Annotated in this window: 52 protein-coding genes (2 of these 52 only partly in view); 29 read left to right on the top strand and 23 right to left on the bottom strand. The window is 60.7% G+C overall.

Going from position 1 to position 57,671, the window contains the following annotated elements:
* The 3 genes from ABCN01_RS01715 to ABCN01_RS01725 all read right to left on the bottom strand — a co-directional run.
* Window positions 1-92, bottom strand: partial view of a substrate-binding periplasmic protein gene (locus tag ABCN01_RS01715; RefSeq protein WP_343014160.1) — the start only. 778 nt of this gene lie to the left of the window's left edge; the window shows 92 of its 870 coding nt (coding positions 1-92); its start codon is at window positions 90-92; its stop codon lies off the left edge, out of view.
* Window positions 93-236: 144 nt separating this feature from the next.
* Window positions 237-1,451: a MalY/PatB family protein gene (locus ABCN01_RS01720; RefSeq protein WP_342995672.1), complete on the bottom strand. Its 1,215-nt coding sequence runs from the start codon at window positions 1,449-1,451 to the stop codon at window positions 237-239.
* A 111-nt stretch (window positions 1,452-1,562) separates the two neighbouring features.
* Window positions 1,563-2,300 carry a tRNA (N6-threonylcarbamoyladenosine(37)-N6)-methyltransferase TrmO gene (locus ABCN01_RS01725; protein WP_342995673.1) on the bottom strand — a complete coding sequence of 246 codons (738 nt, stop codon included), beginning with the start codon at window positions 2,298-2,300 and terminating at the stop codon, window positions 1,563-1,565.
* A 141-nt stretch (window positions 2,301-2,441) separates the two neighbouring features.
* Between ABCN01_RS01725 and ABCN01_RS01730 the strand changes: the two genes are divergently transcribed.
* Both ABCN01_RS01730 and ABCN01_RS01735 read left to right on the top strand, forming a co-directional pair.
* Window positions 2,442-3,269, top strand: a complete 828-nt coding sequence (locus ABCN01_RS01730; RefSeq protein ID WP_342995674.1) for a TipAS antibiotic-recognition domain-containing protein — start codon at window positions 2,442-2,444, stop codon at window positions 3,267-3,269.
* A gap of 51 nt (window positions 3,270-3,320) precedes the next feature.
* Window positions 3,321-3,566, top strand: a complete 246-nt coding sequence (locus tag ABCN01_RS01735) for a glutaredoxin family protein (RefSeq protein ID WP_342995675.1) — start codon at window positions 3,321-3,323, stop codon at window positions 3,564-3,566.
* 64 nt (window positions 3,567-3,630) lie between these two features.
* On the opposite strand, the gene ABCN01_RS01740 is transcribed toward ABCN01_RS01735, so the two are convergent.
* From ABCN01_RS01740 to ABCN01_RS09515, 5 genes are all read right to left on the bottom strand, one after another.
* On the bottom strand, window positions 3,631-4,584 hold the full coding sequence (locus ABCN01_RS01740) for a tRNA dihydrouridine synthase (RefSeq protein WP_342995676.1): 954 nt from the start codon (window positions 4,582-4,584) through the stop codon (window positions 3,631-3,633).
* A gap of 53 nt (window positions 4,585-4,637) precedes the next feature.
* The gene (locus ABCN01_RS01745) at window positions 4,638-7,892 is read right to left on the bottom strand and encodes an ABC transporter ATP-binding protein/permease (protein WP_342995677.1); all 3,255 of its coding nucleotides are present in this window, start codon (window positions 7,890-7,892) and stop codon (window positions 4,638-4,640) included.
* 252 nt (window positions 7,893-8,144) lie between these two features.
* On the bottom strand, window positions 8,145-9,116 hold the full coding sequence (locus ABCN01_RS01750) for a TlpA family protein disulfide reductase (RefSeq protein WP_342995678.1): 972 nt from the start codon (window positions 9,114-9,116) through the stop codon (window positions 8,145-8,147).
* A gap of 29 nt (window positions 9,117-9,145) precedes the next feature.
* On the bottom strand, window positions 9,146-10,048 hold the full coding sequence (locus ABCN01_RS01755) for a 4Fe-4S binding protein (protein ID WP_342995679.1): 903 nt from the start codon (window positions 10,046-10,048) through the stop codon (window positions 9,146-9,148).
* A complete protein-coding gene (locus tag ABCN01_RS09515) occupies window positions 10,041-10,130 on the bottom strand; it encodes a CD1871A family CXXC motif-containing protein (protein WP_022094046.1) in 90 nt (29 codons plus the stop codon). Before ABCN01_RS09515 ends, ABCN01_RS01755 begins: the two co-directional genes overlap by 8 nt.
* A 129-nt stretch (window positions 10,131-10,259) precedes the next feature.
* On the opposite strand from ABCN01_RS09515, the gene ABCN01_RS01765 reads away from it, so the two are divergent.
* From ABCN01_RS01765 to ABCN01_RS01780, 4 genes are all read left to right on the top strand, one after another.
* Window positions 10,260-10,952 carry a response regulator transcription factor gene (locus ABCN01_RS01765; RefSeq protein WP_425458543.1) on the top strand — a complete coding sequence of 231 codons (693 nt, stop codon included), beginning with the start codon at window positions 10,260-10,262 and terminating at the stop codon, window positions 10,950-10,952.
* Window positions 10,949-12,100 (top strand): HAMP domain-containing sensor histidine kinase, encoded by a 1,152-nt coding sequence (locus ABCN01_RS01770; protein ID WP_342995681.1) that lies wholly within the window; start codon window positions 10,949-10,951, stop codon window positions 12,098-12,100. The genes ABCN01_RS01765 and ABCN01_RS01770 overlap by 4 nt, the downstream gene beginning before the upstream one ends.
* A 68-nt stretch (window positions 12,101-12,168) precedes the next feature.
* Entirely contained in the window at window positions 12,169-13,251 is a 1,083-nt protein-coding gene (locus tag ABCN01_RS01775; RefSeq protein ID WP_343014161.1) for a hypothetical protein, read from the top strand.
* 76 nt (window positions 13,252-13,327) lie between these two features.
* Entirely contained in the window at window positions 13,328-17,695 is a 4,368-nt protein-coding gene (locus tag ABCN01_RS01780) for a hypothetical protein (RefSeq protein ID WP_343014163.1), read from the top strand.
* Between the two features lie 90 nt (window positions 17,696-17,785).
* On the opposite strand, the gene ABCN01_RS01785 is transcribed toward ABCN01_RS01780, so the two are convergent.
* The 3 genes from ABCN01_RS01785 to ABCN01_RS01795 all read right to left on the bottom strand — a co-directional run bounded on the left by ABCN01_RS01785 (window position 17,786) and on the right by ABCN01_RS01795 (window position 19,865).
* On the bottom strand, window positions 17,786-18,370 hold the full coding sequence (locus ABCN01_RS01785; protein ID WP_342995685.1) for a hypothetical protein: 585 nt from the start codon (window positions 18,368-18,370) through the stop codon (window positions 17,786-17,788).
* A 9-nt stretch (window positions 18,371-18,379) separates the two neighbouring features.
* Complete coding sequence (locus ABCN01_RS01790) at window positions 18,380-18,610, bottom strand: helix-turn-helix transcriptional regulator (RefSeq protein WP_342995686.1); 231 nt, start codon at window positions 18,608-18,610, stop codon at window positions 18,380-18,382.
* Window positions 18,611-18,848: 238 nt separating this feature from the next.
* A complete protein-coding gene (locus ABCN01_RS01795; protein ID WP_342995687.1) occupies window positions 18,849-19,865 on the bottom strand; it encodes a hypothetical protein in 1,017 nt (338 codons plus the stop codon).
* A 344-nt stretch (window positions 19,866-20,209) separates the two neighbouring features.
* Between ABCN01_RS01795 and ABCN01_RS01800 the strand changes: the two genes are divergently transcribed.
* Window positions 20,210-22,030 (top strand): DUF3825 domain-containing protein, encoded by a 1,821-nt coding sequence (locus ABCN01_RS01800; protein ID WP_342995688.1) that lies wholly within the window; start codon window positions 20,210-20,212, stop codon window positions 22,028-22,030.
* A 123-nt stretch (window positions 22,031-22,153) separates the two neighbouring features.
* Here the strand turns inward: ABCN01_RS01800 and ABCN01_RS01805 are convergent, their stop codons facing one another.
* Window positions 22,154-23,362: an ATP-binding protein gene (locus ABCN01_RS01805; RefSeq protein WP_342995689.1), complete on the bottom strand. Its 1,209-nt coding sequence runs from the start codon at window positions 23,360-23,362 to the stop codon at window positions 22,154-22,156.
* Between the two features lie 252 nt (window positions 23,363-23,614).
* Between ABCN01_RS01805 and ABCN01_RS01810 the strand changes: the two genes are divergently transcribed.
* The 3 genes from ABCN01_RS01810 to ABCN01_RS01820 all read left to right on the top strand — a co-directional run bounded on the left by ABCN01_RS01810 (window position 23,615) and on the right by ABCN01_RS01820 (window position 29,006).
* Entirely contained in the window at window positions 23,615-25,612 is a 1,998-nt protein-coding gene (locus ABCN01_RS01810) for a DNA gyrase/topoisomerase IV subunit B (RefSeq protein ID WP_342995690.1), read from the top strand.
* A 45-nt stretch (window positions 25,613-25,657) separates the two neighbouring features.
* On the top strand, window positions 25,658-27,898 hold the full coding sequence (locus ABCN01_RS01815) for a DNA gyrase subunit A (protein ID WP_342995691.1): 2,241 nt from the start codon (window positions 25,658-25,660) through the stop codon (window positions 27,896-27,898).
* A 244-nt stretch (window positions 27,899-28,142) separates the two neighbouring features.
* Entirely contained in the window at window positions 28,143-29,006 is an 864-nt protein-coding gene (locus ABCN01_RS01820) for an ATP-binding protein (RefSeq protein WP_343014165.1), read from the top strand.
* A gap of 108 nt (window positions 29,007-29,114) precedes the next feature.
* Here the strand turns inward: ABCN01_RS01820 and ABCN01_RS01825 are convergent, their stop codons facing one another.
* Window positions 29,115-29,645, bottom strand: a complete 531-nt coding sequence (locus ABCN01_RS01825) for a flavodoxin family protein (RefSeq protein WP_342995693.1) — start codon at window positions 29,643-29,645, stop codon at window positions 29,115-29,117.
* A gap of 674 nt (window positions 29,646-30,319) precedes the next feature.
* Between ABCN01_RS01825 and ABCN01_RS01830 the strand changes: the two genes are divergently transcribed.
* The 3 genes from ABCN01_RS01830 to ABCN01_RS01840 all read left to right on the top strand — a co-directional run bounded on the left by ABCN01_RS01830 (window position 30,320) and on the right by ABCN01_RS01840 (window position 32,199).
* Complete coding sequence (locus tag ABCN01_RS01830) at window positions 30,320-30,949, top strand: class I SAM-dependent methyltransferase (protein WP_342995694.1); 630 nt, start codon at window positions 30,320-30,322, stop codon at window positions 30,947-30,949.
* Entirely contained in the window at window positions 30,936-31,295 is a 360-nt protein-coding gene (locus ABCN01_RS01835) for a class I SAM-dependent methyltransferase (RefSeq protein ID WP_342995695.1), read from the top strand. Before ABCN01_RS01830 ends, ABCN01_RS01835 begins: the two co-directional genes overlap by 14 nt.
* 73 nt (window positions 31,296-31,368) lie before the next feature.
* Complete coding sequence (locus ABCN01_RS01840) at window positions 31,369-32,199, top strand: class I SAM-dependent methyltransferase (RefSeq protein ID WP_342995696.1); 831 nt, start codon at window positions 31,369-31,371, stop codon at window positions 32,197-32,199.
* Between the two features lie 95 nt (window positions 32,200-32,294).
* Here the strand turns inward: ABCN01_RS01840 and ABCN01_RS01845 are convergent, their stop codons facing one another.
* From ABCN01_RS01845 to ABCN01_RS01875, 7 genes are all read right to left on the bottom strand, one after another.
* The gene (locus tag ABCN01_RS01845; protein ID WP_342995697.1) at window positions 32,295-33,179 is read right to left on the bottom strand and encodes an ROK family protein; all 885 of its coding nucleotides are present in this window, start codon (window positions 33,177-33,179) and stop codon (window positions 32,295-32,297) included.
* Between the two features lie 79 nt (window positions 33,180-33,258).
* The gene (locus ABCN01_RS01850) at window positions 33,259-34,383 is read right to left on the bottom strand and encodes a glycoside hydrolase family 172 protein (RefSeq protein ID WP_172676343.1); all 1,125 of its coding nucleotides are present in this window, start codon (window positions 34,381-34,383) and stop codon (window positions 33,259-33,261) included.
* A 12-nt stretch (window positions 34,384-34,395) separates the two neighbouring features.
* Window positions 34,396-34,794: a PTS sugar transporter subunit IIA gene (locus tag ABCN01_RS01855; protein WP_055287011.1), complete on the bottom strand. Its 399-nt coding sequence runs from the start codon at window positions 34,792-34,794 to the stop codon at window positions 34,396-34,398.
* A 26-nt stretch (window positions 34,795-34,820) separates the two neighbouring features.
* A complete protein-coding gene (locus ABCN01_RS01860; RefSeq protein WP_117680463.1) occupies window positions 34,821-35,654 on the bottom strand; it encodes a PTS system mannose/fructose/sorbose family transporter subunit IID in 834 nt (277 codons plus the stop codon).
* 2 nt (window positions 35,655-35,656) lie between these two features.
* Window positions 35,657-36,442, bottom strand: coding sequence for a PTS mannose/fructose/sorbose/N-acetylgalactosamine transporter subunit IIC (locus tag ABCN01_RS01865; RefSeq protein ID WP_055287014.1), 786 nt, complete (start codon window positions 36,440-36,442; stop codon window positions 35,657-35,659).
* 9 nt (window positions 36,443-36,451) lie between these two features.
* Window positions 36,452-36,925 (bottom strand): PTS sugar transporter subunit IIB, encoded by a 474-nt coding sequence (locus ABCN01_RS01870; protein WP_055287016.1) that lies wholly within the window; start codon window positions 36,923-36,925, stop codon window positions 36,452-36,454.
* 123 nt (window positions 36,926-37,048) lie between these two features.
* Window positions 37,049-39,790 (bottom strand): PRD domain-containing protein, encoded by a 2,742-nt coding sequence (locus tag ABCN01_RS01875; protein ID WP_342995700.1) that lies wholly within the window; start codon window positions 39,788-39,790, stop codon window positions 37,049-37,051.
* A gap of 59 nt (window positions 39,791-39,849) precedes the next feature.
* Here ABCN01_RS01875 and ABCN01_RS01880 point away from each other — a divergent pair, with 59 nt between their 5' ends.
* A complete protein-coding gene (locus tag ABCN01_RS01880) occupies window positions 39,850-40,275 on the top strand; it encodes a hypothetical protein (protein WP_195192562.1) in 426 nt (141 codons plus the stop codon).
* A gap of 242 nt (window positions 40,276-40,517) precedes the next feature.
* On the opposite strand, the gene ABCN01_RS01885 is transcribed toward ABCN01_RS01880, so the two are convergent.
* The 3 genes from ABCN01_RS01885 to ABCN01_RS01895 form a co-directional block, all read right to left on the bottom strand.
* On the bottom strand, window positions 40,518-41,102 hold the full coding sequence (locus tag ABCN01_RS01885) for a hypothetical protein (RefSeq protein WP_342995702.1): 585 nt from the start codon (window positions 41,100-41,102) through the stop codon (window positions 40,518-40,520).
* Window positions 41,103-41,172: 70 nt separating this feature from the next.
* Complete coding sequence (locus ABCN01_RS01890; RefSeq protein ID WP_342995703.1) at window positions 41,173-42,879, bottom strand: hypothetical protein; 1,707 nt, start codon at window positions 42,877-42,879, stop codon at window positions 41,173-41,175.
* Between the two features lie 89 nt (window positions 42,880-42,968).
* Window positions 42,969-44,234: an ATP-binding protein gene (locus tag ABCN01_RS01895; RefSeq protein WP_342995704.1), complete on the bottom strand. Its 1,266-nt coding sequence runs from the start codon at window positions 44,232-44,234 to the stop codon at window positions 42,969-42,971.
* Between the two features lie 552 nt (window positions 44,235-44,786).
* On the opposite strand from ABCN01_RS01895, the gene ABCN01_RS01905 reads away from it, so the two are divergent.
* The 15 genes from ABCN01_RS01905 to ABCN01_RS01975 all read left to right on the top strand — a co-directional run.
* A complete protein-coding gene (locus ABCN01_RS01905) occupies window positions 44,787-45,056 on the top strand; it encodes a hypothetical protein (RefSeq protein ID WP_342995705.1) in 270 nt (89 codons plus the stop codon).
* Window positions 45,057-45,240: 184 nt separating this feature from the next.
* On the top strand, window positions 45,241-45,912 hold the full coding sequence (locus ABCN01_RS01910; protein ID WP_071128201.1) for a DUF3800 domain-containing protein: 672 nt from the start codon (window positions 45,241-45,243) through the stop codon (window positions 45,910-45,912).
* 778 nt (window positions 45,913-46,690) lie between these two features.
* Window positions 46,691-46,909 carry a helix-turn-helix domain-containing protein gene (locus ABCN01_RS01915; protein ID WP_033500215.1) on the top strand — a complete coding sequence of 73 codons (219 nt, stop codon included), beginning with the start codon at window positions 46,691-46,693 and terminating at the stop codon, window positions 46,907-46,909.
* 78 nt (window positions 46,910-46,987) lie between these two features.
* Window positions 46,988-47,236 carry a helix-turn-helix transcriptional regulator gene (locus tag ABCN01_RS01920; protein WP_096227028.1) on the top strand — a complete coding sequence of 83 codons (249 nt, stop codon included), beginning with the start codon at window positions 46,988-46,990 and terminating at the stop codon, window positions 47,234-47,236.
* Between the two features lie 5 nt (window positions 47,237-47,241).
* On the top strand, window positions 47,242-47,724 hold the full coding sequence (locus ABCN01_RS01925; protein ID WP_123219270.1) for a hypothetical protein: 483 nt from the start codon (window positions 47,242-47,244) through the stop codon (window positions 47,722-47,724).
* Between the two features lie 14 nt (window positions 47,725-47,738).
* Entirely contained in the window at window positions 47,739-48,527 is a 789-nt protein-coding gene (locus ABCN01_RS01930) for an ATP-binding protein (RefSeq protein WP_342995707.1), read from the top strand.
* Between the two features lie 201 nt (window positions 48,528-48,728).
* Window positions 48,729-49,259: a peptide ABC transporter substrate-binding protein gene (locus ABCN01_RS01935; RefSeq protein WP_342995708.1), complete on the top strand. Its 531-nt coding sequence runs from the start codon at window positions 48,729-48,731 to the stop codon at window positions 49,257-49,259.
* Between the two features lie 60 nt (window positions 49,260-49,319).
* Window positions 49,320-49,871, top strand: a complete 552-nt coding sequence (locus ABCN01_RS01940; protein ID WP_342995710.1) for a hypothetical protein — start codon at window positions 49,320-49,322, stop codon at window positions 49,869-49,871.
* Complete coding sequence (locus tag ABCN01_RS01945) at window positions 49,868-51,673, top strand: VirD4-like conjugal transfer protein, CD1115 family (RefSeq protein WP_101677784.1); 1,806 nt, start codon at window positions 49,868-49,870, stop codon at window positions 51,671-51,673. The genes ABCN01_RS01940 and ABCN01_RS01945 overlap by 4 nt, the downstream gene beginning before the upstream one ends.
* An 84-nt stretch (window positions 51,674-51,757) precedes the next feature.
* A complete protein-coding gene (locus ABCN01_RS01950) occupies window positions 51,758-51,973 on the top strand; it encodes a hypothetical protein (RefSeq protein WP_006234636.1) in 216 nt (71 codons plus the stop codon).
* Window positions 51,974-51,985: 12 nt separating this feature from the next.
* Window positions 51,986-52,411, top strand: a complete 426-nt coding sequence (locus tag ABCN01_RS01955; RefSeq protein WP_101677783.1) for a PrgI family protein — start codon at window positions 51,986-51,988, stop codon at window positions 52,409-52,411.
* Window positions 52,380-54,857, top strand: coding sequence for a VirB4-like conjugal transfer ATPase, CD1110 family (locus ABCN01_RS01960; RefSeq protein WP_342995711.1), 2,478 nt, complete (start codon window positions 52,380-52,382; stop codon window positions 54,855-54,857). The genes ABCN01_RS01955 and ABCN01_RS01960 overlap by 32 nt, the downstream gene beginning before the upstream one ends.
* A gap of 2 nt (window positions 54,858-54,859) precedes the next feature.
* Window positions 54,860-56,461 (top strand): glucosaminidase domain-containing protein, encoded by a 1,602-nt coding sequence (locus ABCN01_RS01965; protein WP_342995712.1) that lies wholly within the window; start codon window positions 54,860-54,862, stop codon window positions 56,459-56,461.
* 30 nt (window positions 56,462-56,491) lie between these two features.
* A complete protein-coding gene (locus ABCN01_RS01970) occupies window positions 56,492-57,190 on the top strand; it encodes a hypothetical protein (protein ID WP_342995713.1) in 699 nt (232 codons plus the stop codon).
* Window positions 57,191-57,192: 2 nt separating this feature from the next.
* Window positions 57,193-57,671 carry the beginning of a VirB6/TrbL-like conjugal transfer protein, CD1112 family gene (locus tag ABCN01_RS01975; RefSeq protein WP_342995714.1) on the top strand. It continues 523 nt past the right edge of the window, so the window shows 479 of its 1,002 coding nt (coding positions 1-479); the start codon lies at window positions 57,193-57,195; its stop codon lies beyond the right edge, outside the window.

Raw genomic sequence — 57,671 nt, forward strand, 5'->3', positions numbered from 1 at the left:
CCGGAGCAGCCAGCTATCGCTACGACAAAGGCGCTCGCCACTGCAAGCGCAACAAACAACGAAATGGCAACCGAGCGACGGGGTCTTTTCATCGAGCTCCAGACGATCCTGTTTACAGACTGAAATGGTTAAAGATAATAGCAAACGAAACCACTCGAGTGCCCAATGGTTACAGACGTTCTACCATGCGGGGCCTTCTAGCCGACTTGGCAGAAGGCCCCGCATGCAGCGCACACTTACCGTGCATTAAAAACGTAGCGGTCCAGGCGGTCGCACGCTTCCCTCACGCGCGAAAGCGGCAGCGCCAGATTCACGCGAATGTGGCAGGGCCCGTGGAACGGACGGCCATCCTGATACCCCACGCCCACGCGGGCGCCCTCGTCGAGCAGCCACTGAATATCACGGCCATGCTCGCGACACCACTCGGTGCAGTCCAGAAACACCATGTACGTGCCCTGCGGACGCGAAAACGCGACGCCCTTCCAATGTTTTTCTGCATACGTGCAGAAGTACTCGATATTGCCGGCAAGCACCTGGTTGAGCTCGTCCACCCACTCGTAGCCCTGCGGCTGGTAGGCACCGATAAGCGCATGCATGGAGAGGACATTCATTTCGTTGTAGTGGGTCTTGTTGGACACGGCGCACATGCGGTCGCGCAGCGTCTCGTTGTAGATAATGTGGTAGCTGCCGACCAGACCCGCCAGGTTGAACGTCTTGCTCGGCGCATAGAGGGCAACCGTGCGCATGCGGGCATCCTCGCTCACCGACTGCGTCGGGATATGCTTGTGTCCCGGCAGGATGATATCGGACCAAATCTCGTCCGAGATCACCACGCAATCGTGCTGGCGATAGATGTCCATGGCGCGCTCGATCTCATCGCGCTCCCATACGCGGCCGCAGGGATTGTGCGGCGAGCAGAACACCGCGGCATGAATGAGGTTTTGGGTGAGCTTGTGCTCCATGTCCTCAAAGTCCATGCGCCACACGCCCTGGTCGTCGAGCTTAAGCGGGCTGTGGACAATGCGATAGCCCACGGCTTCGATGGACTTGGTAAAGCCGATGTAGGTGGGGCTGTGGACCAGCACCGCATCGCCCGGCTGGACATACGCGCGCAGCGTCGACACGATACCGCCCAGCACGCCGTTTTCGTAGCCGATGTGCTCAGGTGCCAGACCCTCGACGCCATTGCGGCGGCTCTGCCATTCGATGATGCGATCGAAGTACTCGGGACGCGGATTGAAGTAGCCAAACATGGGGTGCTGGGCACGCTGAATGATGTGTTCCTGGACCGTGGGCACCGTGGCGAAGTTCATGTCGGCCACCCACATGGGAATGCGGTCGAAGCCCTCGTCGGGTGCGTTCGGGGCCATACCGGGGACCTCGCCCCAAGAGTCAACGGCAATGGAGTCCATGCCGTGGCGGTCGATAAGCGAGCTAAAGTCGTATTTCATGCTGAGCTCCCGTGCAAAGTAGGCTGTTTCGATAGGCGTTATGTCCACCAGCGTAGGCGATTTTGGCATGGGGTTTGGCGCTTAATTTGACGGGTGCAGACGGATGGCTGGTTAGTCTTGCGCGTCGTTGACGGCGGTTACTGTTAGCTGGGTTCCGTCGACCGTAAACGATATGTCGAGCCCGGCGTAAGCCAAGTGGTAAACGCGGTTTGGCTCGTGCTTACTGCCTGCGCGGCGCGGGTCTTGGCGTAGGACCTCGACCAGGCCGGGGAGCTTTGCGGGCGGGACCATATCCTGCAGCGTCTGCGGGAACTCTACGTCGAGCTTTTGCCACGGCGCGTCTTCAATCCAGCCGCCTGTCGCATCCAGGTGACAGTCTGCAAACGGAATGTAGGGCTTGATATCGTAGATGGGCGTGCCGTCGCGCAGGTCGGCCCCCAGCACATGGATGATGGGGCCGTCGTCGGTAAGCTCCACGCGGTCGAGCTTGACGCAGGTGAGCCCGATGGGATTAGGGCGAAACGGACTGCGCGTGGCAAAGACGCCCACACGCTCGGCTCCGCCCAGACGCGGCGGGCGCACGGTCTTCGACCACTTGGCATTGGTGCCGGACCTGTCCTGTGTCTTGGCATCGGTAGCTATGTCCTTAGCCGTGCCGCCAGGCGTTCCGTTTTCGAAGCGCCAGAGTAGCCATAGGTGCGAGAAGGAGTCCAGGCCCTCAACCGCTGCGTTGGAGGCAAATTCCGGCTCAAAAACGATGCGTCCCTGCAGATGAGGCGCCAAAAAGCTGTTGCGCGGAATGCCGAACTTCTGCGGCAGGTCGGTATGTATGTGTGCAATAGGTTCCATGTCGGTCATTGTACGGTATGGAGGTGTGGGGCGTTGCGCGCATTTTTTCGCCGCGGTCCCCCGTCGTGCAACCAACGGTTGCTTGGAAGAGAGTCGGCAGCTGCGTATGCTTAAGCCATCAACCAGCAGAAAGGAGCCGTTATGGCCTTTGCAGAAAAGCTCATCGCTGTCCGTCGCGCCCATCACCTTACCCAAGAGCAGCTCGCCGCCAGGCTTTTCGTCACACGCCAAGCCGTCAGCCGGTGGGAGCGCGGCGAAGTCACACCGGGCATCGACATGATGAAGCTCATCGCCGCCGTAACCGGCGAGCCCCTGTCCCACCTGCTCGAAATGCCCGAGCATTATTGCCAGAGCTGCGGCATGATACTCACGCCCGACGACTGCGGCACCGATGCCACGGGCGCCACGACCGACCATTACTGCAAGTGGTGCTACGACCACGGCAAGTACACCTACGCCACCACCATGGAGGCGATGATCGAGGATTGCGCCCCGCGCCTGGCACAAAACACCGGCATGTCACTCGACGAAGCCGTCTCGCTCATGGGCGCCGTCTTGCCGCAACTGGAACGCTGGCGCGCCGTGCGGGAAAACGAGGAGCGCTACGGCGCCGAAGCGCGGGCGCGCTATGGCGATGAGGCTATCGATGCAGCAAATGAAGCGCTGCTGGACATGGACCCCGAGACATGGAACGACATGAAGGAACTTGAACGCGCTGTTCTGGGCCAGCTTTCGATTGCCATGGGCATTGGCGACCCAGAGAGCAACGAGGCCCACAAACTTGTCGCAATGCACCGTCGATGGATTGCCCTTAACTGGGGACACGAGCCCCAAGACGAAGCATACCTGGGCCTCGCCCACGGCTATCTTGCCGACCAGCGCTTTGTTGACTACTACGACAAGCCCTGCGGCACCGGAGCCACGGCGTTTCTGGTCCAGGCCATCGAGTCGTCGTTGACGCGCGCATAGACCGCGGCTGCTTTGGGTATTTCAATCGAAACCTCAACCGATTGGAGACCCATGGCTACTAATCATGAGCTCTCGCTGTACGTTATGACCGGCTGCCCGTATTGCATAAAAGTCAAGCGATTCCTTGCCGATAACGGTGTGACCATCCCCGAGCGCAATATCTCGACCGATACCGAAGCCGAGCAGACACTCATCGCCGTCGGCGGAAAACGCCAGGTTCCCTGCCTGTTCATCGACGGCAAACCACTCTACGAATCGAGCGACATCATCGCATGGCTGCAGGAGAATCTGCTCTAGTGCAACACAGCCATTGGGGACGTTCTTAAATGACTAGTCGTTAAAGAACGTCCCCAACGACCAACTAGCCGTGGAAGCGAGCTATGAGTGCAAGTGGCTGCTCGCGAAAGACGCGCTCGACGGCGGCGCGATATTCGTCGATCTTTTTAGTCTTGCGTACGAGCTTGTGAACGGTAGCAGGATCGGCGAAGGCGCATTTGGCGTAGAACCACCACTCCTTCATGCGAAAGACCGCGTTACCGCCAATCTCTTCTGCATAGGCCGCGAATAGCGTGTCGTGGAAGTGCTGCAGCTCAGCAGCCGTGGCAGCAGGGCCGCCGTTGACCATACGAGCCAGAGCGGGGTTCGCGAGCAGGCCGCGTCCCAGCATTACATGGCGCGTGCCGGGATAGGCCTCCACCAGCGCGTCCATATCCTCAAGATCGAAAATGTCGCCGTTATAGGCCACGGGGAACGGCGCACGCTCCAGCGTCTCGCCGTAAAACTCCTTGCGCGGCGATCCCGTATAGCGGTCCTTTTGCACGCGCGGGTGCACGATCAGCTCTGCCAACGGCATGCGGCAATACAAATCGAGCACGCGCTCGTATTCGTCGTCACCCTCCAGCCCCAGCCTGGTCTTTACCGACACCGGCAACGGCGATCGCTCGCACACATCGCTTAAGAACGCCTCGAGCTCGTCGAGATTGCGCAAGAAACCCGAGCCCTTGCCCTTGGCGACAACCGTTCCCGAGGGGCAGCCCAGGTTGAGATTGACTTCGCGGTAGCCCATGTCGGCGAGCACTTGCGCCGCCCACACAAACTCGTCCGCGTTCTTGGACATCAGCTGAGGCACTACGTTGAGCCCCTGGTTATTGACAGGGTCGACCTCTTTAAACGCCTTGCCGCCAAAGCGGTTTCCCACCCGCGGCGGCGGCAAAAACGGCGTGTAATAGCAATCGAGCGCACCGAAGCACTCCGCATGCACGCGGCGGAACACATGCCCGGTAATCCCCTCCATAGGGGCCAACGAAAGGATCATCTACTCTTCTCTCATATCAACGGACGTGACAAAGGAACTGTCCCTTTGTCGCATTATTCAGAGCGCAGGGCTTCTACGGGGTCTTTTTTGGATGCACTGCGGGCCGGTAGCAGACCGGCGACGACCGTTAGCAGCACCGAAATCGCGATGAGCACCAGCGCATCCTGCACGGGCAGGCTCATCAGGTTGGGGACCTGTTTGGCCGCAAGCGCCCATGCATTGACCGGGAAGCTCACGAGCACCACGACGACAACGGCAAAGACACCGGCGATGAGGCCCTCGATAAAGGTCTCGGCGTTGAACACGTTTGCCACGTTGCGCTTCGACGCACCGATCGCACGTAGGATGCCGATCTCCTTCTTGCGCTCCAGTACGCTGATGTACGTGATGATGCCGATCATGATGGAGCTCACCACCAGGCTGATGCTCACGAACGCGATGAGCACCAAGCTGATGGTGTTCACGATGTCGGTCACCGAACCCATGATGATACCCATATAGTCGGTGTACGAGATTGCCTGTTCATCGTGGCCGGCAGCTTTGACCTGCTTGTTGTACGCATCGATGTGATCGAGCACGCGCTCCTTGGCCTCAAAGTCGCGCGGGAAAATCTTAACCGAAATGGGGTCTGCCTCATCCGCATAGCCCAGCGTGGTCAGATTGTTATCGTAGGTGAGCTTCGACGCCTTGGCGTAGCTCATCATGAGCGAACTCAGGTCCTCGGCGTCCATGTTGAAGTGGATGGCACGCGCAAAGGCGCTCGCATCCACGTGCATGGCGCTCGCCAGGTTGGCAAAACTCGAAGACATCTGCGTCGCCATCTGGTCCATGAGCCCTGCCGCGCCTGCCTTGAGCTGAGCTGACACCGTCGCCGCAATCTGATCGCTGATCGACTTCATCACCTGATCCATAGCCTGCTGCAGATACGGAGACAGCTGCTTTTGCACATAGTCGGTCATCGCCTGTTGCAGGCGTTCGGCCAGGGCATCGCCGCCGAGCACTTTGAGCTGGGCCAGGATTTGCTGAGCTGCCGTATCGCTCTCAAGATACGTCGAGAACGCGGCGGCAAGCTTTGACGCGTCCTTAAGATCATCGGGTGTCAGCGCCTTAAACTGATCAGACCGCAAAAAGCCCTCAAACAGCTGGTTGGCTAGTGTTCCCACCTGCTTCATTTGCTCGGGCGCAAGTTCCAGACCGTCAAAGATGCCCGAAAAATCTGGGGTTGGCGCTTTGGCCATGATGTCGCTGAAGTCGATGTCCTTCCCAACGCCCGAAAGGTCAATGTCCAGCCCGGACAAGTCGATACCAGAAAGGTCCATGCCGCCGGTAGCGCCCGAGAGCGCAGACGTATCGAACGAGAACGCATCCTTGAGCGCCGCCTCGTCCACACTGAACATGCTGCCCAGATCCACTCCTTGTTTGGCCTCGCCTTGCAGTTCGTCGAAGGTTTTGCCCGTAAAGACATCCGTCTCGGGATGAGCAAGTTGCTCCTGCACAATCTGCGAATTTGCGGCGCGTTCCATAAGCTGACGAGTCAGTGCATGCGTATAGGCAATGCCCGGGGTCAATGCGCTCGCGTTGGCCGTCTCGTTAGGTCGCACCACGCCCACAATGCGCGCGTCAATACCGGCGGCAACCTTGGCCGTCATAAAGTCGGCATCGTCAGACATGTCAGTCCACATGCCGGTCTCTTCGTTTTTGCGATACGCATCGGCCGGCGACAACACCTTAAACGTGGTAGACAGCGCATCGTCGTAGGTAAAGTCGGTGCCGGTCTCGGGCGTTTCGACCCCACCGTCAGCCGTCATAGCGCTGTTTACCAGATCGTTGAGCTCATCGATATCCAGCGCGCCGATGCTGTAGAGCGTGTAATCGCCCACCGTGCCACGACTCGAAAGCACCATCACGGCTTCGTTAGCAGACATAGGCCAATGCCCCGCCACGACATCGTACTGGCTGTCGAGCAGGCTCTGGTCGTCGATCATCTCGTTAAAGACCGAGGTTCCCATGGATTCCATGCTCACCGTTGCCGCCGAGCTCGCGCCTCCGCTCATGGCCTCGGTCATGGCGTTGGGAACAAGCCGAACGGGCTTCTTGTCGCCCTTACCCGCACGATAGACAACCGGCGATACACCGTAGCCGTACTGAATGGCGTTGACCTCTTTATCGATGCCGTCGCCACCGGCATCGAGCCATGCCTTAAAGCTCGTCATGTCGTTGGACTTAACGCTCGCAAACATATCCTTTACGGCCGTGACCACAGGAATCTTATCGGTTCCCTGAGCCTTGCCGCCGACACTGTCGTCAGACGAATCCACGCTTTCAGACGAGCCATCATCCGCAGCCCCCTGTCCGCCCATCATGGACGACAGGTCATAGTCCTGCTTGGAGATCGTAAGCGGGTAACTCGAGAGCGTGTCCTCCTCGACCTTTTTGATGTAATTGTTCACGCCATTGGACAGCGCCAGAATCGCCGCGATACCGATAATGCCAATCGAACCCGCAAAGGCAGTCATGGCCGTGCGGCCCTTCTTGGTCATGAGGTTTCGGGCAGAAAGCCCCAGCGCCGTCACAAAGCTCATCGAGGTTTTGCGCGTAGGCTTTGCCTCGCGACGCGCGGCCTTGGCAGCATCAAAGGGGTCGGAATCGTCGGTGATCTTGCCGTCCGCCAGATTGACGATACGCGTGGCGTACTGATACGCCAGCTCGGGATTGTGCGTGACCATGATAACCAAGCGGTCGCGCGCAACGTCTTTGAGCAAATCCATAACCTGTACGGATGTCGTTGAATCCAAAGCGCCGGTCGGCTCGTCGGCCAGCACAATCTCGGGATCATTGATCAGAGCACGGGCGATGGCCACGCGCTGCATCTGCCCGCCCGAAAGCTGGCTCGGGCGCTTGTTAACGTGCTCGCCCAGGCCGACTTTCTCCAACGCCTCGCGCGCACGTTGGCGGCGCTCGGCATGCCCCACGCCCGTGAGCGTGAGCGCCAACTCCACGTTTTCCAAAATGGTCTGATGCGGAATGAGGTTATAGCTTTGGAACACAAAGCCGATGCGGTTGTTGCGATAGGCATCCCAATCGCGATCGTGAAAGTCCTTGGTCGAGATGCCGTCGATGAGCAGGTCGCCGGAATCGAAATGATCAAGTCCACCGATAACGTTGAGCATCGTGGTTTTACCCGAGCCCGAGGGGCCCAGAATGGCCACGAACTCGTTATCCCGAAAAGACAGGCTTACGCTGTCGAGCGCCACCTGGGTAAACGACTGCGTAACGTACCTTTTGCAAATTCCTTTGAGCTCCAACATGGACGGCAACCTCTCCTGCGCAGGCACCCTGCCCGCTCTCCCCCGCCGTTCGTATTCGACGCGTTTGTCCTACTCTATCCCCATTTTTTGCCGGCGCCAGTGAGGAATGTAGGGAACCGCGCCAAAAAACGAACGGGACGGCGCCCAAAAAAGAGGCCCCAAGTGGGGCCTCTATATGGTGGAGATTATCTTGAAAGGCAGCGGACTACTCCGCACAGCGACACACGATCCTCGCGATGCTTTACGTGTTTTTTACTGCTCGCTATTCGCAATCGCCTGGTCGATAAGTTTGTTGAGCGCTGCGCGCTGCTCGGCGGAGCTGATGGCTCCCACGATGGGCTCCCCTACGATGTTGCCATTCTGATCGATGACATACGTTGTCGGGAACGAGAACAAATTTGACGTAAACTTACCGGCATCGCTATCCGACTTGAACCAGATGTTCTTATACGTCACGCCCTTCTTGCTCAGCACGTCCTTGGCATCTGCAATCTCGCCCTTGTTGCCATCGAGCGTAAAGGAATTGACGCCCACGACCTGGCCGCCCTTCTCGGCAAGCTCCTGATTCAGTTTCTCAAGATCGCCCAGCTCGCCCACGCATGGCTTGCAAGTGGTGAACCAGAAGTTCATGACGGTGACTTTGTTCTTAGAGAACAGCTCGTCGCTGCTCACGTCGTTGCCATCCAGGTCTTTGCCCGTAAAGCTGGGGAACTTCGTCGTCTCGCTCGAAGCATTGGCACCAGCCGTCATGCCAGCGGTCGAAGCGTCGACGCTCTCGCCTGCACTCGGCGTGCTTCCACAGCCGGGGAACTCCTTCTCCAGGCTCTCGAGCTTGTCCTCGATCTCCTTGATCTGCTGTGCACCGGCCTTGAGCGTCTTGAGCTCATCCGCCGTGAACTCATCCTTGGCGCCGTCGATGGTCTTGAGCAGAAAATCGCCGTAATTGCTGCCATCCTCAATCATTGCCGAGTCTTTATTTGCCGCATTGAATACCTTTTCCCACAGCGCGTTATCACTCGAAAAGATCTCGTTCTCCTTCTGCATGAGCTTCGCATACAGCTCGGCGGCCTCGTCGGCATTGGCCGGCTTCTGCGCAGTGAGCTCTGCGATCTTAGGATCGGAGCTCGCAGATTCGCTCACATTGCCACCGGGCGCCGAACATGCCACAAGGCACAAGGCCAATACCGGCACCATAAACAGGGCCGCAATCTTAGAAAGCTTCATAGTCATTCCTCCGTTTTGTCGAAGCTTGTTTACTTTTTATCGGCGGTCAAGGGAAGCTTTTCCGCCGACACACCCAGGCCATAGCGATAGCTGATGGCATCGACAGGACAGGCCCCGATGCACTTTCCGCACCGGATGCATTCGGCATGATTGGGCGCGCGGACCACATCAACGTCCATCTGACAAACCTTTGAGCACTTGCCGCACGAGACGCATTTGCACGCGTCAACCTGAATCCCCAGTAGGGACACCCTATTCATGAGCGCATAGAATGCGCCGAGTGGACAAATCCATTTGCAGAAGGGGCGGTAGAACAAAACGCTCAGCACTACCACGGCAATGAGAACGGCAAGTTTCCAAGTAAAGAGATGTCCCAACGCAGATCGAATGCCGGCATTGGCAATGGCCAGCGGAATGGCGCCCTCGAGCACACCCTGCGGACAGATGTACTTACAAAAGAACGGGTCGCCCATGCCCACGTCGTTAACCACCAAGACGGGCAGCAGCACCACGGCAAACAGCAGCACGACGTACTTGATGTACGTGAGCGACTTGAGCTTTTTCGTGGAGAACTTTTTGCCGGGAATCTTATGAAGCAGCTCCTCCAGCCAGCCAAACGGGCACAGAAAGCCGCATACAAAGCGTCCCAGCAGCACGCCGAGCAAAATGAGCGTACCGGTGACGTAGTAAGAAAAGTTGAACTTGGATGAACCTACCACCGACTGGAACGACCCGATGGGGCACGCACCCGATGCCGCTGGGCACGAATAGCAATTAAGTCCAGGTACGCAGACTGTTTTTCCCGCGCCCTGATAGATGCCGCCTTTGGCAAAGTTTGGCAGGTGGATATTGGTGACGAGCGTCGCCGCCGCCTGAATGAATCCGCGAAATCGAGCCAAAACATGCGACGCAGTGTTTTCTCTTTTATCCAATTCCGATACACTCCAAGCACAGCCTAATCGCTTTGGCCAGCACGGCATCCGCCTCGCCACGCATAACGCCAAAGCACACCATGGCAATTCCGACGATCAACAAAGCGACCTGTACCACGGGTTTTACCGCTTTGAACAACCTGACCACTCCTTTCGTTACGCGACCATTGGACCATATCGACTATAAAATCCGTGTTAAGCGCGATTTGGAATGTGCAAGGAGACTGTTATGCGTATTTTGATCGTCGAAGACGAGCGAGCACTGTGCGACACGATCGCACGCAGCTTGCGAAACCTGGCATACAGCGTCGACTGCTGCCACGATGGACGGGAGGCGCTCGATCTGCTGAGCATCGAAGTCTTTGACCTCGTGGTACTCGACCTCAATCTCCCCCGTATCGACGGCATGACCGTGCTCAGGGAACTTAGGAAAACCGACTGCGAGACCAAGGTACTGATTCTGTCCGCGCGTGGCGAAGTATCCGATAAAGTCGCCGGACTCGATGCCGGCGCCAACGATTACCTCACCAAGCCGTTTCATCTGGACGAACTTGCGGCAAGGATCCGCAGCCTTACCCTCAGACGCTTCGCACAAAGCGACATAGTATTAACCTGTGGAATGCTCCGCTTTGACACCAAGGCGCGCATCGCTTCCGTGGACAGTGAGGCTCTATCTCTTACACGCAAGGAAACGGGAATCTTGGAATATCTGATGCTTAATCAGGGGCGACCGGTAAGCCAAGAGGAGCTTATCGAGCACGTTTGGGATAGCAGCGTGAACAGCTTTAGCAACGCAACCCGCGTTCATATCTCGTCGCTCCGAAAAAAGTTGCGCAGCGCTTTGGGATACGACCCGATTCGCAATCGGATTGGAGAGGGCTACGTTATGGAGGATAGCGAATGAAAAGGCTTTCGCTGCAATGGCGCATAACGATTATGACGGCACTGCTCACGTGTGCAGCATGCGTGCTGACGAACTGCCTGGTCGGCTATACGGGCATGCGCTACATGGATGCCATCGGCAGTGACATCTCGGCCTTTAACGCAACCGGCGAAGATTCGCCCCAGGCGTTCGACCCAACGAAAGCGACCCTCGATGACGAGGTCACGATCGTCGTAAACGACGCACAGGAGTCTTTTGGCACGACAGCCTGGCGCATCACGGCTGGAGTCACACTCCTTGGCGGCGTGCTGGCATACTTTGTGAGCGGCCGTGCACTCAAACCGCTACGAGCTTTTGCAGCCCAGGTTGAGCGTGTGCAGCCTGACAACCTAAGCGAAATCAGACTCAGTGAAGATGTGCCCACCGAGTTACAACGATGCAGCGCCTCTTTCAACGACATGATCGCCCGTCTTGGCGAAGGGTTCTCTGCACAGCGTCAATTTACCGGCAACGCCGCGCACGAGCTGCGAACCCCGCTCGCCCTTATGCAGGCACAGATCGAACTGTTTGTCTCCGAGCGCTCCAACTTACAACCCGAAACAGCCGAGTTGCTCGGCCTGCTACAAGAACAAACTGAGCGAATGTCGCGGATGACCAAGGTGTTGCTCGAGATGAGTGAGCTCCGCAGCGTTCCTTGCGAGGACGATGTGGAACTTGGTCCCTTGTCCGAAGAGATCCTCACCGACCTTGCGCCACTTGCCGAAAATAAGGGCATAGCCCTCAATTGTGCTGGGAACGCTTTAGTAATCGGGAGCGACACGCTCCTCTATCGGCTGGTGTTTAACCTGGTCGAAAATGCCATCCGTTACAGCCACCCCGGCTCGACTGTCAACGTCTCCATCAGCGACAGCGACAACCACGTGTTCCTGCGAGTCGAGGACCAGGGCCCGGGAATACCCAAGCAGTACCGGGAGAGCATCTTCCAACCGTTCTTTCGCCTGGATAAATCCCGCAGCAGGGCATACGGCGGCGCAGGACTCGGACTAGCGCTTGTTTGGGAGATTGCAGCGCTTCACGGTGGCACGGTAGAGGTCGAAACAAGTTCCGAGAACGGGGCTACCATGCTCGCGACCCTTCCAAAACGATCCGAAGCGTTAACCGAACAGTAAAACGAAAGGGGTCCCGAGCAACAGGAGTACAATTGCTGCTATTGTTGCCAGCTGTTGGGAGATGGAAGATGGACTGCGATGGCTACCCATGCGTTCCCATGCCGTTGATGTGCACTGCCTTTGTGCCAGGGCAGATTGACGCTGCGGTTGCAGGCATTTCCGACCCCGATTCACGCACCATCGCCACGGCAGAAGCGCTGTACTTTCGCGGACAGGCCGCCCTCGCTGCCAAAACGGCGCGCCCCTATCTTGACGCCACCGACCCCGCACTGCGCTATTCCGCATGCTTTATCTGCGGATACGCCAGTCTGTCGCTCAACCGTATCGCCGACGCCCGCCGGTGCCTTGCTGGCATCCTCGATACGCCGGCTGACGAGGAATCGCCCGCCGTCCACGCCACGCATATCCTGTTCGCCTCGGCCGCGAGCGTCCTGCTGCACCTGCCTTCCCCGTATTCCGCCGAAGAGTTTTATCCGCTTGCGGCGCATCTGCCCGAAGGCCTGCGTCTGTTCGCCAGCTACGTGATGGCGCACGCCTTGTATCTGCGCGGCGAATACGGCCGCAGCCTGGGCATGGTGGAAAATGCCCTGATCATGAAACAGGGAAGCTATCCGATCTCGGAACTGTTCCTGCACCTGGCAGCTTCCATGGCATGCATGAGCCTCAAGGACATCGACGCCGCAAAGGCACACTTCGGAGCTGCTTGGAACATTGCACGTCCCGACGGCCTTATCGAGCTCATTGGCGAGCACCACGGCCTTTTACAGGGGCTCATCGAGGCGTGCCTAAAAACGCAATACCCTGACGACTTCGCGCGCATCATCGAGATCACGTACCGCTTCAGCTACGGCTGGCGGCGCATCCACAACCCCGATTCGGGCGAGGACGTGGCCGACGATCTAACGACCACGGAATTCGCCATGGCCATGCTCGCCTGTCGTGGGTGGACCAACGCCGAAATCGCACCCATATGGGAGTATCGCCGGGCACCGTCAAAAACCGCCTATCCGGCGTATACGCAAAGCTTGGCATCGGCACACGCGCCGAGCTGGTCGCGCATATGTTGCGTTAGCGACCGGGCTGCCAAGCGCATCGAACGCGTTCCGGAACCCGGCGCTTCGCTCGATCAATTTGGACATTTTGACCCTTGAATGGCACTACCGCCACGAGGCGCCTTCTCGCAAAATTGGATTATTTCCACCGATACTTGCGGGATGGGAGCCAAAGATGCTTGATCGCCGTTCGTTACTTGTCGCCGGAGCGTCCTCGTTAGCGAGCATTATGTTGCCGCGCGTGCCGGGAAGCGCAAACGCCTTCATATTGCCGTTCGCGCCCACCGAAGCCCATGCCGACGAAAAAGACCCCTTCAGGGTGCTCGTTCTCTCGCGCACCATGTTCGGTGTGGTCGTGGTCGACGTCGCCAACAAGAATACGCCCATCACGGGTGCCCAGGTCACACTCACATCGCGCTATGCCGCAGGCAAGCAGCTCACCGCCACTACCGATGACGAAGGCACGGCCATCTTTGAGGTCGCGCCGCTTTCGGAAGGCTACGTGGACGAGGCGACGCTTCTCGACGCGTACGACTTTAACGGCGGCATCTCCATTAGCATGGCGGGCTACCGCGATGTCGAGATTCCCCTCGCGCGTGTCCAAGGCGGAACCGCCATTACCGCACCCACACGTCCGCTCTCCGATGGCGAGCCGTACTTTCGCCAGCTCACATTCGACGAATGGGACATCCAGTACGCCGACGCTACGTTCATGGCATTGCCGAAGGACGACACGGCAAACGAGCAGCCCGATACGCACGCCTTTACCGTGCAGGCACATCTGCCACAGGGTGGACAGGCAACGCTGCGCATCAACAAAGTGACGCCTGCCGCGGGCAGCTCACCCGAAACCGTCACGCAGATCGGCCAGATCAAGGCCAGCGCATCGGGCGCGGATAATCTGGCGACGTTCACGCTCGAAGACAAGTTCCTCGATGCAGCGTCGAGCCTTCTGGAAGAAGGATGCAAGCTGTGCTTTGTCCTCGACTACCAGGGCAAAACTTACACGCTCTCCTCCCCCATGGCCGTTGTCACTGCGCCGGCGGCAAAGGCGGAATCCGGATCGACCACTATCGTCCCCACCACCATGGACCAAGAGATCACTCCGTTTGATTTCCCCGCGGCGTTTCCCGGCATCGGCGGCAATAAGTTCACGTGTTGGATGCCCACATTTCCGATTCTCTTCGATTTCTCGTTTGCCGGATACGTGCTGTTTGGCGGAGGATACAAACCAGCCAGCTATATGAACGATTCGGGCAACCCTGATCCGGAATACTGGAAGAAATCGCCGCGTGAGTCGGGCGCCAAGCAGGCAAACCGCTACCTCGACGAGATGGAGGGGAAGTGGAATCAGTACAAAAGTATGAGTGCCGGTTCGGGCACCGATCCAAGAAACACCAAGCTCCTTCGCCACCATTGCACGCCGCTGTTCACGATGGATATCGCCACACAGCTGTACGGCTCGCTCGCCTACGATTGGGTGGGCAAAACCTGGGGTAACAACAACGACCCCGCATACGGCAATATTAAGGCCCTCTTCCAGGTAAGAACCGACCTCAATTGGACCGAGCAGTTTACCCTAGGACCGGTGCCGTTTTTCCTAAACGTCAACCCCTGGGTGCTGGCGAAGCTGGCGCTCGCCGTGGGTGCCCACACGCACGGCAGCGGCGCGGCGTTTTTTAAAAACATTTCGCTCGACTATTCAAACACCTCGGGTTCGTTCACCATCCAGATCGGGCTCGCCGTCACCTTTGGCGCCGGCGTTGCAGGCGTCGCTTCGTCTGCCGTGCGCGGCGCCGCATCCCTCACGCTGTTCATTGGGTACGAGAAGGCAGATGGACACCAGCTTCCGCGACTGCGCGTAGGTGCAGACGTCGATGTCGATGTGATACTCCAGTTCGTAATGTTCAAGTGGACCACCAAGGCTTGGTCGGGGTCGTGGCCCACACTCCTCGATTCGTGGAATATGTCGGTGAACAATGGCAACCAGTATGTGCTCCAGCGCTCTGAACTCGCATTGGGCGGAGATACGCCTTACACGCTGGATGCCTGCTTCGGCACGCCCGGCGACATCAAGGCGGGCGGCGTGCCTCAATTTATCGCATCGGCCACCATCGTCACCAACGCCGAGCTGCTCGCATGCGCCGAGGTTAAGGCTACTGCCGTAAACGTCGCACCTGTCGTGCGCGATTGGGATCAAGCGGTCACGCGCATTGAGCTCGAGGCGGATGCAGAAAGCGACGACACGGGACAGGTCGAGCATTTCGTCCACGCACTGATAGAGAACGACGAAAACGCCGCGCCGATGTATGCGTACACCCATATCAGGCAGGCGAAGGACGCCGTTGCGGACCCCAACGCCAATTCAGCCGGTGTATCGGAGGACGAGCGTGGCGGCATCAAGCCCTCGAGCGACAACGTGCTGTTTTCCGGCGTGCTCAGCGAAGCCCACATGAAGCTGGCGATAATCGCCGGCGTGGAGTGCTTGTTCCGTATCGCCTCGGTGCGCTACGGCGAGAACGGTCGCTCGCGCCTGGTGGTGCATACAAAAACGAACGGCACGTGGTCCGCTCCCACGCCCGTGGACTTCTCCCTTGGGTTTGGCGAGGGCGACGTGGAGCGCAACGGCATATTCGATTACGACTTCGACGTGGTGGAATATACAGACGGGAGGAGAAACCAGGACGCCTACGTGCTGCTGGTCTCGGGCGAGCGCCCCGACGGCGACAACACCCTTTTCGATGCGGCGAGCACATCCGGCATACTGTCCGTTGTGCGCCTGCGCATAAGCAACGGCGGAGTTCGCGTGATGTCGCACACGTCGTGGCGCAGCATCTCGCGCGGCCGCCTGCAAGAGGATGACTACCATTGCCTGCAGTGCCCGCGTATCACGGTGGGCAAGACGCTGGTCGACGGGCGCCTGTCGGGTGCCTACCTCCACCGCCGCGGAACCACCGCAGAAAAGGCGCTCGGCAGCGAGGCTGAGGTTGCGCTGGAGTGCTTTACCCTATGGTCGGACGTTTCGGGCGACAGCCTGACGTTCCGCCAAGTTCTCCGCTTTCCGCAAGCACCGTCGAGTATCGAGCTGGGCGAGCCCGAGAATATCAACGGCAAAATGGTGGTGCCCGTTGCGTACGAGACCGCAGACGGTTGCGGCTGCGCATCGTACGCCGTGATCGGCCAGTCCATTGCGGGCTGGGGCGTTATGTCGCCAGATGCGGCAGTACCCCACGCGGTGCCGTGGCCGCAACACACGGGCTTTTTGGCTACCGTCAACGAGCAGCTGCAGCATATTACTTGGGCACGAGGCGCATCGGCATTTGCAACGCAGCCCGTGGGCGCCGCGGGCTGTGGCCCGGCATCGTTTAGCGTAAGCAACAACGGCAGGTGCGTGCTCTATGTAGAGAACACCGATGGCAAGGTGGGGCAAACCTACGACGAAGAAGGCAACCCAGTAGCAGTGATGGGCAAGCACTTCCGCATCTTCGCCAGCACCTTGGCAGGTGATCTGTTTACGGAGCCGTTCGTGATGTGCGAGCTGGACCATCCCGTCGATCAGATAACGACATTTTTGACGTCGGGGGGCATGCTCTCCGCGCTCGCCACGCACATTGTGAGCGCGGAGAAGAGCGAGGCAGAACTACACGGCATCGAAGTGCCCTTGGTGGCGTGTGCCACTCCGACGGGCGCGGTCGCCACCTCGGGCGCGGTGGTGCCCGGAGCAGCAGGCGAATCCTTCATGGTCACGGTGCGAAACGACGGCAACACCTTGCTGACCGCCGGCACGATCGATCTGTACCGAGAGGGCTCCAGCCAGCCGTTCTCCAGCGCATCCATCGGATTCGGAACAAACGCACGTATGGCTTCGATCTACGATCCGGAGCTTGCCGAGAACGCTTCGGCCAACGATATGGCACACGTGAAGTACGCGCTCGAGACGCTGGGCGCACGTTTTGCAACGCACCCGCTGGTAGCCGACAACGGCAACGCCGTGCTGGCACCGGGTTGCACGGCACAATTCCGCATGAGCTTCGCCATTCCCGAGAGTTGGAGCGACGAAGTGGGCAAACGCGTAACGTTATATGCGAAGGCGCGTAATCTGGTGGCGCTCGATCCCGTAACGCTCGAGGAAATTCGACCGGGCGCAAACTCGGCGCTGGGTGCCATACTGCACGAGCTTCATGTGCCCGACGCGGCATGCGAACGCTCAGAAGTTCAGGTCGGCGTATGCGACAGCGCGGATACGACAGGACTTCACGACGCCCCGATGACAGCAGACGGCGATGGTGGCTCAAGTGGCGGCGGTGCTGACGAGGGCGGCGGCTCCGGCGGAAGCAGCTCCGGCAGTGGCAAGGACCACGGCAATATCAAGCGCTCCGGAAAAGCGGGCGCGCTCGCTGGCACGGGCGATGTCAATGCTCCCCTTACGGCAGCCGCAGCTGCACTCGCCGCGGCAGGCGCCGGCCTCGTCACCTACAGTGCCCGCCGCACGGCGCTCGAAAAAGACACCGCCAAGGAGGCCAATTCGGATAAGCCTCGCTAGCTCCTAGTTACTTTTGCGAGAGACGCCGACTCGGCTCATCGAACATCAAAATGGGCTGGTTCTGGATACCCAGAGCCAGCCCATTGCGCATTAGATATCGTCAGTGGAGTCGAGTTCTTCCTCAAGCTTGGCGCGACGCTTTTTCGCCGTGAAGAACGATGCGCACAGAGCGGCAAATGTGGCTATGAAAATCGTCGCACCGCAGAACACGCCCGTGGCCAGGTTCGCCAACCAAAAGACGCTTTCGAGCGGTACGATCTGCGCCTCAGCGATACAGCGCATTGCGGCAATAACAAGCGCGAACGCGGCGCCGCTAAGACCGCTGACAAGCAGGAAATACCCAACAGGAAGATGCTCGATTTGCCCAAAACGATTGGTATCGACATAGCCCTTTCGCGTTTGCAGCACCGCACAAATCAGCATCACGATAACGAGCCATGCGTACATGGCGGCCTCAAACGGCGTTGCAAAGCCGTGCGGCATTTCACTGGCGTCGCTGTGAACCCACGCAACCTGTCGAGCTATAAACTGGTAGAAAAAGATCATCAACATGCCAAACGAAAGCAGCACGAAACCAATCCTGTAGATCTTTGCGCTTTCCGCCTCCAGGCGCTCGTCCTTTGGGCCGGCATATTCACGCCACTTTTGCACGATTTTCAGATCTTCAAATTTCATAGTGGACTCCTAAAGAGCGTTAGGGTCGACGTCGATCCCGTCTTCCCAAAACAGATCGTTCAACGTAACGCATAGCGCTTTGCAGATCGCCACACATAAATTGAGCGTGGGGTTATAGCCGCCCGCCTCGATTAGGCCGATAGTCTGGCGCGTAACGCCCACGGTCTGGGCCAAGTCGGCTTGCGAAAGGCCGGCCGCCGCGCGCGCCGCCTTCATGCGGAGGTTCTTTTTGCCCGGCATGGAGTTCCTTTCGTGGTAATGGACAGATATCCGTTGCAACATGACAGAAATATATTGCATCCATCAGAAGATGTCAACTATATCTGTCATTATGGAAACCATGTTCGTCATTGCACGCACGGTACCCCGCCGTACCCGAAACCGCGCGAGGCACTGACCCTGCTCATCGAGCACCAAAAAGGGCTGGCCCCGATAACTCGGAGCCAGTCCTGAGTCGCCTGACGTAAGAATCGCGGCGTTACTTGAGCTTCAGTGCCTCCATCATGGGCACGGCGGCATCCCAGTCGATCTTCCAGCCGATCGACACACGGACGGTTTCACCCGTCGCGGGAGCCGTCGCAAACAGCGTATGGCCGTTGTCGGGACCGGTAAAGCGCAGCCACGTTATGCCGTTGTACTCGACCTGGTCGGTTGTTGTCTCCTTGCCTTCGTAGACCTGCTCTAGGCTTGTAACCTCTTCCTCCGGCGAGCGCGGGAAGATGCTGATGTTCAGGCGTCCTCCAGTCTCGTCGTGGAAGAAGTTTGCCTTTTCGCGCTCTTCGTCGGACGAATCCAGCGTGTACCCATCAGCGGCCTCGATGCTGTACGACGCGCAGTCGATGCCCGTTAAATCTGCCTTCTCGCCAGAATCGGCCACGCCGCCGGCCGCCTTGAACTCCTTGGTCTCGCAGCCCGTGGTGTCAAAGTGCATGGCCTCGTGGTTCTTAGCGGGGGCGTAAGCGTCTACGAACTCGACAGTGATGGGCCCGTAGTACGCCGTCTTGGGCGCCCAGAAATATACGTACTCAACGGTCTCGCCCGGACCGATGTCTGGCCTCTCGGAAAGGTCAATTCCCTTGTGCAGATCATCGGGGGCCTCGCTTGCAACGTAGTCGAGCACGGCCGCCTTGCCGGAAGTAAACAACGGGTCGCCTGCCTCAAGATCGCCCTGGGCAGCATGCACGTTAAAGGAACTGAACGTCCTGTTCTTTGTGTTGTTGTTGGTGATCTTGATGTGCAGGTAAAAGCCGTCCTGTAGCTTGGCATCGCCACGATAGAACGTACCGTGAGCCACCGACTCATAGGTAATGCCTGCCACCTCGACCGTCTGCGAATCATAGGCCTTGGCCTTCTTGAACTTCTCCTGCACAGGTGCGCTCCCGCCCGAGCCGCTCGGAGCACTACCGCCACAGCCGGCCACCGTACACGCCAGCACGGCCGAAAGCGTCACGGTGGGAATTCCTAACAGCAGCTTCTTCGCCATGGGCTTCATCATCCTCACCGCTCCTTTCGCTTGCAGCTCATCCGTTGCCCAAGGCCTTCGTCATCCCGTGGCATCGGCTTCCACTATGAGCGTATGACGAAACACGACGCCGGCGAAGTGACCCGTGGCCCAAATGACGCCCCGTTAGACCCTCTTTCTGACCAAAAGGGCCCCAGTTCGCATACCCTCGGCCCACAAAACGAGACGCATGTCCCAATATCCGGGCGCAAAACCGACGTACCGGCGGCACCTATCAGAGCGTATGATGTCCTCAACGATTTCGGACAGCGGGCACAAGTCGTCGTTGACATCCAAGCCGCTCACCCGAACCGAGCAATTATTTGGAGGAGACAAATATGGAAGAAGCAAAGTATGGACAGAACATTCTGAGCGAGGAGGAGCGTCTGGTTATCGCCAGGGCTGTCGATTCGCCCAAGTTTAAAGCTTCCCCCGTCTCCGCCGAGCTCATTGATTCCTTTAGCGACGACCTGACGAGCTTTGCATCGATTCCGTATACCTCTAAATCCAGGCTTTCGAGCCTCTATGGGCCGGGGCTCGATGCCATGGCGCTGCTTTGCGCCGATTGGAAAGAAGCGTACGCCCAGGGCGCGCTTTATATGCGAGACCCCAAAACGGTCAGCTTTGCCACACACCTGGAGACTGCAAATGGATCGGCCGTTGAACTGTCGATTGCCGAAAATGCACAGGACGGCCTCCCCTGGTTTCTCTCGTATGTCCCCATTGCCGATCGCATGAAGCTGCGCCGAGATTATGAGACCAAGGCCCCGAGCATCGACACCCATACGCAACCCGCTGCAAGCACGAACGCCGATACCGGTGCTCGCCCCGCTGCGACCTCACTGCCACCGCTCCTAGAGCGCAATCTCGAACGCATGCAGGAGACCGAGGACTATCTCGAGGGCCCCGTTCCGCAAGACCTCGTCGAGGAATTTGCATCCCTTGGCGAGGAGCTCTCATCGTTCGCATGGACTTCGCAGCGATGGACCGACACGATCATCGAGTACGCAAAACGTGACATCGACGTCACGGCCCTTTTGGACCGCGACTGGAAATTCGCCTTCTCCAACCGGATCATCCGCTTCTACGAGGGTAAGGTTATCTTTCCGATCAGCGTTCTTCGAAACGACGGGGAAACTCCGGTCGAGGTGTCGATAACGCGCGACCGTAAGATGGATCGCCCGGGTGCGCTGCCTTGGCGTGTCTGCTATGTCGATAACTTCGCTTTCCAAAAGGTGCGTGCCGGCCGTGCGCTCACCGACTGGGCATATCTGGGCAACATCGATAGCATGATCGAGAGTCTTGCGGATTACGCGCTGGACGAAAAATGGGGCTTTGACCAGGACGAGGACTCCAAGGACTATTCGATTCTTCGCAGCTACCTCATGTACACCTTCTATCGCCTTCAGTCCGAAAACAAGGTTCTCGAGGACAGCGACAAGGGAATCGCGGCGTTTAACACCGGTCTCGTCGACCCCACCTACGAGGCCATTTATGCCTGTTTCTCGCCGTCGAGCAGCGGATGTCCATGGCGCTTCGAGGCCTTTTGCAAAGCAGGTTCAAAGCAGTGGGGCAAGAAACTCGTTGCGTCGTTTGACCCGCTTCCGCAGCGCGCTTCCTACTTTGAAAAGAAGGAAGACCTGCTCTTTGACGGAAACAGAACGCTCCAGCGCGACGTTGACCATATCCTGCTCGACAACATCGACCGCCTGCCCGAGGCGTTTCTTGCCGAGGAGCTGCGCGGAAGCAGCGATGCGCTCGAAGCACTGTCGAGGGCGGTTAACGCAGATGACGACGCGTCGAAGAAGGCCGCCTATGACGAACTACGCGAAGCCGTTGAGGACAACGCCAAGGTGAAGCGTCGCCTGATCAACAGGCTCGACGATGCCATCGAGCTCGCCCAGAAGCGTGTCGAGTGGAACTTCAAGACCGCCGTTCCGGCGTTCTACCCCACCAAGAACACCATGAGCCTGCTGCTGCCGCTCGATCTGACCGAAAACGACCGGCCCGATGTCGCCCTGGTGGTCGAGCTTATGGAGTCCGGCGCCTATATAGGCCAGACAATTCTGGCCATGAAGATGGCCTATAACAACGCGCGCCTGATCAGCCGCCCGGACAGCGACTGGCTCAATACTTCGCTGCAAGTTACAGACTGCTAAACAATCCGGCTCTCTTGCCCCGCGTTCCACCAATGAGCGCGGGGCTTTGCTATGTACCGTTTACTCGGACAGAAGCGGCTCGGTTTTGTCCGAGTAAACGCGGGCATAAACTATCACCGCCCGCTATTCGACATTCGACCCCTCCCCCATCAGCCACCGGGCGATGTCGACCACCTTAATCCCCTCATAATCAACAGCCTCATGCTTTGTACGCGCAATGACCATCTTGGGATACGCATCACGTATCGCAAGCAGAGGCGCCACTTCGCGCTTAAAGGTCTCCTGACGCGAAATGTCATCGCTAACTTGGATATACACACGTTCATCGCGACGAATTGCCACGAAGTCGATTTCCTTCTTATAAAGCACCCCGACATAGATTTCCCAACCGCGTCTTAGGAGCTCTAAAGCGACCATATTTTCATATACATGCCCGAAGTCGAGTTTTTTAGTGCCCAGTTTTGCATATCTGATTGCATGATCCGATAAATAGTATTTATCACCCGAAGTGAGGTACTTCTTACCGCCTACGTCATAGCGGCGAACTCGATAGAACGCGAAGGCCTGGCATAAATATCCAAGGTACTGGGCGAGCGTTGCCACGGAAACGCGCGTGCCGGCAGCGTCCAGCGCGGCCGCAATCCCGCTAACAGAAGATATGTTACCGATATTGTCCATTAGGAAATCGCATGCACGTTCTAGTTGCACCTTGTTACGAACCCCATGCTTTTCTTCCACATCACGCAAAACCAAGACATCTAGCACGTTCGCAATATATCGATAGCGAGCTCGCTCGCTAGGATACAAATAAGAGCCAGGCATTCCGCCCTCTCTTAAATAGCGGTCAAGCGCTTCGTCTGGGTCATGAATTTCGTGATACGTCGAAAACTCAAGCAGGGAAAACGGGAATACTTCGACCTCATATGTCCGCCCGCGAAAAAGCGTCGCCAAGTCACTCGAAAGCAAGAAAGCATTGGAGCCAGTAACGTAGATATCGTATTTACCCGATGCATGAAGGCTATTGACCGCTTTTTCGAACCCAACGCAAGTTTGTACCTCATCGATCATCACAATGTTATCGAGGCCCTCGCAATAGCTTTCCTCAACGTAGCGATGCAATGCTCGAAAATCCGTTAGTTCCTCGAATTCGAGGAGATTGAAATTGATACGGATAATATTGGCATCGGGGTCGGCCTCACGAATGCGATCGGCAAGAGCTTCCAGTAGAACAGATTTGCCGCACCTACGAATGCCGGTAATAACCTTGATGTCCGGCGTTCCCTTAGCGCCAAGAAGCGCTTCCATATATTGAGGACGTTCGATAATCTTCATATCTTCACCGCTCTATTAAATAAAAACTCTCCTGATTCGTTTTCATTTAGTATATATCTGATTCTACTAAAAGAAATCAAATATTTATTGATTTGATTCAGCTATTTCTCCCAATAGCTTAACATCAGTCGATATATCACGAACGATTGTTCGATGGATTTCGTGTTGGTTGGAATCGCCTATGGGCTGGGCTATGCTACCTTGACTATCTATATGACTTAAACGCAGCAAAGGAGCACCGAGAGAGCGAGTATGGCAAAAAACACCGCAAACTATGGTAACGACAGTATCCGCCAGCTCAAGGACGAGGAGCGCGTACGCCTGCGCCCCGCCGTCATCTTTGGCTCGGACGGACTCGACGGCTGCGCGCATGCCGCCTTCGAGATCCTGTCCAACGCCGTTGACGAGGCGCGCCAGGGCTACGGCAAGCTCATCACCCTTACCGCCTTTCGCGATGGCTCCATTCAGGTAGAGGACAACGGCCGCGGCTGTCCGCTCGACTGGAACCCTTCCGAGAAGCGCTTTAACTGGGAGCTCGTCTTTTGCGAGCTCTACGCAGGTGGCAAATACAACAACAACCAGGGCGGCGACTACGACTTCTCGCTCGGTACCAACGGCCTGGGCTCGTGCGCGACCCAGTACGCCTCCGAATACATGGACGTCACGGTTTGGCGCGACGGCAACAAGTACTCCCTGCACTTTAAGAAGGGCAAGGTCGTCGGCGCCAAAAAGAAAGCGCTTGAGATTGAGCCCAGCGACGAGGACCGCACCGGCACCACCATCAAGTGGCGCCCCGATCTCGAAGTCTTTACCTCGATCAGCATCCCCCACGAGTGGTATCGCGAGACCATGCGCCGCCAGGCCGTGGTCAACGCCAACGTGACCTTCCGCCTGCGCATCGAGGGCGACGACGGCGAGTTCTCCGAAGAGGACTTCTGCTATCCCAAGGGCATCGAGGACTACGTGCTCGAGAAGGTCGGTACCGACTACCTTACCGAGCCCTTCTTTATCGAGGCCGACCGTCGCGGTCGCGACCGCGAGGACCTGCCCGACTACAACGTAAAGATCACCGCGTGCATGTGCTTCTCGCGCACTTTCATGATGCAGGAGTACTACCACAACTCATCGTGGCTCGAGAACGGCGGCTCACCCGAGAAGGCGGCCCGTAGCGCTCTGACCAGCGCCATCGATGCCTACATTAAGCAACAGGGCAAATACAACAAAAACGAGAGCGGCATTAAGTGGCAAGACGTCCAGGACTGCCTGGTACTGGTGACCAACTGCTTCTCCACTCAGACGTCCTACGAAAACCAGACCAAGAAGGCCATCAACAACCGCTTTATCCAGCAGGCTATGACGGCCTTCTTTAAGGAGCGCCTCTCGACCTACCTAATCGAGAACAAAGACGCTGCCAACAAGATCATGGAGCAGGTGCTCATCAACAAGCGTTCGCGCGAGAACGCCGAGAAAACGCGCCAGAGCATCAAAACCAACCTGCAGCAGAAGACCGACATGGCCAACCGCGTGCAGAAGTTCATCGACTGCCGCTCCAAAGATAAGAACCGTCGCGAGATCTACATCGTAGAGGGCGACTCGGCAGCAGGTGCCATCCGCACCTCGCGCGATGCCGAGTTCCAGGGCGTTATGCCCGTCCGCGGCAAGATCCTCAACTGCCTGAAAGAGGACTACCCGCGCATCTTTAAGTCCGACATCATCATGGACCTCATGCGCGTGCTGGGCTGCGGCGTGGAAATCAAAGACAAGCGCATCAAGAACCTCGGCGCCTTTGACCTGGACAACCTCAACTGGAACAAGGTCATCATCTGTACGGACGCCGACGTCGACGGTTACCACATCCGCACGCTTGTGCTCACCATGCTCTATCGCCTGGTGCCCACGCTCATCGACGAAGGCTACGTGTATATCGCCGAGTCGCCGCTCTACGAGATCAACTGCAAAGAAAAGACCTACTTTGCCTACACCGAGCTCGAGAAGAACGGCATCCTCAAAGAAATCGGCGACCAGAAGTGTTCCATCAACCGCTCCAAGGGTCTTGGTGAGAACGATCCGGACATGATGTGGCTCACCACCATGAACCCCGAGACGCGCCGCCTGATCAAGGTGGAGCCCGAGGACGTCACCAAGATGGAGACCATGTTCAACCTGTTGCTGGGCAACGACGAGGCGGGCCGTAAGCGCCATATCTCTGAGCACGGCAAGGAATACCTGGACCAGCTGGACCTGCAGTAGCAGCAAATCGATAACGACGGCCCATAAGAAGTTCAAGAGGAAATCGTGGCAAAGAAGAAGACGAAGAACCAGCCAAAGAAAAAGCAGGTCAACGCCGAAAACGTCATCGGCCTGCACTCCGAGGTCACCGATCAGCCAATCACGCAGACGCTCGAGGTCAACTACATGCCCTATGCTATGAGCGTCAACGTCTCGCGTGCATTCCCCGAGATTGACGGCTTTAAGCCCTCGCACCGCAAGCTGCTCTACACCATGTACAAGATGGGTCTGCTCAAGGGCGAGCGCCAGAAGAGCGCCAACATCGTGGGCCAGACCATGAAGCTCAACCCGCACGGCGATGCCGCGATCTACGAGACGATGGTGCGCCTGGCCACCGGCAACGAGGCGCTGCTCGCCCCCTTCGTGGAGTCGAAGGGCAACTTTGGCAAGTACTATTCGGGTGACCTGAGCTACGCCGCCTCGCGTTATACCGAGGCCAAGCTCTCCCCCATCAGCGCCGAAATCTTCAAGGACATCGACAAGGACCCGGTCGACTTCGTCGACAGCTACGACGGCGCCATGAAGGAGCCGCGCCTGCTGCCCACCACGTTCCCCAACATCCTCGTCTCGGCCAACAAGGGCATCGGCGTCGCAATGGCGTCCGACATCTGCGGCTTCAACCTCAACGAGGTCTGCACTGCCACAATGCACTACCTGCAGGACCCCGACTGCGACCTGCTCGAGTACATGCCCATGCCCGACTTCTCGACCGGCGGCGAGATTATCTACCGCCGCGAGGAGATGGAAAAGATTATCGAGACCGGCCTTGGCAGCTTCCAGATCCGCTCCCGCTGGCGCTGGATTCCCGAAGAGCGCATCATCGAGGTCTACGAGATTCCCTACACCACCAAGACCGATGTCATCATCGAGCGCATCGTCAAGCTCTCCAAGGAGGGCAAGGTCAAGGAGATCGCCGACATCCGCGACGAGACAGACCTTTCGGGTCTGCGCATCGCCATCGACCTTAAGCGCGGCGTCGACCCCGACAAGCTCATGGCCAAGCTCTATCGCTCGACCACGCTGCAGGATTCGTTCTCGTGCAACTTCAACGTGCTCGTCGACGGCTATCCCCGTGTTATGGGCGTGCGCCAGATTCTGCACGAGTGGGTCAAGTGGCGTATTGAGTCCACGCGTCGCCGTATCAACTTTGACCTGGGCAAAAAGTCCGAGCGCCTGCACCTGCTGCACGGCCTCGAGGCGATCTTGCTCGACATCGACAAGGCTATCGCCATCATCCGCGGCACCAAGCTCGAGGCCGAAGTCGTGCCCAACCTCATGAAGGGTTTCGATATCGACGAAACCCAGGCCGAGTTTGTTGCCGAGCTCAAGCTCCGCAACATCAACGAGGAGTACATCCTCAATCGCACCAAGGACATCGCCAAGCTCGAGGGCGAGATTGCCGAGCTTGAGGAGATCCTTTCCAGCGAGGAGAACATCAAGAAGGTCATCAGCGACGAGCTGGCCGCGGTCAACAAGAAGTACGTGATGCCGCGCCGCACGGGCAGGATCGAGCCCCACGAGGTTATCGAGGTAAGCCTGGAGCCCGAGGTCGAGGAGTACCCGGTTACTATCATGCTTTCGCGCGAGGGCTACCTTAAAAAGATGACGGACCGTGTGCTCAAGAAGGCGACCACGCTCAAGTACAAGGACGGCGACAAACCCTTTATCGAGTTCCCGTCCTCCAACACGCACGAGCTGCTGGTCTTTACCAACAAGAGCCAGGTGTACAAGTGCAAGGTTGCGGCATTTGAGGATACCAAGTCGGCCCAGCTGGGCTCGTACCTGCCCACCGATCTTGAGATGGAACCCGACGAGAGCGTCATCTGGGTCATCGACCCCGAGGACTACAAGGCCGACGTGCTGTTCGTCTTTGAGAACGGCCGCGCGGTGCGCGTCGCACTTGCCGGATACGTTACCAAGACCAACCGCAAGCGCCTCAAGAACGCCATCTACGGCGGCAGCAAGCTGCTATATGCCCAGGTGCTCAAGGAGGACCGCGACATCGCGCTGGTCTCGAGCGACTACCGCCTGATGAACTTCAACACGTCGTTGCTCAAGACCAAGACGACCACCAACACGCAGGGCGTCCAGGCCTTTACGGCTAAGAAGGGCCGCTCGGTCACCACCGTCGGCACAACCGAGGAGATTCTTGGCGCCGGCGTCTCTGCCGAGAAGTTCACCGCGCAGAGCCTCCCCTCAGCCGGTGCCCTCATGAAAGAAAACGACATGCCGAGTTTGTTTGACTAGGACGACGGCAGTCGAACTGGTCCAAGCCACAAACCAACGGGGCCCGGAGCGCAGCAACATCGCGCTCCGGGCCCCGCTCGTTGCAACGTAGTCGGAATAATAGAACTCCCCGTTTTTCACTCCTGCAATCCCACGGCACAAGGCATGTTAAGCCATTAGCAAAACTTGCAAAATTTAGCAAAAGTTGCAAAAGTTAGCAAAACCTGCAAAGGGGCCACCATGGATTGCAGCAAATGTCTCCGCCATGCCAGGCATGCTCGAAGATATTATCGAGCGAACCAAAGAAGCCGCAGATAGCTACCTCTCACAGCCTCACGCGCGCATAAACGGTGTTCAAATTGGCCCAGTGGGCATCGATTGGACATATGCTCAAGAGGCTCAGGGCAACTGGCGCACGCGCATGAATGGCATCTTTAAGCAACTCGAAAAACATGACATCGGACTTCTCATCACCATCGATGAAGTCACCGTCGATCTCGAAGAAATGCTTCAATTTGCCTCTGTTTACCAGCACTTTGTACGCGAAGGTAAAAAAGTTGCCCTACTCATGGCAGGACTGCCCTACAAAGTATCGGCGTTGCTGCGTAACGATTCCGTCTCGTTCCTCAGGCGTTCCCAATATCATCAGTTGGGACGAATCACTGACGTTGAAATTGCAAACGCATTCCGCAAAACCGTTGAGGCCGGAGGCCGCTCAATCACGCCAGAAGCGCTCGAGGATGCCGTGAAGGCCGTCGACGGATTTCCCTATATGATGCAGCTCGTCGGATATCGCACATGGGATGTTTCGGAGAACTCGCCCAAAATCAGTGCACCTGATGTACAGCAGGGTTCTCTGCTTGCCCGCATGGAGCTGCGCGATCGAATTCTCGAAACGACCTATCAGGAGCTTTCCGATAAAGACATTGAGTTTTTGCTCGCGATGCTGCCCGATTCTGGCCCCAGCAGGGTCTCGGAGATAGCCAAACGCATGGGCGTCGCCAGCAACTACGCAAGCCAATACAAACGCCGCCTCCTCGAGGACGGCGTTATCGGGGAACGTGGACGTGGCCTCGTCGGCTTCGACATCCCCGCGTTCAGGGAATTCTTGAACGAGAAGGCGTTTTAGCACACCGGAATTGTCCGCGGGAGCATCGTTGCATGGCAATCAGCAATCCTCTTGGTAAGGGCGGCAAGCATTTCCGCTTGTGCTGATTGCCATGCGCTCCTCTTGTCCTTAGGCGAGCTTGCAAGCGAGCTCTCGCACCTCTTCCAACTTGGGCGAGGAGGCCATGCTGTCGCGCTCGGTCATACCGCTGATGGTGACAATGCCCTGGTCCTCCCACTTGCAGTACGCGCAGGTTGACTTGTACATAGCGATCGCCGCATCATAGACGCCCTCGCTGTGGCTATCGAGCAAAAGGGCCGTCTTGGTGAACGGGAAGCCCGTAGCACCGAAGGCGTACAGGCGGTCGATGGCGGCCTTTTCCTGCGCGGTGATATCGAACCAGTAGATAGGCGAGGCGAAGACGACCATATCTGCGTCTTTCAGCGACTCGATCACGTTGGCCATGTCATCCTTCTGCACACAGGTGCCCTCATGGGCGAAGCAGTACCGGCATCCCAAGCAGCCGGCGATCTTTTTGCTGGCAACGCGGACGACCTCGACCGTATTGCCACCCTCACGCGCGGTCTCGGCAAACGCCTCGACCATGGTGTCGGTATTGGCGCCCTTACGCGGGCTGCCACTCAACACAACGATATTCATAGAAATCTCCCTCCTTCATGCCGCAGGCGCGCGGCATATTTTTTTGTAACCAAAACGGATGGAGTTAATCAATCGCCTCGTTTTCGCTACTCCCACTCAGTGACTAGTCCAGTCCGAGTGTTCTCGATGCGTGTCGTGTCGTACCGCCTCAGGGCTGATTCGTGCGCAATTTGGGCGAATCAGGCCCTTGATTCGCGATTTCGAATGACTCGATTGATTCGCAAAACCGCAGGTCGCTCCTTTAATCACTCCCTGGTTTCCGCCGGGGTTCGTAGCGGGTGGCGTGAAAAGGGGTGATTCAAAGGGTCGGAGAGATGCCTATAGCGCAATCGTCTGGTATTGGCGCGGTGAGGGACTTCTCATCTCCATCAGTCCAAATCGTCAAGCTCCGAAAGACGTCGAGCTAGAGAAAAGGACCTATTTCCCGTCACGGATTGGGTTTACCTGCATGACTAGAGCCCTAGTGTAATTGACTGGATCACCGTTCCGGGAACCGGTATCGACCCACCTGTCCGCCAAGCTCCTTCTTCAGCTCCAGCCTAGTATCTGACTCGCGCCGTTATAAGCGAAAACCGAAGAGATGCGTCTTAGCCAAGAGAATAAGATTAGCCTTATCTTACTGCATGATTCGTGTGTTATAGTTAGATCGCTCTAACTATTTGGGGGCGATTGCCATGCACGAACGCAAGGGCTTCTGGGACAAGAATGCCGGTCGGTACGACCGTTTCATGCGAAACGACCGGGCGGCGTATGAGAAGATGTATGGGCTGATCAGGCCGGTGGTGAAAGCAAAGACCGTACTGGAGGTTGCCACCGGCACGGGGCTTATCGCAAAGAGCATCGTGGATGCGGCGGCGCACGTCGAGGCTACGGACGCTTCTGCAAAGATGATCCTTGAAGCAAAGCGGGACAATCAATCCGCAAAGCTGCACTTTTCCGTACAAGATATGTTCCGCCTGCCCTATGCACAGGAGTCCTTCGAAGTGGTGATCGCGTCCAACGCGCTTCACATAGTGCCGCATCCGGAAAAGGCCCTGCAAGAAATCAGGCGGGTGCTGAAGGACGACGGCGTGCTCATCGCGCCAACCTTCACCCACGCGGGAAACTCGGTTTCCGGCAAGGTAAAAGCCTTTTTCATGAGTATGGCGGGATTCCCCCTCCATAGCAGGTGGACAAGCGAGGAATACCTGAGTTTCCTGCGTCAAAACGGCTGGGCGGTGCAGAAAAGCGCGGTGCTGAAGGCTTCGTTCCCGTTGACCTATGCGGAATGCACGAAATCGGAGGGACCAGATGTCGTTCTTTGAAAACACCCGCAAGCCCGTGGGCCTCGGCGGAAAACTTATGGTTGCCATGATGAATCTGGGCCACAGCCCTGTGGTGCAGTGGGGACTTCGATTTCTACGACTTGCGCCAAATGCCAAGGTGCTGGATTGCGGCTGCGGCGGCGGGGCGAACATAAAACGGCTGCTGAAAAAATGCCCGCATGGCGTCGTCAAGGGCATCGACTATTCGCCCGTCAGCGTGGAGAAGGCTAGAAAGCTCAACCGAACCGCAATTCAGGAGGGGCGTTGCGCCGTTCTGCAAGGCAGTGTGGCGGATATGGCGTTTGAGGACGCCATGCGGGCATTTTTGTATCCATCCTGCACATGACGATAGGCATGACGGTCATAGCAGCTGTGCTGGCGGCAATTATGACAGTTTTTATTCACTGAGGAAGAAACCTATGAAATGTAAAATTGAGAAAAACACCGTGCAGGAGACGCTGATCCTCCCGCTGTATTCCCGAAAGCTGTGTACGGAGCCGTACCCGAACCTTTACAGAGATGAAACAGCGGTTCGCCTGCTCGACCAGATCGACTACGACTTTTCAGAGGCAGAGAAAAACTCCCGCAGCCTGATACAGCGCTTTGGTGCGCTGGAGGTGGCCATGCGGCAGAGTGATCTTGCTTTCGAGGTGCGGGATTACCTGAAAGGCCACCCCAATGCAGCGGTGGTCAATCTGGGCTGTGGGCTGGACAACACCGGCAGAACCTGCGACAACGGTAGATGCAAGATCTACAATCTGGACTTCCCGGATGTGATTGCCTTGCGGCAGCAGCTACTGACCGCCGGGGATCGAGAACAAAATATCCCCTGCGACCTGAAAGACACCGCATGGTTTGGCAAAATCGATGCCTCCGGCGGGGCGGTGTTCTTTGCCTCCGGAGTGTTCTATTACTTTCTGACCCAGCAGGTCCGGGAACTGGTGCGGGGGATGGCGGACGCTTTCCCCGGCGGTGTGTTGGTCTTTGATGCTGCCAATCGGACGGCAGTAAAGATGATCGCAAAAACATGGCTTAAGACTGCAAAAATCAAGGATGTGGGGGCATATTTTGCGGTTTCGGATGCCGCCAAGGAAATCGGCACGTGGGACAGACGTCTGCAGGTCACAAGTCGTGGCTATATGCTGGGTTACAACGATTTGAGAGACCCTTCTGTCAGCGGCTTTTTCCGGTTTCTCGCAAGGGTCGGTGACAACGGGATGAAAATGCAAATCGTGAAAATAAGATTTTGAGAGGCAAAAATGCAAAAGACGAGCGCTTCTTGCCGCTCAATTGGCAAGAAGCGCTCGTCTTTTCTTAACGCGTTGTATGGCGGAGAGAGCGCAAGTTACGCGAGCGCCCTTCTTGCCAGCTCGGCCGCGCCGAGGATTCCTTGGTCGCCGCCGCAGCCCGGGGCGCAGATGTAGCTCTCCATGTCCTTAAGCTCGGCGGTCTGGATGTAGCCACCCAGATATTCGAGGGTCTTCTTGCGGACGATGCCGTAGAGCTGCTCCTGGTGCATCACGCCGCCGCCGAGGACGATGCGGCGAGGCGAGTACATGAGCACGAGGTTCGCGCACATCTGCCCCAGATAATCCCCCTCGAGCGCCCACACCTCATCGTTGTCCGCGAGCTCGGCCGCGGGCTTTCCCCAGCGCGCGGCAATGGCGGGGCCGGAGGCGAGGCCCTCGAGACAGCTCGCGTGGCTCGGGCAGACGCAGCGTCCCTCCTCGGTGGGACGGGTCCTTACCAGCATGTGGCCGGCCTCGGGGTGCAGCATGCCGTGAAGGAGCCTGCCCGCGCACATGACGCCCGCGCCCACGCCGGTGCCGATGGTCACGTAGACGGCGTCCTCGAGCCCCTTGCAGCAGCCGAAGACCACTTCGCCGAGGCAGGCAACGTTCACGTCCGTGTCGTAGGCCACCGGAATCCCGAGGGCGTCGGCGAACGCGGCGCGAAGACCATGGCCTCGCCACGCGAGCTTGGGCGTCTGGAGGATGGAGCCGTAGCGCTCGTCGTTGGGGTCGACGCAGGTCGGGCCGAAGGCGCCGATGCCCAACGCGTCCACATCACGGACGGTGAACCACTCGATCATCTGCGGGACGGTCTCGGCGGGCGTAAGCGTCGGGGTCTCCATACGGTCGAGGACCTCGCCGTCGCCGGACACCACGGCACAGACCATCTTGGTCCCGCCGGCCTCGAGGGCGCCGAGCCTCATTTGCTTTTCGCTCATGTGATCCTCCTTACAAAGGGACGCCCGCAGTCATGGTCAACCGCGGGCGCCCATAACGTTGGCTTGTTTCGAGGCGACCCTACCTGGGCACGCGGTCCTGCCTTGCGGCAAACGGGGCGAGCACGGCGTGCGGCTCGCTTTGGTACCAGTAGGCGACGGTGGAGATGTCGTCCTCGCGCTCGTAGAGCTTGATGTCGTCGTTGCCGAGGTCCTGGAACGTCACGCGCAGGTCCTCCTTGAACGAGATCGGGTCGGGAAGGTGCCACCTGTAGAGGCCGTGCCTGGGCAGCGCGTCGTCGTTGGTCGCGAGCATCGGGTTCGGGTTCGGCTTGCCCGCGCTGAAGCGGTCGCGCGTGGCGTCGCGCGTCGAGCGGTACGGGTAGCCGGCGAACAGCGTGTTGAAGCACTGCGCCTCGGGCAGCGCGTGGGGCGGCCTGTCGAGGAAGGCCCAGGCACCGCCGAAGTAGTCCTCGGCTCCCGTCGAGGTGACCGTGGGGAACTCCTCGTCGCCGTCGAGGAAGAACTTCATCTCGCCCTCGCCCCACCAATAGCGCTCCAGGGCGCACAGGGCCATGTAGGTGCCGACGTAGTAGCCCTTACCGCGCACGCCGTCGAGCACGGTGTAGTCGACGCCCCTGCGGGTGCTGCGCTCGCGGTTAAAACGGGCGTGGAAGTACATGGCGTCGTCCGGCACGTCGGTGAGCGCGTAGTTGAACGTGTAGAAGATGTACTTAATGAACCCGGGGTGCTCGCTCGTAAGCGTGACCTTGGCGTGCTTCCTGAAAGGCATCTCGAAGTAGCAGTTCATGCCGCCCGTCGGGTTCACGCAGATGGGCATCGAGTTGACGATGGCGCGCTCACCGAAGCCGTTGCAGAAGAAGTCGCCGACAGGGCACTCGACCGAGGGGGTCTCCTCGTCGTCCCAGTAGAAGCGCAGCACGAGGTCGCGCATGACGAAGCTGCCGGCGGCGGTCTTGTCGGGGACGGTCATCCAGATGTGGCGGATGATGCCGGGGCCCTCGATGTCCGCGAGCGTGATGGTCTCGCCGGACTCAAGGGGCACGCAGCACGAGCCCTTGCGGCCGACGCCGAGGTGGCTGGCCGACATGGCGGCGCGGCCCTTCTCGCCCGTGATGTTCTCGGGGGTGATGGCGCGGCTTTCCTCACCGCCGTGCATCCACACGTCTTTAAGGAACTCTCTCATCGTCGACCTCCTCTATTCGTCGTCTTCGCACTCGGCGGAACTGGCACCGTTCACGTAGACGATCTGCTGGCGCGCCTCGTCGACGAGGGCGTCGAAGTCGAGTTTCTCGTCGGGGCGCGCGAGCGCGACCGTCATGGCGAGCGGGAGGTTGACACCCGCGATCACGTGGATCCGGTCGGAAGCGAAGCGGGAGAAGCGCTGGTTCACGCTGCCGCCGAGCGCGTCGGTAAGGACGACAACCTCGTCAGTGCCCGAAAGAGCCGCCTCGACCGCCGCGTCGAGCCCCTCGCCGTTGTCGTTCACGTAGGCGCACACGGCGTTGACGGCGTCGCTCTTACCCGTAAGGAACTCGAGGGTGTCCTTGAAGCCCTGGGCGAGAAGGGAATGGCTCGCCACAACTATCTTTCTCATTGATTCACCAATCTCTTGGGTCGAAGCTAGGCGAGGATGCCAGCGGCGGAGGCGACCATCGCGAGGACGATCACCACGAGGATGAGGGCCGTCATGCTCGCGTTCTTCTTGGTAAGAAGGTAATACGCGCTTCCCGTGATGGCGGCGGGGATCATGGCAGGCAGGATCTTGTCGAGCAGCGGCTGAATCTCCATCGAGACGTCGCCGAAGCTGAAGCTAATCGGGCAGGTGACGCCGATGACCGAGGCGATGAGGCAGCCGACCACGGTGAGGCCGAGCACGGAGGCGGCGGCAGTGAGGTTGGGAAGCTTCTCGCTGAAGTCGGTGACGAGCTTCACGCCCTGCTTGTAGCCGAACTCGAGGGCGTGCATGCGGACCCAGAAGATGGCCAGGATGAGCGCGAACCAGATGCCGGCTCCCACGGGGTTGCCCTCGATGGCCATGTAGGCGGCGATGGAGCCCATGATGGTCGGGATCATGGTCATGAGCAGGGAGTCGCCGACGCCGGCGAGCGGTCCCATGGTGCCGATCTTCAGGTCTTGGACGGCGTCCGCCGCCGCTAGGCCGTCGCGTTCCTCCATGGCCACGCAGGCGCCAAGGATGATGGCGGCGAGCCAAGGCTGGGTATTGTAGTAGCGGAAGTGGTTGTTGAGCGCTTGCTTATAGTCCTCGTCGTTCGTGTAGATCTTCCTCAGGACCGGCGAAAGGGCGTAGGCGACTGAGGCGCCCTGCTGGGTCTGGTAGTTGAAGGTGCACACGCTCATGAGCCAGCGCCAGTTCGCGTTGCGCAGATCCTTCTTGGTGACCTTGTAGCCGGAGGGCTTGCCCTCGGCGACGGCGGTGATGTTCTCGTTTTCCATGGTTACTCATCCTCTCCGATGAAGGCGTCTGCGGAAGCGTGGGCGGCGAGCTCGGTGTCCCTCTCGGCACGCTGGTAGAACGCGATCGCGAGGGCAACGCCGACGATGGCGGCGCCGATGATGGGCACGTTCAGGAAGGCCGAGAGGAAGAAGCCGACGAGCAGGTACTGGAAGTACTTGCCGGTGGGCATGTAGCGGAGCAGCATGGCGATACCGATGGCCGGGAGCATCTTGCCGGCGAGGGTGAGGCCGGAGAGGAACCACTGAGGCATGACCTCGAGGAGCCAGTTGACGGCGGGCTGGCCGAGCGTCACGGAGACAAAGACGGGCAGGGCGGCGCACAGGCCGAAGAGCGCGGGGCAGACCCACAGGATGGCGTTCATCTGATTGAACTTACCCTCGTTGCAGAACTTCTGGGACTTCTCGACGACGAAGCCGTTGAGGATCTTGACGATGACGTCGAGCTGGATGCCGAGCATGCCGACCGGCAGGCCGATGGCGAGGCCCGTGTCCGCGCCCAGGGTCACGCCGTAGGCGGTGGCGATGATGGCCATCGTGCCGTAGTCGGGAATCGACGAGCCGCCGAAGCCCGCGACGCCGAGCTGCATGAGCTGGATGGTGCCGCCGATGACGAGGCCGGTCTGCCAGTCGCCCATGACGACGCCGGTGATAAGGCCCCAGAAGACGGCATAGTTGACGAAGATCATTGGGATGCCGTAGTAGTCCACGTGCTTGATGAAGGCCAGCAGGGTCAAAAGGACGACCTGCAGGATAGTGAAGTTGACCATGATCCCTCCTTAGATGAGGTCGGCGACGGAGACGGGCTTGTCGGCGGGCACGAACTGTGCCGTCACCTTGACGCCGCGGGCGATGAGCGCCTTGTAGCTCTGGACGTTCTCGGCGGAGGCATAGGCGCGCTGGGTGAGCTGGACGCCGCCCTCCTTGACGAGCGAGCCGCCGACGATCAGCGACGGGAGCTCGATGCCCGACTCGACCAGGTGGAGGATCGTCTCGGGCTCCTTGGCGATGACAAAGACCTTCTCGCGGTCGTACTTGCCCGCCGCGAAGTTCTTGAGCGCGGTCTGCTCGGAGATGATCGAGACGGCCATGCCCGCGGGGCGCGCCATCCTCATAGTGGACTTCAGGACCTCGTCGCCGGCGACCTTGTCGTCGATGACCATGACTCGGGTCGCGCCCGACACCGGGGCCCACTGCGTCACGATGATGCCGTGAAGCAGGCGATTGTCGATTCGTGCCATAACAACACTCATGTTTGCTCCTATCAAATGAAGTTTTACGTTCGGTACTGCCTCGGCGCTATCCGGATTCGCGCCGGGCAAGGGGTTATCGGATTATTGAGGACGCGCAGTCAGCTTGCGGCGGCGCGGGGAAGGTCACTCGTCGAGCAGGAGGTCCGAGGAGCCGAGGCGCTCTTCTCGCGCCGGGGCGGCGCTCACGCTTATGTAGTCGAAGACATATGCGATCTCGCTTACGGGAACCTCTACGCGATAGCGCGTCGAGATGCTCGAGAAGCTCTGCCTGAAGGACTCGATGAAATCGGCACGCTCCTCCTCGAAGCGGTCCTGGCCAACGTAGGTCTCAATGGGGTTTCTGGTAACAAGGCGCTCGACGAGACAGCAGAGGTGGACGTAGAGCCCAATGATGGCGTTGCTGCCGATCTTCTCGCCTGTCCTGCGCTGAAGCTCGTGCACGGCGCTCTCGATCTCGTGGAATAGCCGCTCCGGGTCGAGGATGGTGATGGAGCGGATGACGTTCTGCAGCGTCATGTTCGAGAGCAGCTTCTCGTGGAAAGAAGAGAGCTCGGAAGCGTCAAGCCACCTGCCGAACACGGCATCAACCTTAGAGGCGGACGCCGTCGACATGATGTCCTCGAGGGCGACGAAGGGGACGGAGGCGACCCCAGGGTCTCCCGTGCCGATGACGGCGCAGACGCGGTGCTCGGAGAAAACGGCGTCATTCGACCCGTTCGCGACGAGCTGCTTGAAGGGCCTCGTGAGCAGGCGCGCGCCTATGGTGCGCGGGAGGCTCTGCGAGACGAGCTGGCGTATCCTCTCCGCGGCGTCGACCCCGGACTCGGAGCAGAAGACGATGGCGTCCTCACGGTTGACGCGCTCGATCACCTTGCAGTGCGTCACGCACGCGGCGGTCGCATCGCCAAGAACCTCGGCGATGGACTTGCCGCCGAGCAGCCCGACCCCGATCTCGAGCGCAAGACCGGTAGAGACGTTGTTCACCACGCCGATAGTGGAGTCGGTAACGTTCTCGAGGGCCTTATAGGCCTCCTCCAAGGAGCCCATGTCGACGAGGAACACGACCCCGGTGCAGTAGGAATGGCGGTCGACGAGGCGCTGAAGCGGACCGACGATGTCCTTCAGCTGCTGGTCGTAGGGCATGTCGACAGCCTCGTACACATGCATGCCGAGCATACGGTTCGCCGCGTCGGCGATGCTCGTCGCCGTTGAGTAGCCGTGGGACAAGATGACGCAGAGCGTCCGAAGGGCCTTCGCATCGCGAGACTCCGATGCGACGCACAGCGTCAGAAGCGTCTTCGTAAAGTGATCGAGCGAGATTCCCAGCGCCCCTTCCACGTCTGCGGCGACCTGATCGGAGACGCTCGAGGCAAACGGTAATTCGGAGGTCACGGCACCGAGGAGATGGGAGATTTGCTCCGCACAGGCAGACTTTCGCTTAGCCAGGCCGATGCCCGGCCACAACTGCAGGCAAATCTCCTGGGCCAGTAGAAAAGCGACCTTCCTCGAAAGCTCGATGCCATAAGAAGAGCCTGCGTCGGCAAGGACCGCGCCCACGATGCGCTCGAAGGCGCGCGACCTCGAGGAGGTAACGCCGCGGCCGAAGATCAAGTGATCCTCAACGCCGCGCACAGCGGAGACAGCTTGCGAGACGAGCTCGGAGACAGAGAGCTCCCCGGCGCAGAATCGCTCATCGAGAGAGCACAGGGCATCGAGCGCCTGCTCGACCGGCCCTGTGCTCTCGGCGGCATCTAGGGACGCGTCGATCAGAACGCCATCGTCGGGCTGTTGATCGATCTGCGCGGAGGAGAGGAGCCCGCTGGGAAGAAGATACGGGCGAACGACGACGTAGTCGCCCTCGCGATTGAGGAACGCTTTGGCGCAGCAGTTCGTCACGCAGGCGCGCAAGCCGGCGATGTTATCGGAAAAGTCCGCGTTCACGAGGCAACGGTATGCGCCGCGGCTGATCTTCACATCAGAACCGATTCGGCACCCCTCGCTGCGCAGGAAGCTCAAGATGAGATCCTCGCGCTCCTCGGGGGTCCGCTCCTTGAGTGAGGGGACGCGGGCACAGATGGGCATTTTGCTGTAGGCCGAGGAAACCTTCAGGTCATCGGCGGAAAGCGTCGTCGAAAGAACGAGGCGAGCGCGCGGCGCATCCTGGGAGGCATCGAGCCCGAGGGCCGTCGCAAGGCAGTGCTCCATCGCAGAGGGAGAGAGTGCCTCGATGCCGTTGACAAAGACCACACCCCCGCGCGATTTCGCGATCGACTCGTCAAGAAGCCCGTTGAACGAGGCGGCGTCCGGGACCCCGGCGCAGTCGATGCGCACATAGGAGGAGTCGCGGGACAGCAAGCCCTGGTTCTTGCCGTACTCGTACACAAGGCGAGAAAGGAAAGACTTACCGACACCCACGCCGCCGCTCAAGAGGATGGGCAGGCCAAACGGAGGGTACTGCACCGCAGCCTTGCACTGCTCGACAACGGAGCTGAGGCTCAGGTCGAAGCCCACGGCACGCGCGAAGTCGCGGTGATCGGCGATTCCCGTCGCCTGGATGAGGTCGGCGAGCGAGGCGTACTCGCTTGCCGAGAGCTTTACCTGAAAACGCTTCTGGAACGCGCGGCGATGAAAATAACGGACAGGCCTGCCCGCCACCTTAACCACAAGGCCGGCGCGAACAAGGTCGTTGAGGTACTGGCTCGCCAGGCTCCTGGAGATGATGAGCGTCTCGGCGATGTCGGAGGTAGACAGACGGGCAAGGTCGTCGAGCGAGACGGCAGAGGTAAGGGCCTCGAGATGCTCGAGAATCCTGTCCCTCATGTCGACGGGTTTCTTTGCCAAGCTGTCCTGTGCGGTCTTGTCCATGACTTCTTACCTCCTTGTACAAGGAGTATAAGGGGAACACAGAGAACGGAAGGGGGCGCGTGGGGGAATCAACAGCCCCGAGGAGAAGTTCACCACTTGAGGGGCAGAAAACAACGGCCATTGAACATTCAGGGCCGACGCTCAACACTTCGGCTCGACACTTCGCTTTGGAAAGGGCCCTGCGCGATGGTGCAGCCCTCCATCTCGCAGCACAGGTCGCCGAAGGTCGCGAGGATGCGCTCCTTCTGTTCCGTGGGCGAGACGGCTCGGTGGGCAAGGTCCTCTCAAAAGGGGTCGTCCGACGCCGCAAGACCTCGATGACCGACTACCGCCTCGAGCAAGTGGCGGATTACCTCTGCACCATCGAACTTGCCTTGGTCAAGTGCGAGGCCAAGGAGAACGGTGAGACGTACAACAAGTTCTTCGGAGGTATAGGCTCTTTCAAGAGGAACTGGCTCAAGCAAGCCCGCAGCAAGCGGATATAGGTGGTTCCGCAGTCTCGCAGGGAGCGGTCGTCTCTCCTCCGGCCAGGGCCCCAAGCGACACGCTTCGAGCAGCGATAGCGAAACGCAAGCAACGGCGTCGCGGGCGCCTCGTGCGCCATAGTGTCCATGTGGTCATCTCCTATCGTCTCAGCGTGGTAGCTGAAGATTCTAGACGCTGGCCACACCCCTTTTCCGGGGCGCCAACACCAACGTTTAGCACACAAGGAGTTTGACGAGATGGCTCAGCGAGTATTGAATCTATCCGCCCATGCAGCCACGTCGAATAACTCCAGATTGGGGTAACTGACCGTTTCGCCCGTTTCTTTAAGACAGGCCTCCGCGGCGTTGCACAGCGAGCTCGCGAGCGACGCCACATCAACGCGGAACGTCACGCTCTTAGTCGCACGCATCCCGCTCTTGGGCGACGGCCAGGAAGAGCAGAGGGCGTTGCACCCGTGGAGGACAAGCTCGAACTTGTAGTCGTAGTCGAAGCTCTCGTCTTTCTCGGGAGCATCGACCAACACATCGTAGTCGCCTGAATGCAACAGGGAGCACCGGAGCTTCCAGCACATCTTCCCATTAAAGATTTGACCTGGAATCGTTTCATCTTCGTTCGAGGGGTCTCCCGAAAACAGGAAGTCGTTTGCCACCCAGTCATCAAACCACTTCACATACTGCCGCCCCGCCGCTCTCTTCCCGTTATGAAGGACGAGATTGGGGTAAAGAAGCTGCCCCATGGCGTCGGGAATGGTAAGGGAAGACATAAGGGCTGGAATAAGGCAGTCTTTCTCAACCGCATTTCTAATCGATTCGACGAGTAGCTTCATTTCGATGCCTCAAAAAGTCTATGCGGTCTTATGCGAAGAAACGGCCGATCGGCCATGAGCCGAGCGTCGTTCATGCCTCTTCGTCAAGTGACGCTCTGAGCGCAGAGGCCATGTCCGAGTCTCCGCGCAAGGCTGCTGCGCATGCTTTCGACAGCGCACTATCTGAATTCAGCTGGATTGCCATTAACTCAGATTTCTCCTCGCTAGTAAGATCTCGCTTTCGAGCGGCAATTTGATATCGATTTATCAGGGTTGCCTCTCGATCCGCAAAAGCTTCCAGGGCGCCTACGGTCATCTCGCAGCATTTCAGCAACTCTTCCTTACAGCACGCATCTTGATCGTAGGCTGATAGCATTTCAAGCATCTTGTCGTTGACGTAGGCAGAGCTAACTTCGGTGACTGGATACTGCTTCAACGTAGCGGCAAACACCTCGGCATCGATATTGGCAAGCCTCATATAGTCCTGCATCGTTTGGACGAACAGAGGCGCGACGACTACGGGGGCATTCCCCTCGCCCCGGAAGAACACCGAGACCGTCAGGTCATCCAGTCGAAGCCCATCGACCATTCGGTACATATCTTCAGATACTTGGTAAAACACGAGCTTAATCGGATGGTTCCCCAGATTGATATATCCGAATCCGTTTTGCCGATCCTTGTAGTGGAGGGGTGCGTTCTCAACCAATCCCTTGTAAATTGTCTCGATGTTTCTTAAATCCTGAGTGGTCAACGCACTGATGTCGAGCTCTGGCTTGTAATGAAGAGCGTCGACAACCCGCTTGATAATCTCCAGCGACTGCAATCGACTCTCAAGGGCGTCGAAGTCGCCTCCGCTCAACTTGCACCCGCGAGCAAAGCCGCTTCCGTCTATGGAAAGCGTACCGGTTTGCATCAATGCGCGCATGAGGGCCAACTCTTCCATGCGCTCGACAAGAGTTCCGGTCTCGCTGAGGGTGATTGTGTTGGTGGAGAGGCATATGTCGAAACCCCTGAAGAAAACGTGCTCGCCATTCTCATTTTCTCCGGCCATGACCACCGCATTTAGGGAAACATCACCAGAACTGACGTCATGCCGAGACCCAATCGCGACGCCAACTATGTTTTCAAGCTTATTCAAGGGATACAGCTCTCCCCAGGGGCTCTTCCCGTAGATATACAGCCCGTTCCTGTATGGAGCCAAGCTTGCGGGCGACTCGCCCTCGAGCAGCTCGATTCCAAACTCGCACTCATCAAAGCAAAGGCCGGCGTCCTTAAATTCCTCGATTGTCTTGGGGGCGATGCCAGCGACTGCTCGCTGCTTTGTTCTGTCCTTGACCGCCCTTCTGACAAGCCGCGTCAATTCCGCCGCGTCTGATGGAAGCCGGTCGAAACGCAAAGAGATGCGCTCTTGTTGCTCCGGAATATCGGCCAGAATCTTCTTTAGGTCATAGGGAAGCAAAAGTCTGTAGAAAACCTCCGCTGAACGAGCCTCGCTCCCACAGTAGACGTAAAAATAGATGCAGCCTCCAGCAATGTTGAGATAGTGCTTGAGGTCTGAAACTCGAACTTGCCGCTTAGGTCGGTCCGATTTTCTTTTCGAAGTGGTCCCCTTGACCTGAAGCGGCAACTGGCCTTCAACGGTCTCAATCGTGAAGGAAGAAGACGAGTAGACTTGCAGGTGCCCGTCGGTGCATTCGGTCTTGTCGTTCTCATCTATATACGCATAGACGCAAGCGACATCGCCGAAAGCCTGCTTGACAGCATTGACCGCGTTCTGCTCGATTTTGCGATTGTCCAAGCTTCTCCTTACTGTTTTAGATCGTCAGCAAACCGATGTCAGGCATGTTTCTCACTTGACCTAACTGCCTCGCGATGAATCGCATGGCCCTAGAGGAAAAAGTCCCTCGCGCTCACGATGCGGATGCCGTCGATATCCGTTTCGTAGGAACCCTGCCTCACGACCACGATCTTCTCGTGGTTGTCTCGTATCGACTTCAGAGGGGCGATCTCTCGCTCCCTGGTCTCGCTTGCGAACATCTCGTCAGTCGCCTGCACGTAGAGCACGCGCCCGTCCTTCGTCGCGACGAAGTCGACTTCCTTGCCATAGAGCTTGCCCACATGCACGCTCCATCCTTCGTAGAGCAGCTGGAGATACACGGCGTTCTCGAACAGGCGGCCAGTATCCGTGACCCTATAGCCGGCCATCCAGGTCCGGAAGCCGGTGTCGACGATGTACTCCTTTGGGTTCGTCTTGAGGAGCGCCTTGCCGTGCAAATCGTAACGCGTGGCACGATAGAACAGGAAGGCCTCCTCAAGCGCACCCACATACGAGGAAACGGTCTTGTTCGTGGTCTTCGGCCCCGCAGAAGTTAACGCGCCGGCGATTCGACTCGACGAGCACTCGTTGCCGATGTTGTCCGCCAGGAATTCGGCCACATGGCGCAGCAGGGAAGGGTCAGTCACCGCACTTTTGCCCTTCCCGCGCTCACGGTTGACAATATCACGCACGGCGATGGCTTCGTAGACGCCGGACATGTACGCCGAGTGCTGCGCCTGGGTCGTCGAGAGGGATGCGATGGCTGGCATGCCCCCGTACTCAAGGTAACGAGTAAGCATGTCGTCGAAGAGAACGGGATCCCCCTCGGGAGTGAGAGCCACCGAAGTTCCCGATACGAACTCGATTCCGCAAAAGTCGGCGAACTCGGAGAAGGACAGGGGCAGCATCTTTACCTCTACGTAGCGCCCGGAGAGATAGGTGGCCAGCTCGCTCGAGAGAAGATACGCATTCGAGCCCGTGAGGTAGATGTCGCAATCGAAGTCGACCCTCATTGCGTTGACCGCATCCTGCCAGCCATCGATTCTCTGGGGCTCGTCTATGAAAACGTAGGTGCGACCCTTGTCCGACAGGCGCCCGCGAACGTAATCATAAAGCTGGTCCTCCGTCTTGATGCCCGTACCCTTGCTTTCCAGGTTGACGCTCACAAAGCCGCGGCCAGCAACTCCCTCAGACTCGATGGTCATCCTAATTAGATCGAGAAGGCTCGACTTGCCGCACCTGCGCACGCCCGTGATCACCTTGATGAGGTCGGTGTCACGGAAGAGCATCGCCTCCTCGAGGTATCTATCGCGGTTCCTGAGTCTGCTACCCTTCAAAAGCTGCTCCTAAAACTCGAATCTGGTTACACTTTTAGGAGTATCGTAACTCCACGCCACAAGATGAGCAAAGAGCGCACCTCGAGACGGATCGACCAAGGGGATTACGCACCTGCCGGGAGGCAGGGCAGCTTGCTCAATCGACGCGGACTACCAATTGATAAACCCCAAAAGCCGGACCGCACGGCGGCGCTCGTTTCGCTAAATCGGCTTGATGGGATGGCGAATCACGGTCTTGAGCTTCTCCGGCGCGTACTTGCGCGGGTCCGAGAGGTAAATCTCGTGACAGAGGCGGGATTCGGAGAAGTCGGGCGCATATCCCCGTTCCGCCGCAAATGCACGCATGGCGCCTATGATCGTCAGCTCGTCATCGTAAGGCCCGTATAGCAATGGGCGCGGATTCGGAAGATGCCGCGCCCATTGGCAAACACTATAGCATAGAATCGAACGTCTGTTCTATTCCCACTCGATGGCTTCGGTTCTAGCGTTCCGTCACTCCAGTTGCACCCAGTTTTCGGTGCCGTCTCGAGTCGAGTGTCGCCAGGTGACGCCATGTCGCGTTTTGTCGGCTTCGGGGACAAAAGCTGGGACAACTCTAAAAACTTTTTTCGAACTCAGGGCTTTGAGTTTTTGTTTTTGTCCCAAAGGGCACAGCGAGCCGCCTTTGGAGGCTCGATATCGCCGAAAACGCCCGTTTTGAAACTCAACCGCCCTTTTGCCCGCAAGCCGCCAGCTGCAATCGCAAGTGAATCAACGCGGGCGGCTTTCATGCTGGTTGAAAAACCGCAGGTCGCAGCTCTTCGTCGTCCGCGGGTAAAGTGAGTAGTCTCAGGTGGCTTGCCCATGAGTGGACGAGCGGGCTTTGAGATTCCGCCGGCGTCCGGAAACGCATCGAGCTCCCTTGAATTTCCGGACAGTACATGATATAAGGTAATTGGTTTTCCGTTAGGAAGGCTTCCAAGTGCCGGGGACGTTTTCCCCGGCTTTTTTCTTATCCAGGAGAACAATGCGAGAACTCAGCATCTTCGTCGACGAGTCGGGAAGCGACGGCCTCTCCGACCGCCACTACCTGCTCACCGTCGTCATGCACGACCAATCCGAAAACATCGCGAATTCGATCGCGGCATATGAGGGCGCCCTTCGCGCCAAGGGGCTCCCGGACATACCCTTCCATGCGTCGCCGCTCATGAACGGCAAGGACCAGTACTCGGGGCTCGACCTGAGGACGCGCAAGATGATGCTCGGCTCGTTCCGCGTCTTCTTCCGCCACATGCCCGTAAAGTACCACACCTTCGCATACGCGACCAAGCAGTTCGCCTCGCTCGACAAGCTCGCGGGGGCGATGCGAAGGGATATCGTGAACTTCCTGTTCGACAACCTCGCGGAGCTGCAATCCTACGATATGGTCAAGGTCTACTATGACAACGGCCAGCGCTCCATCGCCGAGTCGCTCCATCGCGCGGTCGAGTACGCGCTGTCGAAGGACGCCGTCGTCTACCGATCGGCGCAGCCCTCCGAGTACCGGCTTTCGCAGGCGGCGGACTACATCTGCACCATGGAACTCACGGCAATCAAATACGCGGAGCACACCGCCACCGCGACGGACGAGAAGTTCTTCGGCAAGTGGTCCGACTTCAAGAAGGGCATACTGAAGGAGACGCGCAAGAAGCTCGTCTAGAGATGCGATCAGCCCTTGGCGGAGCGTTTACCGACAATGGAGTCTGTTACGCGGGGGGGGTGTTGATAAGACGCCGCTTAGCTGCATAATAGGTTCCAGTTAGAAACCCTCGGGTTTGCGGGGCGGGATCGTGAGAGCGATTCTGCCCTATTTTTTTGCCCCTATTTCTTGCATGCCTCAATGGCTTCCGCATTCGCTCCCCATTGGTTCAGAAAGGGTTCGGGGAAATCGTCGAGTTGATTGCGTCCCTCGCGTTTTGCAAAATAGAGCACAAGGCCCTCTAGCTCGAATTATTACATTTAGAATCCCGCCGCTCGTCCATCCCAGCTTGCCCAGAAAGCCCTCCCGCAACGTCCGTGTCCCAACGGATGGGTACCATTTATCAGGGTGCACCTGGGGCAACGGGCTGAAAAACCTGTGCAAGGTCGCTCGCAGAACACGCAACATCAAACACGACAGAAGAGGCGAACGACAGATGCCGGACCCCGGACGACAGCACCGCGGAAGAGAAGCATTCCAACCAAAACTGAACAACTCCAGCCACTAGGCAGGCGCCCGCATGGGCGCCTTTTACTTTTCAGGGACTTAGCTGCGAGCTAAGGCGCGCGGCTCATGGCCGTTTCGTGGAGGCCCGACCAGCTCGACCCACCTCGACCCGTCTTCGCTCCCGTTGTGCGCGCCAAGCGCCATCAGGCGGTTCAATCGTCGCGCAGACGAAAAGGGACACTGTGCCGCGCGGCGTGCACGCACGGTGCCGCACGGGAAGATTGGAGGAACCATGGCACGCACAGCCGAATGCGCCGCGCCCGAGGGCAACCAGGACCGCGACGAATGGATGACGGTGATCGAGATGCAGGAGTACATGAGGGCGAGCAGAAACAAGGCATACGACCTCATCTGGTCGGGAGAGATCGACTCGTACAGGCTCGGAAGGAAGCTCCTGGTGTCGAGGGCGTCAGTGGACGCCTACATCGAGTCGAGGAGCGGCAGGAAATGACGGCGGCGACCGCCCCGGGAGCCGCCCGCGGCCGGGCACGCGAGGGAGCCTCGAGACGAAAGGAGCTCGAGGACGACCATGACCAAGAGCATTAGCAGGAGCCAGGTGAGGCTCATCGCATCGACCAACGCGATATTCGGAGCCGACGAGGCGTGCGCGATGCTGCGCATCAGCCGCGACGCAATGTACCGGCTCGCCAAGGACCCCGACGACCCGTTCCCGATCCGCTACATCGGCGGCAAGACGCGCGACGGCATCGTTCTGCACGACGAGCTCGTCGCATGGGTCGAGCGAAACAGCATCGTCGGCTCGCCCAGAAGGGATTAGCGCCGATGGCAGCCGCAGGCCCGAGGGGACGCGACGGCCCCTCCCCGCGCGAGTTCACGGCGGTACGGCACTTCATGATGGCGGACCTGGGCCTCTCCGGCCTTCCCCTGCTCGTCTACGCGCGCATCTTCGGCTTCTGCGACGCCGGGTGCGGCTACTTCGAGAGCAAGGGTGGCCTGGCACGATTCCTCAACGTGCAGGAGCGCAGCGTCCACCGCGCCATCCGCGACCTGCTCGACCGGGGCCTCATCGAGGAATGCGGCGTGCACGCCCCGGCGCGCGGGCACGCCACCAAGCGGTACCGCATCGTGCGCGAGAGGCTGCCGCCCGGAGCGCTGGCAACCCCTGACGATTCGTCAGGGTTCCCGGCGCGAAAGGGTGACGAAATGACAGGGTTCGCAGCCCGAACCCCTGACGAAATGACAGGGAAACCCCTGACGATATGCCACCCAATAAGCAAAAGGGACAACAAGGACTTCAGAAGATAAGGAAGGGGCGCCCGATGGACCGAGCGGGACTCATCACCCTGGAGCAGGCCCGTGCGGCCGGGCTCTCCTTCGACGAGCCGGAGCCGAGGGCGTGCCCGCACTGCGGCGCCGCCCTCGATCCGCTCGGCGCGGCGCTGGCGGGCAGGGTCGCCTGGGTCTCTGCCGCCCCCTGCCCGTGCGAGGGCGCAGCCAACGAGCGGGAGTCCGAGGCGCGAAGGCGCGCGGCCCTCGCCGCCAAGGAGGAGGCCGCCCGCCGGGAGAAGGCGCTCTCGCGCGCGGGCATCCCCAGGCGCTACTGGGCCGCCGAGGCCGACCGCCCCGAGTTCGCCGAGTACATCGCCTCGTTCGCGGGCAACGGGGGCGCCGGGCTCTACATACACGGGGGCGTCGGCGCCGGCAAGACGCGCGCCGCCTCCGCCATGGCCAGGCTGTTCGCCGAGGCCGGCTACGACGTCGCCTTCACGACGGCCAAGGGCATGCTCGAGCGCGTGAAGGCCACGTTCGACGAGGGCGGCACCGAGGCCGCCGTCGCGCGGTACGCCAAGTGCGACGTCCTCGTGCTCGACGACCTCGGCAAGGAGGACGCGACGGAATGGTCAGTCGGCACCGTGTTCAGCGTGCTCGACGCGCGCTACGAGGACATGCGCCCGACCATCGTTACGTCGAACTACGCGCCGGGCGCGCTGGCGGACAGGCTCGCAAGGCGCGGCGAGCGCGTCACGGCAGAGGCGATCGCGAGCAGGATTTCCCAGACCTGCAGGACCGTCTACCTGGGCGGAAGGGACAGGCGCCGCCTCGGCTAGCTTGTGCGCTTCCCGTGGAGGCGCGGACGGCTCGACCCAGCTCGACCCATCGCAGGCGGCCCCGATGCCCGCCGCAATCGAAATCGCTATACACGTCTTGGGCGGCGCCGACGCGCCGGCACGCACGCCTGCTCCGACTCGCACCGTGCCCCCATCGCGAGGACGCCGCCCGCCAAACAACAAACGAAAGGCGGAGGGCCCATGGACGGCTTCGAGAGGATAACCGGCCGCGAGCACGACGGGCTCGTGGAGAAGTGCCAGGAGAACGGCTGGCTCAAGGTCGGCGGCTTCGACTGGCAGGACGACCCGTTCCTCGAGGAGTACCCCTACGAGTTCTCCCGCACGGATAGCGTCGACAGGCTCCGCGAGGCGCTCGGCTCGGGCAACTGGGCCATACGCCAGGGGTTCTGCTACCGCGACCTCGCGTTCATCCAGCAGGTGAACGGCGGCGACGAGTGGTGGACGCTCAAGCGCGACGGCGACGCGTGGACCGGCTTCGAGAGCTGGAGCTTCGGCGCCATCGCCCAGGAGCCCGAGCGCTTCGAGCGCGCCATGCGCGACATGTGCGAGGCGACGCCGGAGCAGTGCCGCAGCGGCGAGTGGGCCCATCTGCACGAGAAGGCGCCCGAGCCGCTGGCGCAGCGCGCCGCGTCCGCCCGCGAGGCGAGCCGCGCGCACGCCGGGCAGGAAGCCCGCGCCCCAATGGCGCGCGAGAGGGCCGTCGGGGCCTAATAGGGACGACCGGGGCGCGAAGGCGCCCCTTTTTCATCTCGACTGGAAGGGAGGCGCGGGATGGCGAGCGACTACGGGGACGAGGCGGGCGGCAAGCTGGTCGACTGGATGCTGAGGATCGGCCAGGAGGCCGGCGCCGAGGCAATGGAGCGCAGCGCGAGGGAGCTCTCCGAGCGCCTCGCGGGAATCCGCGGGACCATCGCCGGCAGGCGCGCCGAGGCCATTGCGGCCGAGGGCGTGCCGACCTACGCGAAGCTCAGCCTCGAGGAGCTCTCGGGGCTTCCCGAGTACGCGACGATCAAGGAGGTCGTCTCCGACAAGCTGCGCGCCGCGTCGGTCGAGCACCACATCATCCCCGGCGAGGGCCGCGACTGGCTGCTCTTCAAGGTGGAGGACGCGCCCGAGGTCGACGAGGCCTTCCGTCAGCTCGAGCAAGAGACGGGAAAGGCCGCCGAGCGCGCAAGGGAGCGGCTCTCCGAGATAGCCGAGAGGCGCCAGGCGCCCGAGCGGCTGGCCGAGCGCGCCGAGCGTGCGCGCGAGGCTTCGAAAGCCCACAGCCAGGGCCTCGGCCGGGACCGCGGCCCGCGCCAGATCGAGGGGCTCGAGAGATGAGATGGCAGGCGGCGGCCGCGCTGGCCGCGGCGGCGTTCGCCGCGGGAGACTTCGCGGCCGCGGCAATCGCGGCGTCGGGCGCGAACCCGATCCTCGACCCGGAGGCCGCCATGGCGGCGCTCCGCGCGGGACGCGCATTCTCAACGGAGGCGCTTCCCCTGTGCGCGGGGACCGCCTGCGCGTGCGCGGCGCTCCTCGCCTGGGCGCGCTCCCTGGGGTCCAAAGGGGCCCGACGCGACGGCGAGGAGCACGGGAGCTCCAGGTGGGCCACGCCTAAGGACATCGCGCCCTTCGGCGACGCCAAGGACCCCGACAACAACATCATCCTCACCGACAGCGCGCGCATCCGCCTCGTGAGCCGCAGGTTCGACCTCTCCACCGACACCAACGACAACGTGCTCGTGGTGGGAGGACCCGGCACCGGCAAGACACGCTACTACGTCAAGCCGAACCTCCTGCAGGCCAACGCCAGCTTCTTCGTGACCGACCCGAAGGGCACGCTCATCCGCGAGATGGGCGGCGCGCTGGCGGAGCTCGGCTACGAGATCCGCGCATTCGACACCATCGACTTCTCGCGCTCCATGCGCTTCAACCCCATAGCCTACATACGCGACGAGGCGGGCGTCATCCGCTTCGCCCGCGGCATCGTCGCCAACACCGAGGGCGAGGCCGACCACAAGGGCGACCCCTACTGGGAGAAGGCCGAGCGCCTGGTCTACACCGCGCTCACGGCCTACCTCGTCATGCACTGCGAGCCCGCCGACCGAAACCTCGACGGGCTGCTCACGCTGCTCTCGCTCGCCGACGCACGCGACGACCCGGGCTACATGAGCCCGCTCGACATGGTGTTCCGCGAGCTGGAGACCGGCGAGCGCTACGTCAGGCGCGGCGGCGCCTCGGCGGAGGGCGGTTCGCTGCGCGGCTTCGCCGAGGAGGACGGCGCGTGGGAGTGGGTCAAGGTCCGCGAGCCGGCGCCGCCCGACGACTTCGCGCTCGCGAGCTACCGCGAGTTCCGCGTCGCCGCCGGCGACACCATGAAGTCGATGCTCTCGAGCTGCAACGTCCGCCTGAAGCCGCTGTCCATCCGTGCCGTCCGCGACCTCACCTCCAAAGACGAGCTCGACCTCGCCCACATGGGCGACGAGGGCGCCAAGGTCGTGCTCTTCGCGTCGATGAGCGACACCGACTCGACCTTCGACTTCCTGTTCGCCCTGCTCATGGATACGGCCGTGAGCGCGCTCTGCGCCGAGGCGCTAGAGGCGCACGGCGGCTCGCTGCCCACGACGGTGCACTTCGTCTTCGACGAGTTCGCCAACATCGGGCGCATACCCGACTTCGAGCGGACCATCGCCGTCACCCGCAGCAGGAACATCGCCGTCTCGATGATCGCCCAGTCGCTCTCGCAGCTGAAGGAGACCTACGGCGACAACAACGCCGAGACCATCGTGAACGCCTGCGACACGCTGCTCTACCTGGGCGGCAAGGCGAACGAGACCAACGAGGAGATCAGCAAGATGGCCGGCAAGCAGACGGTGGCGAGCGAGACGCAGAGCGACTCGCGGGGCGCCGGCTGGACCCGGACCGTGAACCGCGGCATCTCCGAGCGCGACCTCATACAGCCCGCCGAGGTGGCGCGCATGCCGCGCGAGGACGCGCTCGTGCTCGTGAACGGGTGCATGCCGCTCATGGACCGGAAGTACCGGCTCGAGCGCCACCCGCGCTCGCGCCTGCTCGAGGAGGCCGCGCGCCGCGGCCCGTTCGACTTCGCGGAGTACCGCAGGCGGAAGGATGGCGCCTCGTGACGGGGCCGCGGAGGGCGCGGGCCTCCCCCGCCGCGGGGGAGGAACAGCAAGGAACATCGTCAACCGAAAGCAAAGGAGAGCAGCATGCTCGCAAACGTCATCAAGCTCGTGTCGGGCTGCGTGACCTTCCTCGGCGGCTTCCTGGTCGTGTGGGGAGCGGTCTCGCTCGGCCTGGCCATCAGGGAGCAGCAGGGCGGCCCGCAGATCGCGACCGCCATATCCACCATCGCCGGCGGCGCGATCATCATCGCCGCGTCGGTCTACTTCGGGCAGCTGGACACGTCCTGGCTGCCGGCATAGGGGGCGTCGCGGATGGCGCTCCGGATACCGGTCCAGAAGGACATCGGCGAGTACGAGGAGAAGATCGTCGGGAAGATGAGCCTGCGCACGCTCGCATGCGTGTCGCTCGGCTTCGGCAGCGCGGTCGGGGCGGCGGCCTTCGTCCACCTGGGCCTGCACGCCGACGTCGCGGACGCGGCCTTCCCGATCATGCTCTGCAGCATGCCGTTCTGGCTCGCCGGGTTCTGGCGGCCCTTCGGCATGCGCGCCGAGGAGCTGCTGCCTCTCCTGGCGGCACACGAGCTTTCCCCGCAGCTGCTCGCGTACGAGCCCTGCCTCGCCGCGAGCCTCCCCGAGGGCTCGCCGCGCCCGGGCCGCCCGGGGCGGCGCGCGAGGCGCAGGACCAGGAAGAAAGGAGCCGAGCTCTATGAGCCGAGCAAGAACCAACAAGGAGAATAGGCCGAAGCGCCCGAGCACCCTCGGGCTGCTCCTCGGCGGCACGGGCGGGCGCAAGGACGCCTCGAAGGGCGCGGAGGCCGAGCGGCAGAGGCGCCGCCGGGAGCGCGACCGTTCGCGCGAGATGGCCGCCTACGTCGGCTACGACGCCATGTACAGGGACGGCATCGCCCAGGTGATGCCCGGGGTGTTCAGCCAGACGGTCGAGTTCTCCGACATCAGCTACCAGTCCGCGCGCAAGGAGGCGCGCGAGACGGCCTTCACCGTGATGAGCTCGCTGTTCAACTACTTCCCGGCGGACTCCCACGTGCAGCTCCAGGTAGTGAACGCGCCCATCCCCGCCGACGAGGTCGGCCGCAAGGTCTTCTTCGAGCCCGGGGAGCGCGCCACCGCCGGGCTCGCCGAAGAGTACAACCGGATCCTCAACGACAAGATGCGCGAGGGCGTCTCGAACCTCGTGCGCCACCGCTACCTGACCTACGCCGTGGGCGCCGACGACGTCGACGCCGCGGTGCCCAAGCTTGCGCGCATCCGGGGCGACGTGGAACAGACGCTCGCGCGCATACGCTGCTCGTCGCGCGCCCTCGACGGCGCCGAGAGGCTCGAGCTCCTTCAGGGGCAGCTGCGCCCGGGGTCGCGCTTCGAGTTCTCCTGGGACAAATTGTCCCCGACGTCGGGCGCGCGCACGAAGGACTTCGTCATGCCCTCCACGCTCGACTTCAAGCCCGAAGGCAGGTCCGACTGCTTTTGCAGCGACGGGCGCTACGGCGCGGTGCTCGCCGTGCGCAGCTTCGGGTCGGTCATCGAGGAGACCTACCTCGCCTCCATCATCGACCTGCCGCTGCCGCTCAACGTGACGCTGCACGTGCAGCCCATCGCGCAGAGCGAGGCGCTCGCGCTCGTGAAGCGCCAGATCGACTGGATGGACAAGGAGATCATCGACGAGCAGATGAGCGCCGTGAAGAAGGGCTACGACTACCAGATCCTGCCGCCCGAGCTGCGCTTCTCGAAGGAGGAGGCCGAGGAGCTGCTCGACTTCCTGCGCAACAAGTCCGAGCGCCTGTTCGTCTACACGGGCCTCGTCTACACCTGGGCCGACAGCCTCGAGGAGCTCGACCGCCGCGTCCAGCAGGTGACGAGCGTCGCGCAGGGCTGCACGATCGGCCTCGAGCCGCTCCACTTCCGGCAGCGCCAGGCTCTCAACTCGGTGCTCCCGCTCGGTGACAACCACGTCACCGTGAGCCGCTACCTCACCACGGGCCAGGTGGCCATGCAGATGCCCTTCGCCAGCCAGAGCCTCGACGAGGCGGGCGGAGGCTACTACGGGCAGTCCAAGGAGAGCGGGAACCTGGTGCTGTGCGACCGCAAGCGCCTGGCGAGCCCCATGGGCTTCGTGTGCGGCAAGCCCGGCTCGGGCAAGAGCTTCTCGGTGAAGCGCGAGATAACCAACACCGTGCTCGCGCACCCCGAGGACGAGGTCGTGATCTTCGACCCGGCCGGCGAGTACGGCAACCTCGTCGGCGCGCTCGGCGGCGCGAACGTCGAGCTCGCCCCGGGATGCTCGGCGGTGCTCAACCCCCTCGACACCGCCGACGTCGCGGACCGCGCCGACGCCGCCAAGCTCGCGTACAAGACCGACGCGGTGCTCGCGCTCTCGAGCGCGCTCATGGCCGAGGGCCGCGAGGGCCTGCCTGAGCGCGACCGCTCGATCATCGCCCGCTGCGTCGGCGAGGCGTACCGGGAGTGCGCGAGGGACGGCCGCCTGCCCACGCTCGGCGACTTCCACGCGGCGCTGCTCGCTCAGCCCGAGCCCGAGGCCGCCGACATCGCGCTGCGCTACGAGCGCTACGTGAAGGGCGCGTTCTCCTTCTTCAACGGCCAGAGCAACGTGGCGCTCGACAACCGCATCACCAACATCGACATGCACGGCCTCGGCCAGAACATGCGCGTGTTCGGCATGATCACGGCGCTCGAGATGGTGCGCAACCGCGTGATGGTAACGCCGCCGCGCCCCAACTACACCTGGCTCTACATCGACGAGGTGCAGAGCCTCTTCGCGCACCCGACGGTGGTCGAGTACTTCGCCCGCCTGTGGCGCGAGGGGCGCAAGTTCGGCCTCATCTGCACCGGCATCAGCCAGAACACGAGCCACATGCTGGCCAACGCCGAGGCCCGCGACATGGTGCTCAACTCCGAGTTCTTCCTGCTGCACAAGCAGTCCACCGCCGACCTCGACGCATGGGCGGAGATGCTCCAGCTCTCCGCCACGGAGCGCGGCTACATCGGCGACGCCGTCAAGCCCGGCGAGGGCCTGCTCATCAGCGCCGGGATCCGCGTGCCCATCACCGACGACTTCCCGAGGGGCTCGCTCTACGACCTGTGGAACACCAAGCCCGCAGAGGTCGCCGAGCGCGAGATGCGCCGGGCGGCGCGAGAGGCGGAGGAATAGGAATGGCCGGCCCGAGCGAGGGCGGCGGGATGCTCGAGGCGGTCGGGGCGCAGCGCCGCGACGTGCTCACCGCGGGCGACGTCGCGGAGACCGAGCGCGACGCCCTGGGAAACGTCTCGGAGGGTGCCGGCCCGCTCGACGAGGCGGGAGGCCCCGCCGCAACGGCGAAGGGGCGCCCTTCCGGGCCCGACGCGCCGGAAGGCGGGCTCGGGGACAAATTGTCCCAACCAGCCGGCGACCGGCGCGCGGCGGCCGCGATGCGCTCGCGCGTCGAGGCGGCGAAGCTGGCGATCGCCCGGGAGGCCGTCTCCCAGCTCGACGACTCGGAGGAGCTCGAGGGCGCCTCGGGCATGTACGACGCGGGGCGTGCGGCCAAGAAGGCCGCGGGAAGGCTGCGGCAGAGGAAGGCGAAGAAAGCAGCCCAAGGCAGCCGCAAGGCGGCGACCGCCCTCGGCGCCCCAAAGGGAGGCGCGCGCGGCCCCGAGGCAGCCGGCGCGACCGCCCCGGCCAAGCACCAGGCGGCCCAGGCGGCCGCGCAGGCGTCGGGCGAGGCGGCCCGCGCCGCGGGGTCGAAGGGCGCCGCCTCCGCGATCGCGGGCGCGGTCTCGGGCGCGGCGCCCGCCCTGCTCGGGGCGGTGGCCGGCATCGTGGCGTTCGTCGCCTGCGCGCTCGCCGTCGCGCAGCTGCTGAGCGCGCTGTTCGGCTTCTGGGACGACGCGGCCTCCAAGCGGGGCCTCGAGGGGCTGCCGCCCTACATCACCTACGAGATGGTCGAGGCGGCGCTCGAGTGCCAGGAGGAGTACGGGCACCCGGCGGGCTGCACCATCGCGCAGATCATCCAGGAGTCCGGCCAGGGCGACCGCATGAGCCAGCTCGCAGAGCGCGACCACAACCTCTTCGGCATGAAGTGGTGGTCGGGCTACGCGGGCTGCCCCGAGGTGGCCGGCAAGGCGAACTGGGCCACCAGCGAGGAGTACGTGCCCGGCGAGCACACCCAGATCACGGCGAGCTTCATCCGCTTCACCGGCGACGCCGAGTGCATCCGCTTCCGCAGCAGGGTCTTCCTGCAGGCGGAGCGCTACTCGGGCAACGCCCTCATCCGCGAGGCGATCGAGAGGCACGACTCGGACAGGATGGCCGAGGGGCTCAAGGACGCCGGCTGGGCGACCGACTCGTCCTACGTCGAGTCCCTGAAGTCGATCATGGCGCAATGGGGCCTCTACAGGTTCGACTCCATGACGGTCGAGGACCTGAAGGACCCGGCCGCGAACGGGAACGCGATCGTCGAGGCGGCGTACAGCCAGCTCGGCGTGCCCTACGTGTGGGGAGGCTCGACCCCCGGCAAGGCGCTCGACTGCAGCGGGCTCACGCAGTACTGCTACGCGCAGGCGGGCATCCGCATAAGCCACTACACGGGTTCCCAGTACGAGGAGCTCAGGCGCATACCGCTCTCGGAGGCGAAGCCCGGCGACATCCTCTACCGCTCGGGCCACGTGGCCATCTACATCGGCGACGACAGGTACATACACGAGCCGCGAGCGGGCGACGTGTGCCGCATAGCGAGCGGCATCGGCAGCTTCAGCTGCGCGCTCACCGCGAGATAGGAGAAACCAATGCAGGGAAAGTCAAGGGTCATGGCCGCCGTCGCGGCAAGCGCGCTCGTCGTGGCGCTCGGCGCGGGCGTGGCGCGCTGCGCCATCGCCCCGCAGGAAGGCGCGCAGGATAGTCCCCAGGAGCAAGAGCAGCCCGCGGCTGCAGGCGCCGGCGCGGCAACCGGGAAGGCCGCCTCGGGCGCCGAGGCGCTCTGGAACACCGCATGGACGGGCGCCGACGACCCGACAGCCACGCTGCGGATCGTCGAGGGCGCCATGGTGGAGAGCGCGGGCGGCACCGAGCGCGCCTGGTTCTTCTCGGCCGAGGAGCCCTCCGAGGCCGGCGGCGTGCTCAGCGTGCCCATCGAGGTCAAGGGAACCGGCGATAAGGCGGGAGGCCTGTCGCTCGTCCAGGTCTCGGGCGACGGGGGCAACCGCACCCTGGCATGCGACCTTCTGACGCAGGCCTACGTGCCCCAGAAGGCGCAAGACGGAGCGTTCTCCGTGACCGGCACCGACGACCGCCTCCCCGAGGCGCTTGGCGCGGACGTCGCCGCCATCGAGGAGGCCGTCGCCGGGAAGGCGGCGGAGGTGTCCCCGCAGGCGACGGGAGCCACCTGGGACAAGGAGGTGTGGCTCGACTACGCCGGAAACGTCGCGTCGACGACCTTCACGCTCGACGACCCCGCCTCGACGGTGGTCACCGTGGTCTCGCGCGGCGGCTCGCTGGAGGCGATGTAGCCGTGCGGGCGCTTGAATCGCGACGCCGAAGGGCGTTCGCCATCTCCGCCGCGACGGCATTCGCCCTCTGCGCGCTCCTGCTCGTCCCCGCGCAGCCGGCATACGCCGACATAGCCGGGGACGTCAACGATTGGCTGTGCGGCCTTCTGCGCGACTGCTGCAACTGGATGTTCAAGGCGCAAACGGGCGTGCTCGGGTCGATCGGCGCGAACGGGATCCTCTCGGCCGACTTCGCGCACATGCTCACGAGCTCGAGCGACCTGACCATGCACGACGTCGCCCGGGGCGTATGGCAGGTTGCCATCCTGCCGATCGGGTGCGGGGTGCTCGGCCTGGTCTTCACCCTGAAGCTCATCGAGATCTCCCAGCGCATGGACGGCAGCCAGAGCCTTCCCGGCGTCAAGGAGGTCGTTTTCCTCCTCGTGTTCTTCGCCGTGTTCCTGTTCCTCATACAGAACAGCTTCGACCTGATGGCGTCGAT

It is taken from the genome of Collinsella aerofaciens (genome assembly GCF_039062365.1).
GTDB lineage: Bacteria > Actinomycetota > Coriobacteriia > Coriobacteriales > Coriobacteriaceae > Collinsella.

Coding starts and splice junctions, on each gene's coding strand:
- ABCN01_RS01750 (WP_342995678.1), bottom strand. CDS start 9,116: ATGAAGCTTTCTAAGATTGCGGCCCTGTTTATGGTGCCGGTATTGGCC.
- ABCN01_RS01960 (WP_342995711.1), top strand. CDS start 52,380: ATGAGCCGAGCAAGAACCAACAAGGAGAATAGGCCGAAGCGCCCGAGC.
- ABCN01_RS01840 (WP_342995696.1), top strand. CDS start 31,369: ATGAAATGTAAAATTGAGAAAAACACCGTGCAGGAGACGCTGATCCTC.
- ABCN01_RS01825 (WP_342995693.1), bottom strand. CDS start 29,645: ATGAATATCGTTGTGTTGAGTGGCAGCCCGCGTAAGGGCGCCAATACC.
- ABCN01_RS01830 (WP_342995694.1), top strand. CDS start 30,320: ATGCACGAACGCAAGGGCTTCTGGGACAAGAATGCCGGTCGGTACGAC.
- ABCN01_RS01810 (WP_342995690.1), top strand. CDS start 23,615: ATGGCAAAAAACACCGCAAACTATGGTAACGACAGTATCCGCCAGCTC.
- ABCN01_RS01775 (WP_343014161.1), top strand. CDS start 12,169: ATGGACTGCGATGGCTACCCATGCGTTCCCATGCCGTTGATGTGCACT.
- ABCN01_RS01860 (WP_117680463.1), bottom strand. CDS start 35,654: ATGGAAAACGAGAACATCACCGCCGTCGCCGAGGGCAAGCCCTCCGGC.
- ABCN01_RS01930 (WP_342995707.1), top strand. CDS start 47,739: ATGGACCGAGCGGGACTCATCACCCTGGAGCAGGCCCGTGCGGCCGGG.
- ABCN01_RS01920 (WP_096227028.1), top strand. CDS start 46,988: ATGACCAAGAGCATTAGCAGGAGCCAGGTGAGGCTCATCGCATCGACC.
- ABCN01_RS01955 (WP_101677783.1), top strand. CDS start 51,986: ATGGCGCTCCGGATACCGGTCCAGAAGGACATCGGCGAGTACGAGGAG.
- ABCN01_RS01735 (WP_342995675.1), top strand. CDS start 3,321: ATGGCTACTAATCATGAGCTCTCGCTGTACGTTATGACCGGCTGCCCG.
- ABCN01_RS01835 (WP_342995695.1), top strand. CDS start 30,936: ATGTCGTTCTTTGAAAACACCCGCAAGCCCGTGGGCCTCGGCGGAAAA.
- ABCN01_RS01935 (WP_342995708.1), top strand. CDS start 48,729: ATGGACGGCTTCGAGAGGATAACCGGCCGCGAGCACGACGGGCTCGTG.
- ABCN01_RS01745 (WP_342995677.1), bottom strand. CDS start 7,892: ATGTTGGAGCTCAAAGGAATTTGCAAAAGGTACGTTACGCAGTCGTTT.
- ABCN01_RS01770 (WP_342995681.1), top strand. CDS start 10,949: ATGAAAAGGCTTTCGCTGCAATGGCGCATAACGATTATGACGGCACTG.
- ABCN01_RS01795 (WP_342995687.1), bottom strand. CDS start 19,865: ATGATGAAGCCCATGGCGAAGAAGCTGCTGTTAGGAATTCCCACCGTG.
- ABCN01_RS01865 (WP_055287014.1), bottom strand. CDS start 36,442: ATGGTCAACTTCACTATCCTGCAGGTCGTCCTTTTGACCCTGCTGGCC.
- ABCN01_RS01870 (WP_055287016.1), bottom strand. CDS start 36,925: ATGAGTGTTGTTATGGCACGAATCGACAATCGCCTGCTTCACGGCATC.
- ABCN01_RS01910 (WP_071128201.1), top strand. CDS start 45,241: ATGCGAGAACTCAGCATCTTCGTCGACGAGTCGGGAAGCGACGGCCTC.
- ABCN01_RS01765 (WP_425458543.1), top strand. CDS start 10,260: ATGTGCAAGGAGACTGTTATGCGTATTTTGATCGTCGAAGACGAGCGA.
- ABCN01_RS09515 (WP_022094046.1), bottom strand. CDS start 10,130: ATGGTGTGCTTTGGCGTTATGCGTGGCGAGGCGGATGCCGTGCTGGCC.
- ABCN01_RS01950 (WP_006234636.1), top strand. CDS start 51,758: ATGCTCGCAAACGTCATCAAGCTCGTGTCGGGCTGCGTGACCTTCCTC.
- ABCN01_RS01725 (WP_342995673.1), bottom strand. CDS start 2,300: ATGGAACCTATTGCACACATACATACCGACCTGCCGCAGAAGTTCGGC.
- ABCN01_RS01720 (WP_342995672.1), bottom strand. CDS start 1,451: ATGAAATACGACTTTAGCTCGCTTATCGACCGCCACGGCATGGACTCC.
- ABCN01_RS01970 (WP_342995713.1), top strand. CDS start 56,492: ATGGCCGCCGTCGCGGCAAGCGCGCTCGTCGTGGCGCTCGGCGCGGGC.
- ABCN01_RS01925 (WP_123219270.1), top strand. CDS start 47,242: ATGGCAGCCGCAGGCCCGAGGGGACGCGACGGCCCCTCCCCGCGCGAG.
- ABCN01_RS01915 (WP_033500215.1), top strand. CDS start 46,691: ATGGCACGCACAGCCGAATGCGCCGCGCCCGAGGGCAACCAGGACCGC.
- ABCN01_RS01855 (WP_055287011.1), bottom strand. CDS start 34,794: ATGAGAAAGATAGTTGTGGCGAGCCATTCCCTTCTCGCCCAGGGCTTC.
- ABCN01_RS01945 (WP_101677784.1), top strand. CDS start 49,868: ATGAGATGGCAGGCGGCGGCCGCGCTGGCCGCGGCGGCGTTCGCCGCG.
- ABCN01_RS01885 (WP_342995702.1), bottom strand. CDS start 41,102: ATGAAGCTACTCGTCGAATCGATTAGAAATGCGGTTGAGAAAGACTGC.
- ABCN01_RS01780 (WP_343014163.1), top strand. CDS start 13,328: ATGCTTGATCGCCGTTCGTTACTTGTCGCCGGAGCGTCCTCGTTAGCG.
- ABCN01_RS01965 (WP_342995712.1), top strand. CDS start 54,860: ATGGCCGGCCCGAGCGAGGGCGGCGGGATGCTCGAGGCGGTCGGGGCG.
- ABCN01_RS01785 (WP_342995685.1), bottom strand. CDS start 18,370: ATGAAATTTGAAGATCTGAAAATCGTGCAAAAGTGGCGTGAATATGCC.
- ABCN01_RS01790 (WP_342995686.1), bottom strand. CDS start 18,610: ATGCCGGGCAAAAAGAACCTCCGCATGAAGGCGGCGCGCGCGGCGGCC.
- ABCN01_RS01740 (WP_342995676.1), bottom strand. CDS start 4,584: ATGATCCTTTCGTTGGCCCCTATGGAGGGGATTACCGGGCATGTGTTC.
- ABCN01_RS01805 (WP_342995689.1), bottom strand. CDS start 23,362: ATGAAGATTATCGAACGTCCTCAATATATGGAAGCGCTTCTTGGCGCT.
- ABCN01_RS01940 (WP_342995710.1), top strand. CDS start 49,320: ATGGCGAGCGACTACGGGGACGAGGCGGGCGGCAAGCTGGTCGACTGG.
- ABCN01_RS01845 (WP_342995697.1), bottom strand. CDS start 33,179: ATGAGCGAAAAGCAAATGAGGCTCGGCGCCCTCGAGGCCGGCGGGACC.
- ABCN01_RS01800 (WP_342995688.1), top strand. CDS start 20,210: ATGGAAGAAGCAAAGTATGGACAGAACATTCTGAGCGAGGAGGAGCGT.
- ABCN01_RS01875 (WP_342995700.1), bottom strand. CDS start 39,790: ATGGACAAGACCGCACAGGACAGCTTGGCAAAGAAACCCGTCGACATG.
- ABCN01_RS01850 (WP_172676343.1), bottom strand. CDS start 34,383: ATGAGAGAGTTCCTTAAAGACGTGTGGATGCACGGCGGTGAGGAAAGC.
- ABCN01_RS01905 (WP_342995705.1), top strand. CDS start 44,787: ATGTCGCGTTTTGTCGGCTTCGGGGACAAAAGCTGGGACAACTCTAAA.
- ABCN01_RS01820 (WP_343014165.1), top strand. CDS start 28,143: ATGCCAGGCATGCTCGAAGATATTATCGAGCGAACCAAAGAAGCCGCA.
- ABCN01_RS01730 (WP_342995674.1), top strand. CDS start 2,442: ATGGCCTTTGCAGAAAAGCTCATCGCTGTCCGTCGCGCCCATCACCTT.